This window comes from Actinoplanes sp. SE50/110 (assembly GCF_900119315.1).
Classification (GTDB): domain Bacteria; phylum Actinomycetota; class Actinomycetes; order Mycobacteriales; family Micromonosporaceae; genus Actinoplanes.
Genome location: NZ_LT827010.1, coordinates 4,407,038 through 4,461,184, shown reverse-complemented (window position 1 = coordinate 4,461,184; position 54,147 = coordinate 4,407,038). Strand labels below are relative to the sequence as shown.

At 72.2% G+C, this 54,147-nt stretch carries 61 protein-coding genes (2 of these 61 only partly in view); 29 read left to right on the top strand and 32 right to left on the bottom strand.

Translation table 11 applies throughout. The features are described 5' to 3' along the window. A protein-coding gene (locus tag ACSP50_RS19700; protein ID WP_014691016.1) for an ATP-binding protein crosses the window boundary here: on the top strand, positions 1–332 show its end. It extends 1,264 nt beyond the left edge of the window; only the last 332 of its 1,596 coding nucleotides appear in the window; the start codon falls outside the window, past its left edge; the stop codon is at positions 330–332. Here ACSP50_RS19700 and ACSP50_RS19695 read toward each other — a convergent pair. The 3 genes from ACSP50_RS19695 to ACSP50_RS19685 all read right to left on the bottom strand — a co-directional run bounded on the left by ACSP50_RS19695 (position 329) and on the right by ACSP50_RS19685 (position 1,708). Next, the gene (locus ACSP50_RS19695; protein ID WP_014691015.1) at positions 329–724 is read right to left on the bottom strand and encodes a response regulator; all 396 of its coding nucleotides are present in this window, start codon (positions 722–724) and stop codon (positions 329–331) included. The two genes, ACSP50_RS19700 and ACSP50_RS19695, sit on opposite strands and share 4 nt — an antisense overlap. Positions 725–893: 169 nt before the next feature. Beyond that, positions 894–1,385, bottom strand: a complete 492-nt coding sequence (locus ACSP50_RS19690) for an SRPBCC family protein (protein WP_014691014.1) — start codon at positions 1,383–1,385, stop codon at positions 894–896. Beyond that, complete coding sequence (locus ACSP50_RS19685) at positions 1,382–1,708, bottom strand: helix-turn-helix transcriptional regulator (RefSeq protein WP_014691013.1); 327 nt, start codon at positions 1,706–1,708, stop codon at positions 1,382–1,384. Before ACSP50_RS19685 ends, ACSP50_RS19690 begins: the two co-directional genes overlap by 4 nt. Positions 1,709–1,863: 155 nt before the next feature. Here ACSP50_RS19685 and ACSP50_RS19680 point away from each other — a divergent pair, with 155 nt between their 5' ends. Continuing rightward, a complete protein-coding gene (locus ACSP50_RS19680) occupies positions 1,864–2,268 on the top strand; it encodes a nuclear transport factor 2 family protein (protein ID WP_014691012.1) in 405 nt (134 codons plus the stop codon). 37 nt (positions 2,269–2,305) lie between these two features. Here the strand turns inward: ACSP50_RS19680 and ACSP50_RS19675 are convergent, their stop codons facing one another. Both ACSP50_RS19675 and ACSP50_RS19670 read right to left on the bottom strand, forming a co-directional pair. Next, on the bottom strand, positions 2,306–3,193 hold the full coding sequence (locus ACSP50_RS19675) for an amidohydrolase family protein (protein ID WP_014691011.1): 888 nt from the start codon (positions 3,191–3,193) through the stop codon (positions 2,306–2,308). Between the two features lie 91 nt (positions 3,194–3,284). Then, entirely contained in the window at positions 3,285–4,187 is a 903-nt protein-coding gene (locus ACSP50_RS19670; RefSeq protein ID WP_052311646.1) for a LysR family transcriptional regulator, read from the bottom strand. A gap of 81 nt (positions 4,188–4,268) precedes the next feature. Between ACSP50_RS19670 and ACSP50_RS19665 the strand changes: the two genes are divergently transcribed. Next, positions 4,269–5,030: an NAD(P)-dependent oxidoreductase gene (locus ACSP50_RS19665; RefSeq protein ID WP_014691009.1), complete on the top strand. Its 762-nt coding sequence runs from the start codon at positions 4,269–4,271 to the stop codon at positions 5,028–5,030. Beyond that, positions 5,030–5,440: a RidA family protein gene (locus ACSP50_RS19660; protein ID WP_014691008.1), complete on the top strand. Its 411-nt coding sequence runs from the start codon at positions 5,030–5,032 to the stop codon at positions 5,438–5,440. Before ACSP50_RS19665 ends, ACSP50_RS19660 begins: the two co-directional genes overlap by 1 nt. Here ACSP50_RS19660 and ACSP50_RS19655 read toward each other — a convergent pair. Beyond that, positions 5,437–6,753 (bottom strand): AI-2E family transporter, encoded by a 1,317-nt coding sequence (locus ACSP50_RS19655; protein WP_014691007.1) that lies wholly within the window; start codon positions 6,751–6,753, stop codon positions 5,437–5,439. The genes ACSP50_RS19660 and ACSP50_RS19655 overlap by 4 nt on opposite strands. 82 nt (positions 6,754–6,835) lie before the next feature. On the opposite strand from ACSP50_RS19655, the gene ACSP50_RS19650 reads away from it, so the two are divergent. Beyond that, a complete protein-coding gene (locus ACSP50_RS19650) occupies positions 6,836–7,471 on the top strand; it encodes a hypothetical protein (RefSeq protein ID WP_014691006.1) in 636 nt (211 codons plus the stop codon). Between the two features lie 160 nt (positions 7,472–7,631). On the opposite strand, the gene ACSP50_RS19645 is transcribed toward ACSP50_RS19650, so the two are convergent. Then, the gene (locus ACSP50_RS19645; protein ID WP_014691005.1) at positions 7,632–8,465 is read right to left on the bottom strand and encodes a PIG-L family deacetylase; all 834 of its coding nucleotides are present in this window, start codon (positions 8,463–8,465) and stop codon (positions 7,632–7,634) included. A gap of 97 nt (positions 8,466–8,562) precedes the next feature. Next, positions 8,563–8,910, bottom strand: a complete 348-nt coding sequence (locus ACSP50_RS19640; protein WP_231956981.1) for a hypothetical protein — start codon at positions 8,908–8,910, stop codon at positions 8,563–8,565. A 186-nt stretch (positions 8,911–9,096) separates the two neighbouring features. Here ACSP50_RS19640 and ACSP50_RS42055 point away from each other — a divergent pair, with 186 nt between their 5' ends. The 4 genes from ACSP50_RS42055 (at position 9,097) to ACSP50_RS19625 (ending at position 10,881) form a co-directional block, all read left to right on the top strand. Then, positions 9,097–9,369, top strand: coding sequence for a hypothetical protein (locus ACSP50_RS42055; RefSeq protein WP_014691003.1), 273 nt, complete (start codon positions 9,097–9,099; stop codon positions 9,367–9,369). Positions 9,370–9,456: 87 nt separating this feature from the next. After that, positions 9,457–9,921, top strand: a complete 465-nt coding sequence (locus tag ACSP50_RS19635) for a MerR family transcriptional regulator (RefSeq protein ID WP_014691002.1) — start codon at positions 9,457–9,459, stop codon at positions 9,919–9,921. After that, positions 9,918–10,343 (top strand): carboxymuconolactone decarboxylase family protein, encoded by a 426-nt coding sequence (locus ACSP50_RS19630; protein ID WP_014691001.1) that lies wholly within the window; start codon positions 9,918–9,920, stop codon positions 10,341–10,343. Before ACSP50_RS19635 ends, ACSP50_RS19630 begins: the two co-directional genes overlap by 4 nt. Before the next feature lie 79 nt (positions 10,344–10,422). After that, positions 10,423–10,881: a nuclear transport factor 2 family protein gene (locus tag ACSP50_RS19625; protein ID WP_052311645.1), complete on the top strand. Its 459-nt coding sequence runs from the start codon at positions 10,423–10,425 to the stop codon at positions 10,879–10,881. 3 nt (positions 10,882–10,884) lie between these two features. Here the strand turns inward: ACSP50_RS19625 and ACSP50_RS19620 are convergent, their stop codons facing one another. The 3 genes from ACSP50_RS19620 to ACSP50_RS19610 form a co-directional block, all read right to left on the bottom strand. After that, positions 10,885–11,463 (bottom strand): DedA family protein, encoded by a 579-nt coding sequence (locus ACSP50_RS19620; RefSeq protein WP_014690999.1) that lies wholly within the window; start codon positions 11,461–11,463, stop codon positions 10,885–10,887. 154 nt (positions 11,464–11,617) lie between these two features. Next, positions 11,618–12,817: an RNA polymerase sigma factor gene (locus ACSP50_RS19615; RefSeq protein WP_014690998.1), complete on the bottom strand. Its 1,200-nt coding sequence runs from the start codon at positions 12,815–12,817 to the stop codon at positions 11,618–11,620. Positions 12,818–12,857: 40 nt separating this feature from the next. Further along, entirely contained in the window at positions 12,858–13,175 is a 318-nt protein-coding gene (locus tag ACSP50_RS19610; RefSeq protein WP_014690997.1) for a YciI family protein, read from the bottom strand. A gap of 92 nt (positions 13,176–13,267) precedes the next feature. Here ACSP50_RS19610 and ACSP50_RS19605 point away from each other — a divergent pair, with 92 nt between their 5' ends. From ACSP50_RS19605 to ACSP50_RS19595, 3 genes are all read left to right on the top strand, one after another. Continuing rightward, complete coding sequence (locus ACSP50_RS19605) at positions 13,268–13,972, top strand: histidine phosphatase family protein (protein ID WP_014690996.1); 705 nt, start codon at positions 13,268–13,270, stop codon at positions 13,970–13,972. After that, a complete protein-coding gene (locus ACSP50_RS19600) occupies positions 13,956–14,783 on the top strand; it encodes an NAD(P)H-hydrate dehydratase (RefSeq protein WP_014690995.1) in 828 nt (275 codons plus the stop codon). The genes ACSP50_RS19605 and ACSP50_RS19600 overlap by 17 nt, the downstream gene beginning before the upstream one ends. Before the next feature lie 78 nt (positions 14,784–14,861). Continuing rightward, positions 14,862–17,042 (top strand): bifunctional diguanylate cyclase/phosphodiesterase, encoded by a 2,181-nt coding sequence (locus ACSP50_RS19595; protein ID WP_231956980.1) that lies wholly within the window; start codon positions 14,862–14,864, stop codon positions 17,040–17,042. On the opposite strand, the gene ACSP50_RS19590 is transcribed toward ACSP50_RS19595, so the two are convergent. The 4 genes from ACSP50_RS19590 to ACSP50_RS19575 all read right to left on the bottom strand — a co-directional run bounded on the left by ACSP50_RS19590 (position 16,987) and on the right by ACSP50_RS19575 (position 22,929). Next, positions 16,987–19,173 (bottom strand): ATP-binding protein, encoded by a 2,187-nt coding sequence (locus tag ACSP50_RS19590; protein ID WP_014690993.1) that lies wholly within the window; start codon positions 19,171–19,173, stop codon positions 16,987–16,989. The genes ACSP50_RS19595 and ACSP50_RS19590 overlap by 56 nt on opposite strands. A gap of 79 nt (positions 19,174–19,252) precedes the next feature. Further along, on the bottom strand, positions 19,253–20,206 hold the full coding sequence (locus tag ACSP50_RS19585) for a hypothetical protein (protein ID WP_014690992.1): 954 nt from the start codon (positions 20,204–20,206) through the stop codon (positions 19,253–19,255). A gap of 144 nt (positions 20,207–20,350) precedes the next feature. Beyond that, positions 20,351–21,451, bottom strand: coding sequence for an aminopeptidase P family protein (locus tag ACSP50_RS19580; protein WP_014690991.1), 1,101 nt, complete (start codon positions 21,449–21,451; stop codon positions 20,351–20,353). Beyond that, entirely contained in the window at positions 21,448–22,929 is a 1,482-nt protein-coding gene (locus ACSP50_RS19575) for an MFS transporter (protein ID WP_231956979.1), read from the bottom strand. The genes ACSP50_RS19580 and ACSP50_RS19575 overlap by 4 nt, the downstream gene beginning before the upstream one ends. Positions 22,930–23,059: 130 nt before the next feature. On the opposite strand from ACSP50_RS19575, the gene ACSP50_RS19570 reads away from it, so the two are divergent. The 6 genes from ACSP50_RS19570 to ACSP50_RS19545 all read left to right on the top strand — a co-directional run bounded on the left by ACSP50_RS19570 (position 23,060) and on the right by ACSP50_RS19545 (position 28,616). Next, complete coding sequence (locus ACSP50_RS19570; RefSeq protein WP_043514764.1) at positions 23,060–24,271, top strand: threonine/serine exporter ThrE family protein; 1,212 nt, start codon at positions 23,060–23,062, stop codon at positions 24,269–24,271. A gap of 91 nt (positions 24,272–24,362) precedes the next feature. Beyond that, positions 24,363–24,818 carry a hypothetical protein gene (locus ACSP50_RS19565; RefSeq protein ID WP_014690988.1) on the top strand — a complete coding sequence of 152 codons (456 nt, stop codon included), beginning with the start codon at positions 24,363–24,365 and terminating at the stop codon, positions 24,816–24,818. After that, complete coding sequence (locus tag ACSP50_RS19560) at positions 24,815–26,245, top strand: APC family permease (RefSeq protein ID WP_014690987.1); 1,431 nt, start codon at positions 24,815–24,817, stop codon at positions 26,243–26,245. The genes ACSP50_RS19565 and ACSP50_RS19560 overlap by 4 nt, the downstream gene beginning before the upstream one ends. After that, entirely contained in the window at positions 26,242–26,646 is a 405-nt protein-coding gene (locus ACSP50_RS19555; protein ID WP_014690986.1) for a hypothetical protein, read from the top strand. The genes ACSP50_RS19560 and ACSP50_RS19555 overlap by 4 nt, the downstream gene beginning before the upstream one ends. Positions 26,647–26,649: 3 nt before the next feature. After that, entirely contained in the window at positions 26,650–27,987 is a 1,338-nt protein-coding gene (locus ACSP50_RS19550) for a dipeptidase (RefSeq protein ID WP_014690985.1), read from the top strand. A 56-nt stretch (positions 27,988–28,043) separates the two neighbouring features. Then, positions 28,044–28,616, top strand: coding sequence for a YcxB family protein (locus ACSP50_RS19545; RefSeq protein WP_014690984.1), 573 nt, complete (start codon positions 28,044–28,046; stop codon positions 28,614–28,616). Here the strand turns inward: ACSP50_RS19545 and ACSP50_RS19540 are convergent. Next, positions 28,613–28,879: a hypothetical protein gene (locus ACSP50_RS19540; protein WP_014690983.1), complete on the bottom strand. Its 267-nt coding sequence runs from the start codon at positions 28,877–28,879 to the stop codon at positions 28,613–28,615. The two genes, ACSP50_RS19545 and ACSP50_RS19540, sit on opposite strands and share 4 nt — an antisense overlap. Positions 28,880–28,988: 109 nt before the next feature. Here ACSP50_RS19540 and ACSP50_RS19535 point away from each other — a divergent pair, with 109 nt between their 5' ends. Beyond that, complete coding sequence (locus ACSP50_RS19535) at positions 28,989–32,513, top strand: NACHT domain-containing NTPase (RefSeq protein WP_014690982.1); 3,525 nt, start codon at positions 28,989–28,991, stop codon at positions 32,511–32,513. Positions 32,514–32,526: 13 nt separating this feature from the next. Here ACSP50_RS19535 and ACSP50_RS19530 read toward each other — a convergent pair whose 3' ends face one another. The 5 genes from ACSP50_RS19530 to ACSP50_RS19510 all read right to left on the bottom strand — a co-directional run bounded on the left by ACSP50_RS19530 (position 32,527) and on the right by ACSP50_RS19510 (position 35,086). Then, positions 32,527–33,048 (bottom strand): HdeD family acid-resistance protein, encoded by a 522-nt coding sequence (locus tag ACSP50_RS19530; RefSeq protein ID WP_014690981.1) that lies wholly within the window; start codon positions 33,046–33,048, stop codon positions 32,527–32,529. Between the two features lie 9 nt (positions 33,049–33,057). After that, positions 33,058–33,513 (bottom strand): hypothetical protein, encoded by a 456-nt coding sequence (locus ACSP50_RS19525; protein ID WP_014690980.1) that lies wholly within the window; start codon positions 33,511–33,513, stop codon positions 33,058–33,060. A gap of 16 nt (positions 33,514–33,529) precedes the next feature. Next, entirely contained in the window at positions 33,530–33,955 is a 426-nt protein-coding gene (locus tag ACSP50_RS19520) for a hypothetical protein (RefSeq protein ID WP_014690979.1), read from the bottom strand. Between the two features lie 72 nt (positions 33,956–34,027). Then, positions 34,028–34,252: a hypothetical protein gene (locus ACSP50_RS19515; protein ID WP_014690978.1), complete on the bottom strand. Its 225-nt coding sequence runs from the start codon at positions 34,250–34,252 to the stop codon at positions 34,028–34,030. A 12-nt stretch (positions 34,253–34,264) separates the two neighbouring features. Then, positions 34,265–35,086, bottom strand: a complete 822-nt coding sequence (locus ACSP50_RS19510; RefSeq protein ID WP_014690977.1) for a M48 family metallopeptidase — start codon at positions 35,084–35,086, stop codon at positions 34,265–34,267. Positions 35,087–35,234: 148 nt separating this feature from the next. Between ACSP50_RS19510 and ACSP50_RS19505 the strand changes: the two genes are divergently transcribed. Beyond that, positions 35,235–36,485, top strand: a complete 1,251-nt coding sequence (locus ACSP50_RS19505) for a diacylglycerol kinase family protein (protein WP_014690976.1) — start codon at positions 35,235–35,237, stop codon at positions 36,483–36,485. Between the two features lie 69 nt (positions 36,486–36,554). Here ACSP50_RS19505 and ACSP50_RS19500 read toward each other — a convergent pair whose 3' ends face one another. Beyond that, positions 36,555–37,097, bottom strand: coding sequence for a hypothetical protein (locus tag ACSP50_RS19500; RefSeq protein ID WP_014690975.1), 543 nt, complete (start codon positions 37,095–37,097; stop codon positions 36,555–36,557). 119 nt (positions 37,098–37,216) lie between these two features. Here ACSP50_RS19500 and ACSP50_RS19495 point away from each other — a divergent pair, with 119 nt between their 5' ends. The 3 genes from ACSP50_RS19495 to ACSP50_RS19485 are packed head-to-tail and all read left to right on the top strand — an operon-like array spanning position 37,217 to position 38,920. Further along, positions 37,217–37,615 (top strand): hypothetical protein, encoded by a 399-nt coding sequence (locus ACSP50_RS19495; RefSeq protein ID WP_014690974.1) that lies wholly within the window; start codon positions 37,217–37,219, stop codon positions 37,613–37,615. 13 nt (positions 37,616–37,628) lie between these two features. Next, entirely contained in the window at positions 37,629–38,042 is a 414-nt protein-coding gene (locus tag ACSP50_RS19490; RefSeq protein WP_014690973.1) for a hypothetical protein, read from the top strand. 35 nt (positions 38,043–38,077) lie between these two features. Next, positions 38,078–38,920 (top strand): YihY/virulence factor BrkB family protein, encoded by an 843-nt coding sequence (locus ACSP50_RS19485; RefSeq protein ID WP_014690972.1) that lies wholly within the window; start codon positions 38,078–38,080, stop codon positions 38,918–38,920. Here the strand turns inward: ACSP50_RS19485 and ACSP50_RS19480 are convergent. Together ACSP50_RS19480 and ACSP50_RS19475 are read right to left on the bottom strand one after the other, a co-directional pair. Then, a complete protein-coding gene (locus ACSP50_RS19480) occupies positions 38,862–40,250 on the bottom strand; it encodes an MFS transporter (RefSeq protein WP_014690971.1) in 1,389 nt (462 codons plus the stop codon). The genes ACSP50_RS19485 and ACSP50_RS19480 overlap by 59 nt on opposite strands. A gap of 11 nt (positions 40,251–40,261) precedes the next feature. Further along, positions 40,262–40,819 carry a hypothetical protein gene (locus tag ACSP50_RS19475; RefSeq protein WP_014690970.1) on the bottom strand — a complete coding sequence of 186 codons (558 nt, stop codon included), beginning with the start codon at positions 40,817–40,819 and terminating at the stop codon, positions 40,262–40,264. 115 nt (positions 40,820–40,934) lie between these two features. On the opposite strand from ACSP50_RS19475, the gene ACSP50_RS19470 reads away from it, so the two are divergent. The 4 genes from ACSP50_RS19470 (at position 40,935) to ACSP50_RS19455 (ending at position 43,037) form a co-directional block, all read left to right on the top strand. Then, complete coding sequence (locus tag ACSP50_RS19470; RefSeq protein ID WP_014690969.1) at positions 40,935–41,426, top strand: hypothetical protein; 492 nt, start codon at positions 40,935–40,937, stop codon at positions 41,424–41,426. 285 nt (positions 41,427–41,711) lie between these two features. Continuing rightward, the gene (locus tag ACSP50_RS19465) at positions 41,712–42,236 is read left to right on the top strand and encodes a hypothetical protein (RefSeq protein WP_155123561.1); all 525 of its coding nucleotides are present in this window, start codon (positions 41,712–41,714) and stop codon (positions 42,234–42,236) included. Between the two features lie 188 nt (positions 42,237–42,424). After that, positions 42,425–42,895 carry a hypothetical protein gene (locus ACSP50_RS19460; protein ID WP_043511733.1) on the top strand — a complete coding sequence of 157 codons (471 nt, stop codon included), beginning with the start codon at positions 42,425–42,427 and terminating at the stop codon, positions 42,893–42,895. After that, positions 42,849–43,037, top strand: coding sequence for a hypothetical protein (locus ACSP50_RS19455; RefSeq protein ID WP_014690966.1), 189 nt, complete (start codon positions 42,849–42,851; stop codon positions 43,035–43,037). The genes ACSP50_RS19460 and ACSP50_RS19455 overlap by 47 nt, the downstream gene beginning before the upstream one ends. Here the strand turns inward: ACSP50_RS19455 and ACSP50_RS19450 are convergent. The 6 genes from ACSP50_RS19450 to ACSP50_RS19425 form a co-directional block, all read right to left on the bottom strand. Next, positions 43,014–43,751 carry a metallophosphoesterase gene (locus tag ACSP50_RS19450; protein WP_231956978.1) on the bottom strand — a complete coding sequence of 246 codons (738 nt, stop codon included), beginning with the start codon at positions 43,749–43,751 and terminating at the stop codon, positions 43,014–43,016. The two genes, ACSP50_RS19455 and ACSP50_RS19450, sit on opposite strands and share 24 nt — an antisense overlap. Positions 43,752–43,872: 121 nt before the next feature. Next, positions 43,873–44,841 (bottom strand): carbamate kinase, encoded by a 969-nt coding sequence (locus ACSP50_RS19445; RefSeq protein WP_014690964.1) that lies wholly within the window; start codon positions 44,839–44,841, stop codon positions 43,873–43,875. Positions 44,842–44,846: 5 nt separating this feature from the next. Beyond that, positions 44,847–45,848 (bottom strand): ornithine carbamoyltransferase, encoded by a 1,002-nt coding sequence (gene argF, locus ACSP50_RS19440; protein WP_014690963.1) that lies wholly within the window; start codon positions 45,846–45,848, stop codon positions 44,847–44,849. 20 nt (positions 45,849–45,868) lie between these two features. Then, positions 45,869–47,089 (bottom strand): arginine deiminase, encoded by a 1,221-nt coding sequence (locus tag ACSP50_RS19435; protein ID WP_014690962.1) that lies wholly within the window; start codon positions 47,087–47,089, stop codon positions 45,869–45,871. A gap of 13 nt (positions 47,090–47,102) precedes the next feature. After that, on the bottom strand, positions 47,103–48,440 hold the full coding sequence (locus ACSP50_RS19430) for an amino acid permease (protein WP_014690961.1): 1,338 nt from the start codon (positions 48,438–48,440) through the stop codon (positions 47,103–47,105). Beyond that, positions 48,437–49,273, bottom strand: coding sequence for a class II glutamine amidotransferase (locus tag ACSP50_RS19425; protein ID WP_014690960.1), 837 nt, complete (start codon positions 49,271–49,273; stop codon positions 48,437–48,439). The genes ACSP50_RS19430 and ACSP50_RS19425 overlap by 4 nt, the downstream gene beginning before the upstream one ends. 204 nt (positions 49,274–49,477) lie before the next feature. Here ACSP50_RS19425 and ACSP50_RS19420 point away from each other — a divergent pair, with 204 nt between their 5' ends. Further along, positions 49,478–50,308, top strand: coding sequence for a YhjD/YihY/BrkB family envelope integrity protein (locus ACSP50_RS19420; RefSeq protein ID WP_014690959.1), 831 nt, complete (start codon positions 49,478–49,480; stop codon positions 50,306–50,308). Here the strand turns inward: ACSP50_RS19420 and ACSP50_RS19415 are convergent. Continuing rightward, positions 50,280–52,889 (bottom strand): LuxR C-terminal-related transcriptional regulator, encoded by a 2,610-nt coding sequence (locus ACSP50_RS19415; protein ID WP_231956977.1) that lies wholly within the window; start codon positions 52,887–52,889, stop codon positions 50,280–50,282. The genes ACSP50_RS19420 and ACSP50_RS19415 overlap by 29 nt on opposite strands. Positions 52,890–53,205: 316 nt before the next feature. On the opposite strand from ACSP50_RS19415, the gene ACSP50_RS19410 reads away from it, so the two are divergent. Then, the gene (locus tag ACSP50_RS19410; protein WP_014690957.1) at positions 53,206–53,652 is read left to right on the top strand and encodes a hypothetical protein; all 447 of its coding nucleotides are present in this window, start codon (positions 53,206–53,208) and stop codon (positions 53,650–53,652) included. Here the strand turns inward: ACSP50_RS19410 and ACSP50_RS19405 are convergent. Further along, positions 53,649–54,147 carry the end of a LuxR C-terminal-related transcriptional regulator gene (locus ACSP50_RS19405; protein ID WP_014690956.1) on the bottom strand. 2,111 nt of this gene lie beyond the right edge of the window, so 499 of the gene's 2,610 nt are visible here — the last part of the coding sequence; its start codon lies off the right edge, out of view; its stop codon occupies positions 53,649–53,651. The two genes, ACSP50_RS19410 and ACSP50_RS19405, sit on opposite strands and share 4 nt — an antisense overlap.

Here is a 54,147-nt window from a genome sequence, read left to right as displayed (position 1 = left end):
GGCTGACCCAGCTGGTCATGGCGCTGCTGGAGAACGCGGTCACCTACACCCCGGAGGGCGGCACGATCAGGGTCACGGTGAGCGGGACGGACAGCACCGCGGTCCTCGAGGTGACCGACAGCGGGCTGGGGATCCCGGAACACGAGCGGCCGCGGGTCTTCGACCGGTTCTTCCGCGGCGCGGTCACCACCGAGTTGGCCATTCCGGGTGCCGGGCTGGGACTGGCCATCGCGAAGCTGATCGCCGAACGCCACCACGGCACGATCGCCATCCACCCGAACGACCATCGGCCGGGCACCACGGTCCGGGTCGAGCTCCCCCGGCCCCTCTAGAAGGCGGTCGGGACCTGGCCGTCGATGTGGCCGGCGTCGAGCACCTTGTCGACGCAGTCGATCAGCTCACGGGCCAGGAACGGCTTGTTCAGCACCGCGGTGGCGCGCACCTCGCCCGGGCCCGGGTCGCCGGGGACCAGCGCCCCGCTGTAGAGGATGACCGGCAGCAGCCGGGTGTCCGGGTTGTCCCGGATCCGCCGGCACAGTTCGAGGCCGGACAGCTGCGGCATGTTGATGTCGCTGACCACGATGTCGGGCCGGTCCCGCTGGACCGCCTCCCAGGCCGCGGCGCCGTCGGTGACGGCGGTGACGGTGTGCCCGGCCCGCCGGAGCAGCCGCTCGGTGACGGTGAGCAGGTCGGGCTCGTCTTCCGCGACAACGATGACTGCCAACGCTCAGGAGCCTTCCCCCGTAATGCACATATCTGGACGATTATGTCCTACCCACCGGGAATCGTCTCACACCTCTGACCTTTCCCGGCCACCATCGGGATCCGTCGGGGGCACCGGCGCCACCAGGAGCGACGAATGACCGAAAAAATCCGATTGACCGTACGTTCGGTCAGCCGCCGTTGATCGCCGATTCCTGATAGGCGGGCAACAGTTCGGCCCACCGCGCGGGGCCGTCGGAGCGTTCCCCGCCGGACAGGTGCGCGGCCAGATCCTCCACGTGCACCTGGATGCCGGCGCCATACGCGGGGAGGTGCTCGATCGGCATGCCGCGCTCCTCCCACACCAGCACGGTCTGCTCCCCGTCCGGGATCAGCGTCACCTCGATGACGTGCTCCCCCACCTGGTCCGGCTGGGTGGTGCGGAGCAGCAGCCGCCGCGGCGGCTCGCACGCCTCGACGCGCCCGGTGCCCGCCCAGCCGCTGGCGAAGAAGTGCGCCCGGAACTCGCCGCCGAGCCGCAGGTCGCCCTCGACCTCGGCCATCCAGCGACTCAACCGGACCGGGTCGGTGACCGCCTCCCACAGGTCGGCGGCGCCCGTGTTAAACCGGTCCTCGATCCGGACCAGGCCGACGCCGTCGACGGACCGCAACTCGCTGATCATTGGTAGCTCCTCCGCTCCCGTTTACCCCGGGCGATCTCGGTGTGCAGGGCATCCATCCGGTGCTGCCACAGCGCGCGGTAGCGCCCCAGCCACTCGTCCAACTCGGCCAGCGGCTCCACCCGGATGCTGTAGATCCGACGCTGCGCCTCCTGCCGGACATCGACCAAACCGGCCTCCCGCAGGACCCGCAGATGCCGCGACACCCCCGGCCGCGCGATCGGCAGCGCCGCCGCCAGCTGGCCGACGGTGGCCGGGCCGCGGGCCAGGGTGTCGAGAACCGTCCGCCGGCTCTCATCGGCGAGCGCCCGCACCACCGCTTCCATGCCGTGGAAGGTACCCAGTCGGTTACGTAACCGTCAAGCTACATAGATGAGCGGAGACCGCGTCGCCATCGAGTTTTTCCGGTTCTTCCGCGGTTCAGGTGGGAGAACCGACGCCGGTACGTTCTACGGTCGGTGCGTCAACCGAGGAGGCCGGCATGGTGCGTGAGGTCGTCGAGGAGATCCTGCGGGTGGGACGCGAGCACGATGTGGACGCGTTCGTGGCGCTGATGGCGCCCGACGGATACATCGAGTGGCCGTATCGTCCGGACGGGGTGCCTGAGCGGCTCACCGGTCGCGACGAGATCCGGTCGCACCTCCGCGCGGCCGCCGGGTTCATCCGCTTCGACGAGTACCGGGACGTGGTGTTCCACGAGACCACCGATCCGGAGGTGATCATCGTGGAATATCAGGCGTTCGGGACCGTGCTGCCGACCGGGGCGCCGTTCCATCAGGTGATCATCGCGGTGTTCCGGGTCCGCGACGGCCTGGTCGTGTCGTACCGAGACTATCTCAACCCGCTGCCGCTGATCGCGGCGCGAGAGGAGATCGCCCGCCGGTGAGCCGCCCGGCCACCGCCCACAGCCGGGTGCCGGCCCGTCACCGCGCCGGCCCCGCGACCCCGAGCAGCCGCGCGCCGTTGTCGTGCAGGACGGCCCGCAACCAGTCATCCCCCAGGCCCAGTCGGTCCAGAACCTCGATCTGATGGGCGTACGCGTACGGAATGTTCGGGAAGTCGCTGCCCAGCACGATCCGGTCGCCGAGGTCGGCCAGCCGCGGCACCAAAGCCGCCGGGAACGGGGCGTAGCGGGACGTGAACTCGGTGAACACCATCGTGGTGTCCAGGTGGACGTTGCGGTGGGTGGCCGCCAGCTCCAGGAACCCGGCGTACTCCGGGCTGCCGCAGTGCGCCACCACCAGGGTCAGGCCGGGGTGGCGAGCGAGCACCTCGCCGATCGGGCCGGGGCCGGTGAACGCACCCGGCATCGGGCCGCTGCCGCAGTGGCAGACGACCGGCGTGCCGGCCTCGGCGAGCATCCCCCACACCGGGTCGAGCAGCGGATCCCGCGGGTCGTAGCCGCCCACCTGAAGATGCGACTTGACCACCCGGGCGCCGGCGTCCAGGCCGGCCCGGACGTACCTCTCGACGCCCGGCTCGGGGAAGAAGGTCGCGGACGGCACACAGCCGGGGACGCCGGCGGTGAACTCCCGGCACCAGTCGTTGAGCCAGGCGGCCATGCCGGGCTTGTGCGGGTAGACCAGCGCGGGGAAGGCGATCACCCCGAGGCCGCGCAGGATCTCCAGCCGGGTGGGCTCGTCCTGCCGATAGCGGATCGGCCAGTCCATGCCGAGGGTGGGCGGCACGGCGTCGAAGTAGTGCCAGACCTTGCGCAGCACCCGCTCGGGCATGAAGTGCACGTGGATGTCGGCGAAGCCGGGCAGCCCGAGCCGCCGCAGCAAGCCCGGCAGCGCATCGTCGGTCAGCACCCGGCCAGTCTGCCCGATCAGGGCCCCCGGTGGCGCCGGACGATGGGCCACCAGGACGGTCGGGCGTCGACCGCCGGACGTGGCCCGCCGGTCACCATCGCGCTCGTGTCGTCCCGGCAGGAGAGCACAGACCGGTCAGGTGGGTCAGGAAGGCCTCCACCGCGGGTGGGCGGGTCCGGCCGGCGAGGGTCGCGGCGTACACCCGGCGCACCGACTCGTCGTCGGGATGAACCGGGAGCAGCGTGATGTCGGCCGGGATGGCGCGCGCCGCCAGGGACGGCACCAGGGTGACCCCCAGGCCGGCCGCGACGCAGCCCAGTTTCGCGGTCCACTCGCTGACCGCGACGTCGATCCGCGGCCGGAAGCCCGCGGCGGCGCTGTCGCCGAGCAGGGTCTGCTCGGGCCGGGCCGAGCTCGCGATGAACGGCTCGTCGGCCAGCTCGGCCAGCCGGACCCGGCGGCGGCGGGCCAGCCGGTGACCGCTGGGCACGGCGATGAGCATCCGCTCGTCGAGCAGGTGGTGCAGGTCGAAGCGGGCCGGGTCGGGTGGGCCGCCGGGGGCGGTGCTGACCACGGCCAGATCGGCGTCACCGGCGGCGAGGCGGTCGAGCAGGGCCGGGCTGAGCCCCTCGACCAGGGATACCGCGAAGCCGGGCCGGGCGGCCCGGAACGCGGCGACGGCGCGCGGGACCAGGGCGGCCAGCGCGGTGGAGAAGGCGCCGACCCGGAGCCGGCCGGTGGTGAGCTCGACCGACTGGCGAGCCGCGTGCAGCCGGTCCAGCAGCGCCTCGGCGTGCGGGAGCAGGGCGCGGCCCTGCTCGGTGAGGGCGACGCCGCGCGGCAGCCGGTCCAGCAGGCGGGCGCCGACCTCGGCTTCCAGGGTGGCGATCTGCCGGGAGACCGCGGACTGGGTGAACCGTAGCCGGCGGGCGGCCGCGGTGATCGAGCCGAGGTCCGCGACGGTCCGGAACACTTCGAGCAGCTGGGTCTCCACGGCCAGCCATGCTAGCCGGGCATGGCAGCCATGCGAGACAGTCGCTGGTGGCATGGCCCGGCGGGGCCTAGCGTCGCGGACATGACAGAGATCGCGGTGCTGGGCACCGGACGGATGGGTGGTGCGATCGCCCGGCGGCTGCTGGCCACCGGGCATCGGGTGACGGCGTGGAACCGGACCGGGGACCGTGCGGCGGCCACGGGGGCCGCCGTGGCGGACAGCCCGGCCGCGGCGGCCGCCCGGGCCGACGTGGTGATCACGATGCTGACCGACGGGCCGGCGGTCGCCGAGGTCCTCACGGCGGCCGCGGTGCCGCCGGAGACGGTGGTGGTGCAGATGTCGACGATCGCCCCGCGCGAGACCCGGGCGATCGCGGCCGGGATCCCGCTGTTCGTGGACGCGCCGGTGGCCGGGAGCGTGGACGCGGTCGCCGCCGGAACGCTGACGATCTTCGCGGCGGGTGCGGTCGAGCGGGCCGGCGGCGTACTCCAGAATCTGGGTGAGGTCCGGAACGTCGGCGAAGCCGGCGCCGGGTCGGCGGTGAAGCTGATGCAGAACACCGCGATGCTGACCGCCCTGGCCGGGCTGCGGGAGAGCCTGGCGCTGGCCGGCGCGCTGGGCATCGACCGCGATCTCGCGGCCGGGTTGCTCGCCGCCGGGCCGCTCGCGACGGCGTACCGGCGGGCCGCCAGCACCACGGCGGACTTCCCGGTCGCGCTCGCGGTGAAGGACCTGCGGCTCACCGGCTTCGACGGGCCGGTCGTCAGCGCGACCCTCGCGGCGCTCGAAGCGGTGCCGGATCAGCACGCGGACCTGGCCGCGCTGGTCGGGCCGGTGCGCTGATGCGGGTCAGCCTGGACAGTCCGCTGCCCACACCGTTCGCCGACCGCTTCGCCGACGTGGCCCGCGTCGACCTGCCCGGCGGAGCACTGCTGACCCTCGCCGGGCAGGTCGCGGTCGACGACACCGGCACGGTGATCGCACCGGGCGACGCCGGCGCGCAGGCCGTCCGGATCTTCGAGATCATCGGTGGCCTGCTGGCCGCCCACGGCGCCGGCCTCGCCGACATCCTGCACATCCGGACGTACCTGACGGATTTCCAAGATCTTCCGGCGTACGCCGTGGTCCGCCGCCGCCTGTTCCCGCAGAACCCGCCGGCCAGCACGACCGTGCAGGTCAGCGCCCTGTTCCTGGCCGAAGCCCGGCTGGAGGTGGAGGTGACCGCCGCGATCGCCCGGCCGGCGGCCGGCTAACCGCGGTCGGGGACGACGGAGGTGTCGTCGGCCGGCGGGTCGGCCGGGTCGAGGCGGCGCTCGGCCGCCTCCTCCCGCTCCTCCGCCTTGGCCTCACCCTCGTCGGTGGACTCGGTGCCGGGCGGCTCCCGGTCCGCGGTCGGTTCGCCGTCCGGGTGGTTCGCCAGGTAGCGGATCGCCGTGTTCAGCACCGCGAGCAGCGGCACCGCGATCAGGCCGCCGACGATTCCGGCGACCACGACGCCGGCGGCGATCGCCAGGATCACCGCGAGCGGGTGCAGGGCCACCGCCCGGCCCATGATCAACGGCTGCAGGACGTGGCCCTCCAACTGCTGCACCGCGATCACCACGGCGAGCACGCTGATCGCGGTGACCGGCCCGTTGGCGACCAGCGCGATCAGCACCGGCACCGCGCCGCTGATCGTCGCGCCGACCACCGGGATGAACGCGCCGAGAAAGACCAGTGCGGCCAGCGGAATGGCCAGCGGCACCCGCAACACCACCAGGCCGATCCCGATGCCCACGGCGTCGACGAAGGCGACCAGCACCGTGGCCCGCACGTAGGAGACCAGCGTGTGCCACGAGTAGTGCCCGGCCCGGGCGGTGGGGACACGCGCGTCCCGGGGCAGCAGCCGGCACAGGAACGACCAGATCTGCCCCCCGTCGCGCAGGAAGAAGAACAGGGTGAACAGCACCAGGAAGAACCCGGTGACCACCTCACCGACCGTGGCCGCGGTGTTCAGCGCCCCCGTCGTGATCGACCCCTGGCTGTGCGTGATCGACTGGCGGGCCTTGTCGATGTAGTCACTGAACTGCGCGTCGGTCACGTGCAGCGGGCCGTTCGCCAGCCACCGCTGGATCTCGTCGATGCCCCCGCCCACCTGTGTCGACAGGTTGTCGAACTGGGTGATGAAGGTCCGCACGATCAACCCGAGTCCGCCGAAGACCAGCAGCAGTGCGGCCACCTCGACCAGGCCGGCGGCCAGCGAGCGTTTCATGCCGTTGCGCACCAGGCGGGCGCAGACCGGCTGGAACAGCGCGGCCAGCAGGATCGCCACCGCCACCGGGATCAGCACGATGTGCAGCAGCGCGATGATCCGCAGGAACAGGTACGCCGCGACGACGAACAGGATGAAGCGCCACGCCCACGCCCCGGCCGTGCGGATGCTGCTGGGCAGCACGTCGGCACTGGACGGCCGCGGCTCCACGACGACCACGTCGGGCCCGGTGAACGGCGGTGGTGCGTTACGGCTCTCCGCCTCGGCCAATCTCGTCCGGGCACGCTCCCGGAACGTCTGCGTCCAGCTGGTCATCGGCTTTCCCCTTCGGTTGTCCGCATCGATGCCCGGTGGCGCGCTGTTTCATGCTTGATCAGCCGGTCTAGGGTGGCGTTTCATGTGGCGTGTTCTGCGATGGGTGATGGTGGCGCTGTGGGTGGTCGCGGCCGGCGCGGCCTGGTGGGCGGCGCCCCGCGAGTCGACCGCCGAGCAGGCGTCCGCCGACATCGCGGACCACCGGGTGGTCGCCTACCAGTTCGGCAGCGGGTGGCACGACACCGCGCCGGACCGCTGGTTCAGCGTTCCGTCCGTGGACGTCAAGACCTCCGACCCCCAGGCGATCTTCGCGTGGCGCACGCCGGACCACCGCACCCACTGGGTCCGCGACTTGCACCCCGGCCTGGACCCGGCCGGTTCCGGCACGCTGATCTCGCTGAGCACCCTGGTCAACGGCATCGGCCTGCTGTTCACCGTGGTCTTCCTCGGCGTGCTGTGGGCCGGCCCGCCCCCGCTGACCGGCACCCGGTGGTACTGGTGGTGGCTGTTCGCCCTGGTCCCGTTCGGGCTGGGACTGATCTGGTGGACCTTCCGCGAATACCCGTGGAACCGCGAGCCGGAACTCCCGGAGCGGCGCCGCACCGGCTTCCGCGGCTTCGGCACCGCCTTCGTCGTCTCCCTGGGGGTCTCGGTGGCGCTGCTCCTGCTCCGCCGGGTCTTCGGCGACATCCTGTTCCCGGACCTGCTCACCCCGTAGTCGTAGGGAAAGGCCGTGACCCGCGATTGCCGGGTCACGGCCGTTTTCGGGCGATCACCGCTGAGCCGGTATCCGAACCGCAGCTCCCATCGACCTTGAATCGCCGGGACCGCGCCGATCCGACCGTCGGCGGCGGCCACGCGCTCGGGGTGCTGGACGCTCAGCGCAGTCCAGCGAACAGATCGTCCTCGGGCAGCGGCGCGCCGGTGGTGTCCCGGACCCGGACGAATGTCTCGACCCCCATCAGGTCGGTGAAACGCTCCTTGCCCATGCGCAGGAACTCGATGTTCTCGCTCTGGCTGGCGTGCGCCGACAGAGCGTCGTACTTCTGGGCGCCGAACGCCCGGGTGTCCACCCACGTGCTGATCTCCGCATCCGGCAGGCCGATCGCCGGGGGCGGGGCGTCCTCGGTCACCTCGGCCTCCGCCCAGTCGACCCCCAGCTCGCGCAGCGCCTCGCCGAGCGCGGCCATCCCCGAGTGCGGCGCGGTCGTCCAATACACCTTGGCCGGCACGCCGGTCAGCGCGACCGCGGCCATGGTGACGCGGTGCGCCTGAATGTGGTCGGGATGACCGTAGAAGCCGTTCTCGTCGTAGGTGACGACGACGTCAGGCTGATACCGCCGGATGAGGTCGGCGAGCCGGTCTGCCGCCTCGGCGACCGGCACGCCCCAGAACGAGCCGGGCGCGTCGTTGCTCGGCCACCCCATCATCCCGGAGTCGGCGTAGCCGAGCAGTTCAAGGTGCGTCACCTTCAGCGCGGCGCAGCTCGCCTCGAGCTCCTCCCGACGCATCGCGGCCACCGCCCCTGGATCATGCCCCGGCGCGCCCGGCTTGACCCCGCCCGGCCCGTCCCCGCACCGCCCGTCGGTGCACGTCACGAGCACTGTCGTGATCCCTTCCGCGGCACAGCGGGCGAGGACGCCGCCGGTGCTCGAAGCTTCGTCGTCGGGATGGGCGTGCACCGCCATCAGGGTCAGGGATCGATCAACCATGCCGACACCCTACGGCTTCCGGCCCGGGGCCCGGATTCGCCCGGCGCGGGGATGCGGTGACGGTGCGATCGGATCGCGGCACGAGCGAGGCCGATGGTCAGACCTCAAGGAACGCTTGGTCCTGCCACACATCCTCATACCCAGGCGCCAGGATCACGCCGAACCCGGGCGGAAGCGCCAGGTATGGCAGTAACTCAGGGAAACGATCCTTGGCGTGCTCGACGTGCACGGGGCTGAAGAAGTCGTCATCGTCCTGCGGTATCTGCCCGCCCCGCCACACGTACCAGCCGTTGGACTGCCCGACGGGCGGATGGCGAATGGCGTTCAACGGCTCCAGCTCGGCAGCGCGCCCCAGGCCGACACCGATCATCGTTCCCGGTCGAGGTCGAAGCGGCGTCACGCCGAACCGACGGCATGTCCGACGCTGCGCCAGCAAGATCCGCACGCCGGATCCTCGCATACCCGCCACACGCATCACCGATGCGCCGGGTCGATCGCAGCCAGCACGGCCCGCGGCGATCGACCATGAACACGGACGCAGTGGCACGTGGGCGAATTCCGCCGGTCATATGGCCGGTGAGCGCAGCTTATGACCGGGACCGAGCCACCCTTACAAAGGAGGCGCTGCTCCGTGAAACGGCTCGACCGTCCCTGGCGCATCGACGACTGGCCGGCACAGCCGAGTCTCACGGTCGACATCCGGCAGGAGAGTGAATTCGCAGGGCGGCGGCTTATCCGAATCGATCGGCGGATGACGATGGCGCTGACGGTTGCGTTGCCCCAGACCGTCGTGATGAGCGTCATTTTCTGGTCGAGTGACAGCATGGTGGACTCGGGAACGAAACGTTCCGTCGTAACCCCGGCAAGGTGGCTTCGGCGACGTGGGGCGCGGGACCCGACGTAGCGACGCGGGGCCGTTCGAGCGCGGATCGTGGCGGGTCCAGGTACCGAGGTTGCGTTGTAGCGCGCTCGAAGCTCTAGCGTCGTGCCCATGAAAGCGAACGATCGGTTACAGGAGGCGCTACGCCTGGCCGTCGACCCGCCCGGCGGCGTGTCGGTCGAGGCCTTGCAGGACCTGGTCCGGGAGGACCTGTCCCCGCAATGGGACATCGCGACGACGGCCGACCACATCGGGGTCAGCCCGCACACCCTGCGCTACTACGAGCGAGCCGGCCTGATCACGGTGCCGCGCAACGGTGCCGGGCATCGCGTCTACGACGCGGCGTGCGTGCGGCGCCTGGTTTTTCTGACCCGGATGCGCACCTCGGGGATGCCGATCAGCGACCTGCGCCACTATGTCACCCTCGTCGATCGCGGCGAGGACACCGTTCCGGACCGCCTCGACCTGCTCCTTGAGCACCGCGACACGTTGCGGGCCCAGCTCACGCAGATCCAGCTGGCCCTGGCGGCCACCGAATACAAGATTGCGACGTACGGAGGAGCAACACAGCCGTGAACGACCCGCAGCACGACATCGACAGTGTGGACAACCGGGAACGGCGGGAGCACGGCCTCGAGGTTCTGGCCCGGATCGACGGGGCCGCCGGGGCCGCGGTGATCGACTCGCTGGCCGACGTGTCACCGGCTCTGGCCCACCACATCGCGGCGTTCGCCTTCGGCGACATCTACGACCGCCCCCGCCTGGACGCGCGATCCCGGCAGCTGGTCACGATCGGTGTGCTGACCGCCCTCGGGGGATGCGAACCCCAACTCAAGGTGCACGTCGGAGCGTCACTCAACGTCGGTCTGACCCCGGACGAGATCGTCGAGGCGATCCTGCACGCCGCCGTTTACGCCGGCTTCCCGCGGGCGCTGAACGCCACCTTCGCCGCGAAGGAGGTCTTCGACAGCCGTGGGGTGCAGACCACTGCCTCATGACAGCGGCCTCGGCGTGTGCCGGGAGCGCGCGGCGGAGATCGGGGCGGACGCGGGCTCACTGCCCGCGTTAGGCTGGAGAGTGGGCCTTACGCATCAGGAATTCTTCGAACGGTACATCCATGCCGGTGCGATCAGCCGGGACCCGGACGCGGTCGCCGCCCTGTTCACGGAGGACGGTGTGGCGGAAGCGCCGCTGGCGCCCGACGACCATCCGCTCCGGCGGCTGGTGGGCCGCGACGCCATCCGGGCCGGAGTCGGCCGTTACCACCGGCAACTGCGCCTGCCGGGAACGATGAATCCGCAACGGTCGGCCTACGTGCTGCATGACACCGCAGATCCCGACGTCTTCATCGCCGAGATCGACGTCGCCCTCGATCGGGCCGACGGGCGGCAGACCACCATGTCGTTCGTGCAGATATTTCGTCTTCGCGGCGGGCGGATCGCCGTGCTCCGCGACTACTTCACCGAGCCGTCACCCGTCGCCGCCGACGTGGCGGTGGCGGTGGAACCTGGAGAAGGGTCCGCAGCACCCGCCTGATCCTCAGTGGGCGCGGCGGTGCCAGAGGAGGGCACCGGCCACCGCCGCGACCACGGCGGCGATCACGTACGGCTGGTAGCGGTGCAGCGCCCCGAGGATGCCGGTCCAGTGGTCGCCGGCCACGAAGCCGACCGTCGACCAGACACCCACCCACAGCGCCGCGCCGATCGCGTTGCAGACCAGGAAGCGGGGCCAGGGCATGCCGGTGGCGCCGGCCACCACGCCGTTGAGCTGGCGCAAACCCTCCACGAAGCGGGCGCCGGCCACCACCTTGGCACCGTGCCGGGCCATGAACTTCTCGAACCGGGCGAAGCGGGCCGGGGTCAGCCGGACGAACCGCCCGTACCGCAGCACCAGCCGCCGGCCGCCGAGCCGCCCGATCAGGTAGCCGACGCTGTCCCCGCAGACCGCCGCGACGAAGGCGGTCACCGCCACCGCGACGATGTTCAGGTGGCCGTGCCCGGCCGCCCCGGAAGCGGCGATGATCGCCGTCTCCCCCGGCGCCGGCACCCCGAAGCCCTCGACGAACACGGTCACCGCGACACCGAGATAGCCGTACGCGGCGAGCCCCGAGCCGACCATCAGCAGAGCCGCGCGCGACGGCTGTCGGATCCCACCGACCCACCATAGAAGCCGCTCGCTGAGAGCCGCCTGAAGCGCTGGTGGCCCCGGAACGGCTACCGCAGCGCCGGATGCGGGTCACCGAGCGCGGCACGCCGCCCTCCGGCGACCGTCGTCAGCCCAGACCGGCGCGTCGGTGATGCAGGTGGCGGCGTTCGGCCGGATCGTGGGTCAGGGCGATGGCCTGGTCGTACGCGACGGCCGCCGCCGCGGTCCGCCCCAGGCGCCGCAGCAGCTCGGCGCGCGCCACCCGGGCCGGCTGGAAGCGGGGCGCGTCCAGCGTGTCCAGGTGGGCGAGTCCGGCGGCCGGGCCGTCGGCCTCGGCGATGACGACGGCGAGCGCGACACTGCCGCCGAGCGACGGCGCCACCTCGTCGAGGGCGCGGTGCAGGGTCAGCAGCGTCGGCCAGTCGGTCTGTCCGCCGGCGGGACGGGCGCAGTGCACCGCCTGGATCGCCGCCTCCAGTTGGAAGCGGCCGAGGCGGCCGCGGGCGTGCGCGGCCCGCAGATGCCGGTGCGCCCGGGCGATCAGCCGCCGGTCCCAGAGCGCCGGGTCCTGCTCGGTGAGCGGCACGAACGAGCCGTCCGGACCGGTGCGGGCGGCCGCCCGGGCCGCCGAGAGCTGCACCAGGGCGGCCAGGCCGTGCGCTTCCGGGTCGCCGGGGGCCAGGCCCGCCAGGACCTCGGCCAGGTGCAGGGCCTCGGACGGGACCGGGCGGGGCTCCGGGCCGGTGGTCGACCAGTCCAGCACGTACACCGCATAAACCGCCTCGAGGACAGCGGTCATCCGCCGCGGCAGGTCGTCGCGGGCCGGCAACCGGAACGGGATGCCGGTGGTTGTGATCTTCTTCTTGGCCCGTACGAGGCGGGTGGCCATCGTGGCGGCCGGGACCGAGAAGGCCCGGCCGATCTGCGCCGCGGTGAAGCCCAGCACGGTGTTGAGCATCAGCGGGGTGTGCACCGTGCGGTCGATCGCCGGGTGGGCGCAGACCAGCATCAGCTCCAGGCGCCGGTCGGGGATCGCCTCCACGTCGATGTCGTCGACGTGGACCGGACCCGACCAGTCCGGTTCGAGAGCGACGGTGCGCCGGTGCTCGGCGGACTTCCAGCGGTCGCGCAGCCGGTTGCGGGCGACGGTGAGCAGCCAGGCGTCCGGGTTGGCCGGGGTGCCCTGCTCGGGCCAGGTGCGCACGGCCCGTTCGAGGGCGTCGGCCAGCGCATCCTCCGCGGCGGCGAGATCACTCGAGGCCGCGGAGAGAAGCGCCAGCAACCGCCCGTAGCGGTCCCGGAAGGCGAGGCCGGTCAGTGCGTCCATCGACCGTCGAGGAAAGCGGTGGCCACCGGGCGGATCTCGATCAGCCCCACTGCGCGCCGGGGCACTTCTCCGCCCAACCGATCGCCGCGTCCAGGTCCTCGACGTCGACCAGGAAGACGCCGGCCAGGACCTCCCTGGTCTCGGCGAAGGGCCCGTCCTGCACCCGCAGTTCCCCGTCGCGGCGGGTGACCGTGGTGGTGGCGAACGACGGCTGCAGCACGTCGGCGGAGACCAGCACCCCGGCCTCGTGCAGCGCCGCGCCGTAGACGCCGAACAGCCGCCGGCCCTCGGCCAGCATCTCCTCGCCGATCTCCCCGTCGGCCGGCTCCGGGTAGTGCATGAGCAACGCGTACCTCATGGTCCGCTCCTTTCTGTCACCAGCATGACGAACGAACGGCCGCCTGATCGTCACCCGGTTTCCCCGCCGAGTGTGGGGTATTACGTGGCGCCATGAGGGAGTTGGCGTGGCTGGGGATCGTCCGGCACGGGCAGAGTATCGGGAACATCGCGGCCGAGCGGGCCGAGCGTGGCAACGCCGAGGTCATCGACCTCGCCGAGCGGGACGCCGACGTGCCGCTCTCCCCCACCGGCGAACATCAGGCGCAGGCGGTCGGCAGACTGCTGGCCGCGCAGCCACCGGACCTGGTGATCGCCTCACCGTATCTGCGCACCCGGCAGACCGCCGGCATCGCGCTGACCGGCCTGGACGTGCCGCTGCTGGTCGACGAGCGGCTGCGCGACCGGGAGCTGGGCGTGCTGGACCTGCTGACCAACGCGGGGGTGCGGGCCCGGTTCCCGGAGGAGGAGCGGCGGCGGGCCCGGCTGGGCAAGTTCTACTACCGGCCGCCGGGCGGGGAGAGCTGGGCCGACGTGCTGCTGCGGCTGCGGTCGGTGCTGCGCGAGCTGCGCGAGGACCACGCCGGCGCCCGGGTGCTGCTCGTCGCGCACGAGGCGACCGTGTGGCTGGTCCGGTACCTGGTCGAGGGGCTGGCCGAGCCGGAACTGATGAGCCTGGCCCGCGGGCAGGCGATCGCGAACTGCTCGATCAGCGCCTGGCGCGACGGGACAGCCGAGCGGTTCAACGACGTCGGGCACCTGGCGGAACACGGGGCGCCCGCGACCGAGCAGGAGGAAGTCCGTGCCGAGCCGGCCTGAGATCATCACCCCGCGGCTGCTGCGCGACTGGCCGCTGCCCGACCCGCAGGCGTCCGCCTCGAAGCAGGACCGCGGCACCGTGCTGGTGGTCGGCGGGGCCAAGTTCACCCCCGGGGCGGTGCTGCTCGCCGGGGTGGCGGCGCTGCGGGCCGGCGCCGGGCGGCTGCAGCTGGCGGTCGCCGACGAGGCGGCCATCCCGCTGAGCATCGCGGTGCCCGAGGCCAAGGTGGTGGGGCTGCCCGAGCAGGTGGACGAACTGGCCGCCGACGCCGACGTGATCCTGCTCGGGCCGGGGCTCGACGACATCGGGGAGACCGAGGCGCTGATGCGGCGGGTGCTCGGGGCGGCCGGCAAGGACACCGCGGTGGTGCTCGACGCGTACGCCCTCGGTGCGTTGAGCAGGGAGCCGGACCTGCTGCCGCAACCGGCGGCGGTCCTCACCCCGAACCTGACCGAGGCCGCCCACCTGCTGGGCCGCGAACCCGGTGACGACCTGGTCGCGGCGAGCCGGGAGCTGGCCCAGCGGTACCGGGCGGTGGTGTCGCTGTACGGCCACATCGCCGACCCGGCCGGGAACGTGTGGCGGGAGGAGAGCGGCGACGCCGGCCTGGGCACCTCCGGAAGCGGCGACGTGCGCGCCGGGATCGTCGCCGGGCTGCTCGGGCGCGGTGCGGAGCCGGCGCAGGCGGCGTGCTGGGCGGCGTTCGCGCACGCGGTCAGCGGGCAGCGGCTGTCCCCCCGGCACGGGCGCACCGGATTCCTGGCCCGCGAGCTGGTCGATGAGGTGGCCATCACACTCGCCACGGTCTGACCCACCTCAAGTCGCCGCCGCCCGGGCCGATTCCGGTGACAGGCGGACAGTGGGTGGGAAGGCGGCACGGTGGCAGGTGTGGCTCTGCTCGCGGCCCTGGCCGAGGTGCTGCTGATCATGGTGGGCACCCACCTCGGCTTCCCCCACCTGCTCGTCTGGGTGCCGGCGGTGGCCGGCCCGGCGCTGGCGACCGTCGCGTTCCACCGCGCCTCGCGGCGCACCGACGGGGTGCTGCGCGCCTTCTGGCGGCGGGTGGCGGTGGCGATGGGCGTGGTGGCGCTCGCCGGACTGAGCCAGACGGTCGACATCAGCACGATGCCGTACTCCGACCTGCCGCCGATCGGCGCCCGCACGCTGCTGCTCTACCTGGCCGGCGCGACCCTGGCGAGCACCGCGCTGCTGCGCCTGCCCGGCGGCGGCAGCTCGTGGCGGCGGCTGACCACCGCGGTGCTGGACGTGGCGGTGCTCGCGGTCACCGGCGGGATCGCCGTGTCGCAGTACCTGGGCTGGTTCATGAACCGCTTCGGTGTCTCCGCGGCCGCCTGGTCGCTGAACATCGCCATGCTGGCCATCGCGGTCGCCGGCGCCGTGGTGGTCATCAAGATCATGGCGGCGCGGAGCAGCCCGGTCCCGCGCGCGGCGCTGTGGTGGCTGGCCCCGATCGGCCTGGCCGGCCCGCTGTCCACCGTGACGATGGCGCTGCTCAAGCCGTGGCCGCACCTCAACGGCAGCGCCGCGGTCCTGCCGTTCGTCGGGCTGTGCGGCGTGCTCGCCGTCCGCGCGCGGCCGCAGGCCGTGCGGCTGGACCGCCCGGCCGGGCCCGGTCGCGGGACCGCGATCCCGCTGGTCGCGACCGGTCTGACCAGCGTCCTGGTGGCCACCGTCTTCCTGCGCACCGGGCACCTGAGCACGGTCCAGGTGGCCGGCACCACGCTGCTGTTGCTGCTGGTCGTGGCCCGGCAGGCGGCCGCCCTGGCGGAGAACGGCGCGTTGCTGTCCACGGTCCACCACCAGGCCATGCACGACGAGCTGACCGGCCTGCACAGCCGGCGCTCGTTCACCGCGGCGGCGGCCGGCGCGCACACCGCGGTCCTGCTCGACCTGCGCGAGTTCCGGGCGATCAACGACGGGCTGGGCCCGGCCGCCGGGGACGCGCTGCTGATCGCGTACGCCCGGCGGCTGACCGCGCTCGCCGGCCCGGACGCGGTGGTGGCCCGGCTCGGCGGCGACGAGTTCGGTCTGCTGCTGCCCGGGCCGACGGACATCGTGGCCCGGCTGCTCGCGGCCGGCGCCGAACCGCTCGACGCGGCCGGCCACGACGTGCTGGTCGAGGTGTCGATCGGGGTCGCCGAGGGCGGCACCGACCTGTACCGGCAGGCCGGGATCGCACTGCGCGAGGCGGCCGCCGGCGCCGGCGACCGGGTGGTCCGCTACGACGCCTCGCTCGAACAGCGCCTCACCCGCCGCGCCACCATCGCCGCCGACCTGCGCCGAGCCCTGGCGGCCGGCGAGTTCCACCTGCTCTACCAGCCGATCGTCGACCTTCCGGACGGCCGGCTCAGCGGCGTCGAATCGCTGGTGCGCTGGCAGCGCGACGGGCACACGGTGTCCCCGGCCGACTTCATCCCGGTCGCCGAAGACACCGGGCTGATCGTCGAACTCGGCGCCTGGATCATCGACACCGCGATCGCCCAGACCGCCTCCTGGCTGCGCGAGCACGGCGCGGACACGCTGCGCTCGGTCGCCGTCAACGTCTCGGCCCGCCAGCTGCTCGACCCGAACCTGCCCGAGGTGGTGGCGCTCGCCCTGGCCCGGCACGGCGTACCGCCGCACCGTCTCACCGTCGAGATCACCGAGACCGCGGTCTTCGCCGGCGGCCGCGCGCTGGCCACCGTCAGCGCGCTGTCCGCGCTCGGCGTCAGCATCGCCCTCGACGACTTCGGCACCGGCCACTCGTCGCTCGGCCTGCTGCGCACCTGTCCGGTCGACGCGATCAAGGTGGACAAGTCGTTCGTCGACGGCCTCGGCGGGGCACCGCAGCAGGAGGCGATCGCGGTCGCGCTGCACGCCCTGGCCGACACGATGGGGCTGCGCACGGTCGCCGAGGGCGTGGAGACGGCCGCGCAGGCGCGGCGGCTGTTCGAGCTGGGCTACCGCCAGGTGCAGGGCTTCCACTTCGCGAGGCCGATGCCGGCCGAGGAGATCACGCGCCGGCTGACCGCTGTGGCTCCGACCACGATTGCCGGGGTACGGGGGTAGCCCCGTCCCGCCGCGCCAGGCCCCACTCCGCCCGAGCCTGCGCCAGCAGTCCGGCCGCGATCTCGTCGTCCACCCCGAGGTAACGGCGCACCCGGGCGAGCGCCTCGAAGGCCACCGACCGTTTCGCCCGCCCGGCATCCAGCGAGCCGTCGAACACCGCCACCACCGTGGCCAGGAACTCGACGTGCGTGGTCAGCGGCTCGCCGATAGGTCCCAGCCGAGCGTAGGTGAGCAGCGCCGTCTCGGTCATCTCGGCCGGTGGGTTGTCCGCCCAGGCGAACATCGGGCCGCGGGCCGCGCCGCCCGCCTGCAGGATCCGTTCCAGGTGCCGGCTGACCAGAGCCCGCGCCACATCGGTCAGGTGCCCGCGGTGCCGGGCCATCTCCCGGGCCACCCGGATCAGCTGGCGCGGCAGGCCGCCGGACAGGCAGTAGGCCAGCGCCACGAACGGATCGGGCAGTCCGACCACCCGCCGACCGAGCAGTTCGACGGCCCGCACGAAATCGAGGTGTTCCACACGGACCATCTCGTCGAACGTGCTGTCGAAGACGTCGCGCAGCCCGTGCCCGGCCAGGTCGAAGGCGCGCAGCGCGTCCTCCGACACCGACACCAGAAAGTAGCAGCCCGGCGTGTCGAATACGCCTTTGATGTCGTTGAGGAACCGCTCGGCGCCCTCCCCCGAGCCGATCCGGTCCAATTCGTCGATCCCGATCACGAGCTTCGGCGGTCCCGGCAGTCCCCGCAGTGCCGTCACCACCTCGTCGAGCAGCTCATGCAGGGCGGCGACCAGTTCCGGATACGTGAACGGCTGCGCCTGGCTGCTGCTGCCGACTTTGCCGGTCAGCTCGGCGCCCCATCGCCCGACCCGACCGGAAAGCTCCCGGGAGTCGGATCGCAGGTGGCGCAGTTGGGCACGCCGGCGCCGGGCGGTACGCAGGATCGGGCCTGGTCCGTGTACGGCGAAGTAGTCGCCTACCACGTCGCAGATCGACAGACAGAGATGAAGGACGAAGTCCCGAGGCGCGTACTCGACCGGAGCCGAGACGACCACGACCAGATCCCGGGGGTCGTCACCATGGTGATGACGGCCGTCGCGCAGGGCGTGCAGCAGCATGGTCTTCCCTGTCCCGCGCGGACCGGCGAGCGCGATGCTCGCACCGTCGAGCTGCTCCAGATGATCGAACAGTTGCTCGACGGCCGGGGTGACGATGTGGTGTTCGGTGGCTCTGCGGCTGCGCAGCCCCGGTGCTTCCCCCTGGATGTCGAGGGTCAGCGAATACCGTGCGGCGACCGCCTCGTTGATCCGGCTCCGCAGAAAGGGCAGCAGCGCCCGTTCCCGCAACTCGCGGCGCCAGTTCTGGAAAGCCTGCTCGGCGTCACCGCCGGGCCCGCGGATCGGCAGGTCCAGATCCGCATCGCTCGGCTGGCTGACCCCCACGGTCAGCATGAGACCGAGAAGGCCCACGCCGATGCTGAGCACCAGGCAGAACACCGGCAAGCCCACGGGACCGAATCCGAGGAACCCCCACCCACCACGGGTGTGCGCCCCGATGAACCCGGCACCGCCGAAGAAGACCGCGAGCATGATCAGCATCAAACTCTGGAGGCTGACCATGGGCAGGATGTGGCCTCTGCCGGACTCTCCGTCGTGCCGGGCGGCGGCCGCGTCCGTCAGTCCGAAGAACATGCCGAACACGGCGCCCGTCCCGCCACTGATCAGGACGATGAGGCCGACGACGCGCAGTACGTCCCGCGGATCGTCCAGGAGGAAAGCCCAGATCACCGCGATGATCGGCACCCCGGCCCAGACCGCGGCCAACAGCCCGATCAGCGCCTTGCCGATCCCGTTGATCCACCTCGGACCGGTCAACTGCCGCTCGGACACCGCGGAGGGAAGGCGGTGGATGGTGGCCTGCTCCCACGCCTGCTGTTCCGCGGCCACGATCGGGAAGACATCCGTACCCGCGCGGGCGCACACCTCGGCACGCAGTCGATCCGCCGGGACCCTGGCATCGAGCCATCCGGCGAACTCCGGCTCGGCCAGCGCCTGATCGAGGAGGTCGGCGAGGGTCCGGTCCCGTCGGCGGGCGAACCACTCGTCGGTGCGCGGCGGGTGGCGCAGGAACAGCATCGGACCAGGTTCGCTCGCCGTGCGCCCGCAGCGGAACGGCGCGTGCCCGGTTTCACCCGGAGGTGGCCGGTGGACCGGATCAGTCGGTGGAGGCCGGCGGGCGGTATCCGGGCCGGGGCGCGCGGGGCGGGGGCGGCGGGTAGTCGCCCGGGTCCTCGTCCAGCGGTTCGCCGTAGATCGACGTCTCCCGGGTCGCCGGTTCCGGCGCCGGTGACGGGGCCGCCGGTGCGGCGGCCGCGGCCGCCGGTGCGGCCGGGCCGGGGTCGAGGGCCGCGCTCAGCGCCGCTATGACGGCGTCGACCCGCGGGCGCAGCATCCGCCAGTCGCGTCCGGTGGCCAGGGCCGCGTTCTCCGCGTCGACCGCGTTCACCAGGTCGCGCAGCATGCCGGCGACCTGGCCGGCATAGGCCTGGCGTTCGCCGTCCGGCACCCGTTCGAGCAGCGCCGTCCAGCGGGCCTCCAGGGCGGTCAGGTCGTCGCGGACCGGCGGCCAGGCCGACCCGCGCCGGGCCGGGTCGAGGTCGGTCAGCAGTTGCGGCAGGCGCACGCCCAGCACGGCGCGGGTCTCCCCGGCCAGGCCGCGGGCTTCGGCGTCCCAGGTGGCGACCCGCCGGTCCCGGTTCACCAGCAGCAGGCCGACCAGCCCGGTGAGCAGGCCGATCAGCAGCAGCCAGGCCCACGGCCCGAGCCCGCCGTCGTCCTGGTCGGCGACCGGGGCGACCGCGGCCGAGGTGGACGTCGCCGCCGGGGTGGGCTCCTTGGTGGCTTCCTGGGTCGTCGGTGCCCTGGTCGGCTCCGCCGTCGGCTCCCTGGTCGGCTGGTCAGCGGTCGGCCGGGTGCGCGTCGGGGTCGGGTCGGTGGCCTCGGTGGTCTTCTCCTCGGTCGGCGTCGACCGGGTGGTCCGCTCCGCCGAGAACTCGACGGTCGGGCGGGTGGACGGCAGGCTCTCCGGCCTGTTCTCGCCGCCGCACGCCGCCAGGCCGCCCAGGATCAGGGGCACCAGCGCGAACGCCGCGGCCGGTCGGTGCTTCATCTTCATGCTCCTCGATGAGGAAAGCGGAACGTGCGGGCGCGTGGGGACGGGGCGCCGGCCGCGGCACCGATGGCGACAGCGGCCGGCGCCCCGCACGCCGCGGGCGACCCCCATCGGCCGCGGCGTATCAAGGAGTGACGGTCTTCAGGCCACGATCTGCAGGTCGTGGCTGGTGGTGTTGAGGCGCCGCCCGCCGGTCTCGGTGACCGTGACGATGTCCTCGATCCGGACGCCGAAGCGGCCGGGCAGATAGACGCCGGGTTCGATGGAGAAGCACATTCCCGGCACCAGCGTCTGCTCCTCCCCCTCCACCAGGTAGGGCGGTTCGTGCGTGGTCAGCCCGATCCCGTGGCCGGTGCGGTGGATGAAATGCTCGCCGTAGCCCGCCTCGTCGATCACCCGCCGGGCCATCCGGTCGATCTCCTGGCACGGCACGCCGGGCCGGACCGCCTCGAACGCCGTCTGCTGCGCGAGCCGGACCAGGTCGTGGACCTCGCGTTCCTCGGCGGTGGGCGGGCCGACGTGGACGGTCCGGGTGGTGTCCGAGCCGTACTCGTCCTTGAGGCCGCCGAAGTCGAGGACCACCATGTCGCCGCGCCAGATGACCCGGTCGCCCATCTCGTGGTGCGGGTCGGCACCGTTCGGGCCCGAGCCGACCACGGTGAAGTCGACCTGCGAGTGACCGTGCTCCCGCAGCAGCCACGCCAGGTCCCGGCCGACCTCGCGTTCGGTGCGCCCCTCGAACCGGACGCCGAGGATCTCCCGGTACGCGGCGTCGGCGGCCGCCGCGGCCCCGGCCAGCCGGTCGACCTCGTCGGCGTCCTTGACGGCGCGCAGCATCGGCAGCGCCCCGGTCATCGACACGTACGCCGTGCCGGGCAACGCCTGCTGCAGGCCGAGCAGGTGCAGCGCCCACGCCGAGTCGGAGACGGCGTACCGGCCGGCCGGGTCGAGCAGCCGGCCGGCCACCGCGTACGGGTCGGCGCCGTCCGCCCAGTCGGTGACCGCGACCGGCGCCCCGGCGGTGTCCGGACGTTCCAGGACCGGCACGATCAGGTGCGGGTCGTGGTCGGCGTCCAGCACCAGCAGGGTCATCCGTTCGGTGATCGCGGTCGGCCGGTATCCGGTGAAGTAGGTGAGGTCCGGGCCGGGCGTGACCAGCAGCCCGGTGAGTCCGGCGCCGGTGGCCTGCGCCACCGCGCGTTCCATCCGCTGGATGTGGTCCTTGCTGGTGAACGGGGTCATCGGGCGCCTCCGGCGGGTCGGGTCGGGATGGTGTGGCTGGTCGCCGCGGCGGCCGCGGCCAGGTGCACGGCGGCGACCGGTGCGGCCCGGTGCCGGCGCAGCAGGAGCGCCAGCGCGACGCCGGCGGCCGACATCAGGGCCAGCAGCAGCGCGCCCCCGGCGAGGCCGGCGGTCAGCGCCTCGGCGGGCGGTGCGCCGGTGGCGGTGCGGCCGTCGCCGACCCCGTTGGACACGGTCGCCGCGGCGGCGACGGCCAGCGACCCGCCGACGTACCGGGCCATGTTGGAGATCCCGGACGCCTGGCCGACCTGGTCGGGGCTGACCGCGCTGGTCGACGCCGAGGACGCCGGGCCGTTCGCCAGGCCCAGGCCGGCGGCGAGCACGATCAGCGGGACGACGAACGCGCCGTACGCCCAGGACGACCTGGTGAACACCAGGATCCCGCAGCCGATCGCGGCCAGTCCGAAGCCGATCGCGACGGCGTACCGCGGGCCGATCCGCACCGCCAGCGGGGTGATCACCGGCGTGATCGCGATCATCGCGGCCGCCGCGGGCAGCGTGGCCAGCCCCGCTTGCAGGGCGCTCATCCCGAATCCGTCCGGGTTCTGGAAATAGAGACTGAGCAGGTACATCAGCGCGTTGATCACGCCGGCCACCAGCAGGATCGCCAGGGTGGCGCCGACCAGTACCGGGTTGCGCAGCAGCGACAGGTCGACCAGCGGCGCGGTGGCATGCCGTTCGGCGAGCACGAAGCCGGCGGCACCGGCCACGGCCAGCAGCAGGCAGGCGATCGTGGAGAAGGAGAACCAGCCCCAGCTACCGCCCTCGCTGAGCGCCAGCACCAGCGGGACCAGGGCGACCGCGACCAGGACCGTGCCGAGCAGGTCGATCTCCCGGGGCCGGTCCGGGTCGCGGGATTCGCGGACGGTGAGCCAGGTGACCGGCACGCAGACCGCGGCGATCACCGCGTCGATCCAGAACAGGCCCGGCCAGCCGGTCGAACCGACCAGCACGCCGCCGATCAGCGGCCCGATGGCCGCGCCGATCGCCGACGCGGCGCCCCACCGGGTGATCGCCCGCATCTGCCCGGCGCCCGCCGAGTCCACCGAGAGCAGGCTCATCCCGCAGGCCAGGATGGTCGAGCCGGCCGCACCCTGGATCATCCGGCCGGCGATCACCCCGGCCGCCGACGACGACAGCGCGATCATCGCGCAGGAGAGCACGAACAGCACCAGGCCGCCCAGGAAGATCCGACGGCGGCCGAAGACGTCGCCGAGCGCGCCGGAGGTGACGATCACCGCGGCGCCGACCAGCATGTAGCCGGTGACCGCCCACTGCAGGGTGGTGACCGGGGCGCCGACGTCCTGGCTGATCGCCGGGAGCAGGATCGTCACCGCCGACGTGTTGGCGTTCACCACCAGGGCGGACACGCACGCCGCGAGCAGGACGCCGAGTCCCGCGGCGCGGTCGGTGCGCATCGGTGAATCCGTCGCCGCCATCGGCTGCTCCCCACTGTCGTGATGGGGTCAGCCTCCCGGCGGCGGGGTGCCGGAGCATCGCTCGCGCCGGATGAATCGCCGGGCCGACCGGTCCACCTACCGTCGCGGCATGGACGAGCTCGAGCTGCGGCAGTTCCTGCTCTACCTGGGCAGCGCCCTGACCGCCGCCGGGGAGGCGGTCAACCGGATCGAGGAGCACCTGCTGACCGTCGCGGCGGCCTACGGCTCGCCGCAGGCGCGGGTCAGTGTCCTGCCGACGTACCTGGTGGTGTCGCTGGAACCCGGGCAACCGGCCACGCTGGAGCCGACCCGCGCGCTGCGCGGCGGGCTGCGGCTGGACCAGACAGCCATGGTGTACGACGTTCTCCGCGCCGCCGGTCGCGCCGAGCTGACCCCGGCCGAGGGCATCGGGCAGGTGCTCGCCGCGGTCCGGATGCCACCCCGGTTCGGCGTGGTGACCCGCACCGCCGGACATGCGGTGCTGATCTGCGGCATCTGCCTGATCGTGGCGCCGACCTGGGCTGACATCCTGCTGGCCGCGCTCTTCGGGCTGGTTGTCGGCCTGATGCGGCTGGCCGGCGCGCGGTGGGCCAGCGCTCAGATGATCATGCCGGTGGTCGCCGCATTCACCGTCTCCGCGGTGACCTTCGTGCTGGCCGGGACCGGCTGGGCGGCCGCCGACCTGCGCGCCATGGTCGCCCCGCTGGTGACCTTCCTGCCCGGCGCGATGCTGACCATGGGGGTGGTGGAGCTGTCCGCGTACGAGATGGTCACCGGGTCGAGCCGGCTGGTCGCCGGCAGCCTGCAACTGCTGCTGCTCGCCTTCGGGATCATCGGCGCCGCGCACGTGGTCGGGGTGCCGGCGCCGGCCGCGCCCAGCGACGTGGTGGCGAACACGGTCGGCTGGTGGGCGCCCTGGCTGGGCCCGCTGGTCGTGGGGGTCGGCAACTATCTGCTGCTGGCCGGGCCGCGGCGGTCGCTGGGCTGGCTGCTGCTGGTGCTCTACTGCGGATGGATCAGCCAGTATCTGGGCAACGTGCTGCTCGGCGGCTACCTGAGCGGCTTCGTCGGCGCGCTGGTGCTGACCGTGGTCGCGTATTCGGTCGAGCGCCTGCCCACCGGACCGCCGGCGCTGGTCTCCTTCCTGCCCGGGTTCTGGCTGCTGGTGCCCGGGGTGCTCACCCTGATCGGGGTGACCGAGTATCTGGGGCAGGACACCGTGCGCGGCGCGCAGGACCTGGTCGGCGCGGCCGCCTCGATGGTGGCGATCGCGCTCGGCGTGCTGTGCGGGCACCCGCTGTTCCGGGCGGTGGCGCGATGACCGGCGAGGGCGAGCTGAACCAGGTCGGCGGCCGGCCGGTTCATCCGTACGGGATGACGATCTTGATCTTGAGGGTTCGCACCGTGGAGGGATGCAGAGCCGCAATCCGGTCCAACCGCTGTTGCTGATGTTCCCGCTGGGGCTGCTCGCCGTGGCACTCATCCTGGATCTGGCCACCCTGCTCGGCGCGCCGGCCATCATCGGCACGCTGGCCTACTGGAACATCCTGGCCGCGCTGGTCGGCGGCGTCTTCGGGGCCGCGCTCGACCGCCCCCGGGTGCTGATCCTGCTGGCCGACATGGGCGTGCTGTTCTTCTTCGCGGTGCTCGCCCTGATCCGGGTGCGCTCCGGAGACCGCGCGACCGCCCCGGGCGTGTTCCTGCTGGAGCTGTTGGGCTTCACGGCCGCGCTGGCCGCGTCCTGGTTCGGCGGGCGGCTGGGCGCCAACCATTCCGCAGGGATGAGACGAGCGACATCCAGGCCTGCCGATGATTCCGCCCAACGGCATCTCGCCGGTACCAGCTCTCCTCGAAGGGAGGCGACGTGAGCGCTGAGGCGGACAACCAGGCGGCAGCGCCGCCCAGGTCCACACGCGCGGTTTCCTACCTCTCCTGGGTCGCGCTGGCCCTGATGACCACCAGTTCGGTGGCGAGCCTGCGCCCGTCGCCGACCATGGCGGTGTACGGCCTCGCCAGCATCTTCCTCTACCTCGTGCCGGCCATCGTCTTCCTGCTGCCGACCGCGCTGGTCTCCGCCGAGCTCGCGTCCGGCTGGGAGGGCGGCGTCTACAACTGGGTCAGTCAGGGCCTGTCCAAGCCGATGGGCTTCCTCGCGGTCTGGTGCCAGTTCGCGATGACCATCTTCTACTACCCCAGCCTGCTCGGGTTCGTGGCCAGCACGCTGGCCTACGTGATCAATCCGGAGCTGGCCGGCAGCGGCCTGTGGACCGCCATCGTGATCATGGTCTGTTACTGGGCCGGCGTCTGGGTCTCCTCGCGCGGCACCAAGGGCGTCGCCGGGCTGGCCAGCGGCGGCCTGATCATCGGCACGCTGGTGCCGGGCGCACTGCTGGTCATCCTCGGCATCGCGTTCCTGGGCCAGGGCAACGAGTCGGCCGCACCGATGACCGCCGATCACCTGCTGCCGACCTGGGCCGGCCTGTCCAGCCTGGTACTGATCGTCAACAACTTCCTGTCGTACTCCGGCATGGAGATGAACGCGGTGCACGTCTCCTCGCTGCGCAAGCCCGGTAGGGAGTTCCCCCGGGCGATGTTCCTGGCGATGGCTCTGGTGCTGCTCATCTTCATCCTGCCGGCGCTGGCCATCAGCTGGATCGTGCCGGCCGACGAGCTGTCGCTGACCGCGGGCGTGGTGCAGGCCTTCGACGCGGTGTTCGCCGCGTTCGACTCGCAGTGGCTCACCCCGATCCTGGGCGTCATGCTGGTGGCCGCGTCGCTGGGCGGCATGCTCACCTGGCTGGCCGGGCCGTCCCGCGGCCTGCTGCTGATCTCCCGCAAGGAGGGTTACCTGCCGCCGTTCCTGCAGAAGCTCAACAAGCAGGGCGTGCAGCAGAACATCCTGGTCACCCAGGGCCTGGTCACCACGGTGATCGCACTGGCCTACGCGTTCATCCCGGACGTCTCCAGCGTGTACTGGATCTTCTCGGTGATCACCACGCAGGTCTACCTGATCATGTACCTGCTGATGTTCGTGGCCGCGGTACGCCTGCGCCGCAACCAGCCGGACCACCCGCGCGGGTACCGGGCGCCGATGCTCACCGGGCTGTGCGGCGTCGGTTTCGCCGCCTCACTGGCCGCGCTGCTGATCGGCTTCGTCCCGTCGTCGCAGTTCGGCGGCGGCAGTGTCGGGGTGTACCTGGCCATCGTGGCCGGCGGCGCGCTCGGCCTCGGCCTGCTGGTGCCCTACCTGTTCTACCGCTTCCGCAAGCCGTCCTGGAAGGAGGCCACCCCGTGAGCCGCTGGGTCTACTACCTGATCGGTGCGCTCCTGCTGCTGCTCGCCGGCTTCGGCGTCGTCAACTACCAAGGGAAGAAGGTGACCGAGGAGGCCACCGCCAAGGCCCAGCAGCTGCAGACCGAGCTGGCCGCCGCCGGGATGCGGGTGCCGGCCACCGACCAGATCGTCCGGGTGCTCAGCACCGACGGCGGATCGATCTGCTACGAGCCGGGCGCCGCCCTGCGCCGCGGCGTCCTCTACGGAATGATCACCAACGGCGCGGCCGGGCCCGGACAGCGGCCGGTGATCGTGGACAGCAGGCTGCTGCAGGGCCAGATGACCATCATCAAGGTCTACTGCCCGGAGTACATCGAGACGTTCCAGCAGATCGTCGACGACTTCACCGCCGCGGAGGGGTGAGCCGTGGACCTGCGAGCACACATCAACGAGCTGATGCCCCGGGCCCGGGCCGACCTGGCCGACCTGGTCGCGATCCGGTCGGTCGCCGACCCGCGGCAGTTCCCGCCGGCCGAATGCGAACGGGCCGCGGACTGGGTGGCGCGCCACTTCGCCCAGGTCGGTTTCACCGACCTGACCCTGCACCGGACCAGCGACGGCAGCAAGGCGGTGTACGGGCAGCGCCGCGGCACCGAGCCGGACGCGCCGACCGTACTGCTCTACGCCCACTACGACGTGCAGCCGCCGCTCGACGAGAAGGCCTGGTGGACCCCGCCGTTCCAGCTCACGCCGGTCGGCGGCCGCTGGTACGGCCGCGGCGCCGCGGACTGCAAGGGCAACATCGTCATGCACCTGACCGCACTGCGGGCCCTGGGCGACGACGTACCGGTCAATCTGAAGTTGATCGTCGAAGGATCCGAGGAGCAGGGCACCGGTGGCCTCGAGGATTTCGTCGAACGGCACCCGGACCTGCTGCGCGCCGACGCCATCCTGGTCTGCGACACCGGCAACGCGGCGGTCGGCGTGCCGGCCGCCACGATCACCCTGCGCGGCCTGGTCAACGTCGTGGTCACGGTCACCGCGCTGGGCGGCGAGCTGCACTCCGGAATGTTCGGCGGCGCCGCGCCGGACGCGCTCGCCGCGCTCATCCGGATGCTGGCCACCCTGCGCGACCCGGCCGGCAACACCACGATCACCGGCCTGGAGAACGAGCAGACCTGGCTCGGCGCGCCGTACCCGGCCGCCCGGTTCCGCGCCGACGCCGGCCTGATCGACGAGGCACGGCTGCTCGGCGACGGATCAGTCTCGGACATGCTGTGGGCCCGCCCGGCCGTCACCGTGCTCGGCGTCGACTGCCCGCCGGTGGTCGGCTCGGCGGCCGCCATCCAGCCCCGCGCCCGGGCCCGGCTCAACCTGCGGGTGCCACCCGGCACCGACCCGGTCAAGGCGCAGGACGCGCTCATCGCCCACCTGCATGCGGCGGCACCGTGGGGGGTCCGGGTCGAGGTCGCCAAGGAGGCACTCGGCCAGCCGTTCGAGGCCCGCACCGGCGGCCCGGCCTACCGTGCGCTGAGTACGGCGATGCGCGAGGCGTACGGCCGCGAGATGACCACTCTCGGCCAGGGCGGCTCGATCCCGCTGTGCAACGTCTTCGCCGGGGCGTACCCGGACGCGGAGATCATGCTGATCGGGGTGGAGGAACCCCTCGCCCGCATCCACGCACCGAACGAGAGTGTGGCACCCGGCGAGATCGGCGACCTCGCCCTCGCCGAGGCGCTCTTCCTGCAGCGCTACCGCAAGTAGCGAAAACCGTGACCGAGCGGGCCGGGTCTCCACCCGGCCCGCTATCGTGCTGCCCGATGCCATCGACATTCACCTTCACCCCGACCCGCGCCGACCTGCGCTGGGTGATCGCCCAACGGCTGCGCCCCACGGTCCGCGCCCTCGCCGCGTTCGGCTTCGCCGTCGGCGGCGCCGGCGTGTTCGCGCTCGCCTCGCACGCGGTCCTCGCCGGGCTGGCGCTGCTCTACTTCGGCCTGCTCTTCGTGGTCACCGCCGCCCGGATGGTCAGCGCGACACTGAACCGGATGCCCGCGTTCACCATGCTGCCGCAGACGTACCGGCTCGACGACGAGGGGATCACGGTCAGTTCCCGGGCATCGGTCGTCTGGTACGCCTGGGACGCCTTCGACCGGGTGGTCACCGCCCCGGGCGGCTGGCTGCTGTTCGCCGGCCGGCTGAACACGGTGACGATCGTCCGCCGGATGGTGCCCGACGGGCAGGTCGCCGAGCTGGAGCGGGAACTGTCCCGGGTGGGCCGCCTCCCGGAGGAGACGCCTGCCGCCGACGACGCACCGGTGGCACCGGCCGCCCCGGCCCGGCCCGGCGGGGTGCGCCCCGCGGTCCCCGACGAGGCCGGTCCCACCGGTTAGCCGGCCCTTCCCGGACGGCCGCGCCGCACCCGGCCCGGGCCGGCACCACCACCGACCGGACCACACGCCCGGACGATCGCCGGGCGGTCGCGGCGCGACGAGTCGCGCAGGGCCACGAACAACCGACGGGTCACCTGCTCCTCCCGGTGACACGCGGTCAAGTGGTCGATCCATCGACGCAGGACGGCGGACAGGCCGACCGACAACATCATCATCGCCGCCGGCCACGGGTGACCGGCCGCGATGCTCAGGATCTCCGTCATGGTCCGCTCCACTCGTCCGCGTATCGACTGCATCGACTCTCGAGGACGCGGCATCTTTCCCTCTACAGTGAGGAAACTCCGGGAAACTCGGACCGATCGGAGCGGGTTCATGGCGGGCGGTCGGCCTTCGCAGGGCAAGCAGCAGCGCTACGACGAGCTCGAAGAGCTGGCCGCATGGTTTCGGCAGGCTCTCGGCGACGCGGGCTTCGGCAGCGTGCACGAGTTCGTCGCCACCGGAATGTTCGAGAAGAACGCGGTGTACGGGGTCTTCAACGCCACTCGTCTGCTGACCCTGGAGAACACCCAGTCGCTGGCGGTCGCCCTGCGCCGCGATGCCGGCGATGTGCGCGCCGTCTGGCTGCGCGCCAAGGAAGCTCGCGACCGGGAGCTGCTGGCCGCCGAGCGCGCCGAGGAGCGACGCCTCTGTTCGTGGGCGGACCTGCCACTCCCGTCGCTGGCACTGCGCAATCTGCTGGAGTCGCAGAGCATGTCGGTCGACCGCCTGCCGTACTCGATGCTCGGCGTGATCGAGCCGCCGCTCTCGACCGTCTATGTCCGCCAGCACATCCGTTCACAGGACAAACGGGACCGGCAGCCGGCGGTCAGCCGGGAGGGGACGCCCGCCGAACGCTCGCCGGTGTCGCAGGCCCAGACAACCCTGTCCGTGCTGGAGGCGATCGAGCGACACGACCATCTCCTGGTCACCGGTGAGGCCGGTGCGGGCAAGTCGACCATGACGAGTTACCTGGCCCGGACCCTGTCCCGGGTGTGGCTGCGGGAGACGAGCGCCGCGGGGCTGCCGCTCGGCGAGCCGGTCGTCCCGCTGCGCATCGCGGCCCGGACTCTGGACGTCGGGGGCTCCTGGAGCGTGGTGCTCGCCCAGGCGGTCAGCCGGAGTCTCGGACGCAGCCTCCTGCAGGATCCCGACCCGGCCATCTTCACCCGACGGGCTCAGGGTGCCCGCTGGCTGATCCTGGTGGACGGGCTGGACGAGATTCCGGACGCCCGCCAGCGCCGCGAGATCATCACCTCGATCGCGCAGCACGCCCGGGCCGGACGTGACTACCGGTTCGTAGTGACGACCCGGCCCCTGCCCGATGACGACCTGTCGCCGCTGATCTCGGCCGACGTGGCCCGATTCGCCATCCAGCCGTTCGGGCATGCGGAGCTCGACCAGTTCGCCCGGCGCTGGTTCGGCTCCCAGCGGCTCGACGATCCCGAGGACCGTGCCGATCGATTCCTTCGGGAGACCTCCGACGGCCGGCTCAAGGAGCTCGTCCGCAATCCGCTGCTGGCGACCATCGCCGGGGTCAGCGCGGTGAGAGATCCGGATCGTCCCCTGCCGACCAGCCGGATCAGCCTCTACGAACGGTTCTGCGGTTACCTGCTGGACGACCACGGTGGGCGCCGGGAGACCATGGCGCAGCTGCACCGGCACTATGCCAACGATCCGGATCGACTGACGTGTGTCCTGTGGATCCACAAGCACCGTACCGCGATCATCGGTGCCCTCGCCCTCAGCCGCACCGGCGACCAGACTTCCCTGTGGTCGACGGCCAAGGAGTGGGTTCGCCGCCATGCTCCGCACAGCGTCACCGAAGTGGAACAGTGGAAATCCCATCTGTGGGAGGAGCTGCTCGCGACCGGGCTGCTCGTGGCCACCGACGGCGAACTCGCGTTCCTGCACCAGTCGTTCGCCGAGTATCTGTCCGCCAAGAGTCATGCGAGCACGCTGGACGCCGACTTCGCGGCCCTCGACGGATGGATCCGCCGAGGCATCGGCGAAGCCGAACGCACCTTCGCACTCTTCGTCTTCGGGCTCTGGGCGGCCCGGGCCGACCATCAGGCCCACCGCATCGTCGACGTCCTGCTGTCCCGCTACGACCCGCGACGAACGTTGCTGGCCGGGCGCATCCTGGCGGAGGGCGTGCGAGTCGACGACCCGGCCGCCGAGCGCGTGGTGACCCGGTTGGACGCGCTGATCCGCAACGAGAACGACACCGACCGGGCGCTGGAGGCGGTGCAGGTGCTCGGCGGTCTTTTCGACTATCGGTGGGTGTCGAGCAGACTGGCGGGCCTCGCCTCGCTCGACTCGTTGCCGGTCAGGCGCCGGGTCGAGGCGATCGTCGCACTGGAGCAGTTGGCCGGCCCCTCGGCGATCACCGAGGCGTTGAACGACGTTCTCCCATCATGCTACGGGCGCCCGTTACGCCGGATGGCGCCGATGGCGGTACGCCTGGGAGCGCCCATCGTCGAGCAGATACGCGAGCGGGTCCAGCAGATGGTCGCCGAAGCGGACGCCGACGCCGAGGAATGGGCGAACGCGGTGGAGGTTCTCAAGAAGCTGGGGCTCCAGGACGACACGGAGCGGTTCGCCTGCTCGGTGTTGTCCAATCCGTTCGCCAGGCAAGACGACCTCAAGAAGGCCGCAGAAGCGCTGTTCGACGCGAAAGGCATGGCAGCGCTGCCGCAGGTCATCGAGTTCGCGCAAACGCGGCCCGCCGCCGACTACACGGGCCGTGCAGCGTTGGCCGATCTACTTCGCCGTGAGGGCGCAAGGGAGGCGTCCGCGACGATCGTGGAGCAGATACTCGCCGACGATTCCGGCACGTCATCGTCAGGAATCGCTGCGGTCACCACTGACTTGCACCTACGGGGGTCTGAAGCGGTTCCCGCCGTGCTTCGGCTTGAGGAACGCTGGTCCAGGGACGGATCTTGGCTGGCTTCCGGCGACCTGCTGGAGGCTGCGGCAAAGGTAGTCCCCGATGACCGAATCGCTGGTCGTGCACGTCAACGCGCCGTCTCCGGCATTCCCCTCGGCGCCGACCTCTACGTCAGGGCCTGGCTGGCCGTAGAAGGAATCGCAGCCGTTCCTGAGATCATGAAGGTGACTGATGGTGGCCGCCGCTTGATTTTTCTCGACCGTGTCTGGGTCGCCAAGGCGTTGCATGACGTCGGCGCGCTCCCGGAGGCGTGGGAACTCGCGGAGAACGCGTTGCGGTGCAAGGATCGAGGGCTTCGCACCAGGTATCGGGACGCGGGAAGCCTGCTGCTGAAGGTCGACCACGATCGCGGAATCCCGGCTCTCATGGAGATCGTTGAAGGCGACGCCAACAACTTTCCGCTGCTCGGCGGACTGCTGGACGCGCTGCAGGAACACGACTCGCCAACGGCCGAGCGGGCATTGCGCGACCTGGCCGACAAGCTCACCCACAACCCTTATGTGTCCAGCGTCGAGCTCCGGGACGCACTGATCACCCTGGTCCGATGCGGGGAGAAGCCGGCAGCCGTGGTCGCCGCCCAAGCGGCGATCCACCGGCAGAACCTGACCATCGACGATCGCAAGGAGATCGCCGCCGCGCTGGCCTCCTACGCCGAGTTGGAGCTGGCCCAGGAGGTGTGGTCACACCTCATGCGCTGGCAGGAGTACAGCCTGTCGAGCGACGTGACCCTGGTGGACGACATGATCGCCGCGGGCGCGGCCGACTGGGCGGCGCAGGAGCTCCGGGCTCAGCTGGACGACCCTCTGATGGCGGCGCGCCGGCGCACGCGGCTTCGGCAGATGCTGGCGCTTCTGACGGCCGCGGCGGACGTGCCGGGCCCGGCGCATCCGGATGATGCGCCGGGCCGGTGACGGGTCGCAGGGGTCAGGCGGAGCGGGACCGCAGGCCCGCGATGCCGATCAGGATGCCGGCGATGCCGACGAAGCAGAGCGTGGTCGCCCCGAAGAAGACGAACGTGGCCAGCCCCAGGCCGGGCCAGACCAGCAGCGCGACCGCGGCCAGCACGACACACAGGCCGACGGCGATCCGGGCACCGCCGCCGCCCGAGCCGACCGAGGTGAAGATCTCGGCCAGGCCGTCCAGCATCCAGCCGAGGGCGACGATGACCAGCAGCAGCTTCAGCGAGCCGGCCAGGTCGCGCAGGCAGAGGATGCCGAGCAGGCCGACCAGGACGCCGAAGATGACGCCGAGGACCCGGCCGGCGACCGGCGCGTCCGGGATGAGGACGAACTGCACGACCCGGACCACGCCGAGGATCAGCAGGTTGAGGCCGAACAGGAAGCCGACCACGTGGAGGGTGGCCGACGGCCAGGCGAACGCGACGATGCCCAGCACCAGGGCGAACACCCCGGCCAGCAGACTGAGCCAGCCCGAACGACGGAACACCTGCGCCCCCTAGCGGTATCGGACCTCACGGCCGTGCGCGGCCAAGGCGTAGATCACCAGCACGTCGGTGGCGATCATGATGGTGCACCAGACCGGGTAGGCGGGCAGGAACATCATGTTCGCGAACGCGCTGAGCACCGCGACGATGATGCCGATCACCCGGGCCCACATCTGGCCCAGGAAGATGCCGATGCCGGTGAGCACCGCGAGCACCCCGAGCAGCAGGTGGGTCCAGCCCCAGGCGGTGTAGTCGAAGGTGAGCACCAGCCCGGACCGGGTGGTCAGGTAGTACTGGTCGCGGACCAGGGCGACGATCCCCTCGATCGCCTGGAATCCACCGAGGAGCATCAGCATCACCCCGGCGAAGACGACCGCGCCGATCCACGCGGTGGGCTCCCGGGTCGCTCCGGGTGGGGTGTACGGCTGCTCGTCGGCGTACGCCGTCTCCTGCTGTGTCTCGGACATGTCGTTTCCCTCCAGATCAGATCTCGCGGCGCCGGACCGGCGCCCGCGGCAGATCACTGAACGCCGCCGCCAGGTACGGGCCGACCAGTTCGACGCGGTCCGCGCCGGCCGCGACCACGGCGAACACCGTGCCGTCGGCGGCGACCAGCCGCACCACGATCGGGTCGGGCCCGCACCGCCGGCCCGTCCCGGCCGGCAGCCGGTGCACGCCCGGCGGCAGCACCCGCACCGGCAGCCGCAGCGTCCGGTCGAACACCGGCCCACGCCGGATCAGCAGCAACTCCCCGGCCCAGCACGCCCACATCCGCCGCGACCAGCGCCGCCGGAACCGGACCCGGCACCGGAATGCCGGGCCGTCCTCGGCGAACGCCCGCCGGGTCCGCCGCTCCCGGCGGACCGCGGCCAGCAGCACGAGGAACACCAGCAGGACCAGCAGGGTCATGTCACCGGACCTCCCGCCCTGTCGCGTCATCCCCGATGGATGAGCCCCGGCTCCGGGTCCGGGGCCGCCCGTTCATCCGGCCGGGCCGTCGTCCACCGGCAGGCGGCGGACCTCGATGAGCCGCAGCCCGAGCCCGTGAATCCGGGAGATCAACCCGACCACCGCGGACTGGTCCGGGAGGTTGCCGTGCAGCACCGTCTCCGGCGGCTCCACACTGACCGTGAGGTCGCGCAGTTCGGCCAGCAGCTCGTCCGGGATCACCCCGGAGACCCGCACCTGATAGGTCACGTCCGGCATCGCCGTCTCCTCCTAGTCGGTGCCGTGCAGCAGGCCGAGCCGGAACAGTCGTTCGATCCGGCGCACGGTGTACGGGTGTGACTGCGGCAGCTGGGCCAGCTCCACCCAGAAGCCGCGCAGCGCCCGCCCCTGCCGCAGCAACTGCTGCACGTCGGTGGTGTGTTCGGTGTGCCGCCCGGAGGCGAGCAGCACCAGCCCGGACGCGCCGGCCGGGCACAGGTGCGCGCCGTGCCGGTCGCAGGAGTACTCGCGCAGCCGGGACAGGGTCGGGCCGAGCACCGGGATCCTCTCCGAATAGGCGACCGACAGCTGGTACCAGAGCGAGACGTGGTGCAGCCGGATGTGGCCGAGCTCGTGGCCGAGGATGAACCGCAGTCCCTCCCGGTTGTTCTGCTGCAGGTTGGCGAACAGCTCGTTGGAGAGCACCACGTAGTCGTGCCCGGTGGCCTGGGCCGCGAAGGCGTTCAGCGTCCCGTTGCCGTTGGCCAGGTAGATCGTCGGGCGGCGGGGCAGCCCGAGCCGGTGCGCGAAGTCGTCGGCGGTCTTGTACAGCTCGCCGTACTGGTGCGGGCTGAGCTCGACGGCGGTGCCGCGGACCGAGGCGCGCTGCGTCTCCCGGATGATCACCAACACCGGCACCAGCAGGAGCAGGCCGATGAAGGCGCTGCGCACCGTGGTGGCCCAGCCGGTCCCGGCCAGCCGGTCCGGCAGGTAGGGCAGGGTGACCGCGGCCTGCACGATCAGCCAGATGATGATCAGGTTGAGCACCACCATGAACACGTAGAACGGCATCTCGGCCGGATGCCGCAGTGGTCTACCGCCCGATGTCGGCACGGTCCCTCCTCTCGCTGCCCGCGGTCGCCGGACGGGCCGCGGCTCGGTGCCGACTCTGTCCGCACGCCGGTGGTGGCACCTCATCCCGCGGGAGTGAGGCCGCCGGACCGGAGCGCCCGGCAGGCTGGGGCCGACCTAAGGAGGCCTCATGGCCCTGCTCGCGTTCGTCGCGGCGGCCGCCGCCGTCGTGCTGGTGCTCGCGGTCGCCGGGATCGGCGGCAGTCTCGCCCTGCTGCTGACCGGCGTGGCCGGCGGCGCGGTCATGCTGCTGGCCGCGTGGTGGTTTCTCAGCCATCGCGGCGTGGCGCGCTGGGCCGCCGGGTGCCTGGCGGTGCTCGCCCCGGTGGTGGTCGCCGTGCTGTTCGCCCGGGCCCGGCTGGTCGGGGTGGTGGTCGTGTTCGGCCTGCTCTGGTGGGCCGCGATCGCCGCCGCCCGGCGGGCCCTGGCGGTGCCCGTGCCGGAGCCGGTGACCGAGCGCACGGCGGCGCCCCGCCACCCGTACCTGATCATGAATCCACGCTCGGGCGGCGGCAAGGTGGGCCGGTTCCGGCTCGCCGAGCGGGCCCGGGCGCTCGGCGCCGAGGTGTTCCTGCTGGACGGTTCCACGGTGGACGTGGCCGAGGTGGCGCGCCGGGCCGTGCGCGACGGCGCCGACCTGCTCGGGGTGGCCGGTGGGGACGGCACCCAGGCGCTGGTCGCCGGGGTGGCCGCCGAGCACGGCGTTCCGTTCCTGGTGATCTCCGCGGGCACCCGCAACCATTTCGCCCTCGACCTCGGCCTGGACCTGACGGATCCGGCGGCCGGCCTGGACGCGCTCACCGACGGCGAGGAGGTCCGGGTGGACCTGGGGCGCATCGGTGACCGGACGTTCGTCAACAACGCCTCGTTCGGGGCGTACGCCACGGTGGTGCACAGTCCGCGCTACCGCGATGCGAAGGTGGGCACCGCGCTCGACCTGCTGCCGGACGCGCTGACCGGACGCTCGCCCCTGCGGCTGACCGTGGACGGCGCCACCCTGGACGGTCCGCACGCCGTGCTGATCAGCAACAACGCCTACCGGCTGGACAGTGGTCAGCGTCCCCGGCTGGACCGGGCGGAGCTGGGTGTGCTGGCCGCCGGCCGACGGCGGGTGGTGGTCCGCACCACGCGGGACGCGGTCGTCGACGCGGATCTGCCGGAGATTCCGGTCGGGGTGGACGGTGAGGCGCTGACCTTCGCGCCGCCGGTGCGCTGTGTGACCGTGCCGGGCGCGCTGCGGGTCCGGGTGCCACGGCAGCGCCCCGGGGTGCCGGTTCCGCCCCCGCAGCTGGACTGGCGGCGCCTGCGCCACCTGGCGTTCGGCCGGGTGACGCAGGCGCTGGACGGGGCCGCGGTCAGCGGCGAACCACTCGCCGCGTGACGCGGCGGGCGGTGCGGCGGCCGGTACGGCGGGCTACTCGGCGTGATCCGAACATGGTCGATCCCCCTTTCAGGCTCCGGCGGTCTCCAGGTCGTGCAACTCCTTGGCCTCCTCGGCGTTGAGCAGGCCGATCCCGATCAGGTCGAACGGGCTGATGAACCCGTCGGCGATCCGGAAGCCGCCGGCCCGCGCGATCGCGTCCCGCAGCGGCACCGCCCAGTGGTGCTCGATCAGGATCAGCGCGGCCGCGCTGTCGTCCGGGATCTCGGCGAGCACGTCCCAGGCCCGGCCGTCGTCGAAGACCGCGACCCGGCCCTCGGCGTCGGCCGCCGCGGCACCCAGCGCGGCACCGGCCTCCATCCCGGCCTCGCCCTCGATGCCCAGCCCGATCAGCGCGCCGATCTTGCTGCCCAGCTCGATCGCCTCCTCCCGGGTCAGGTTGCTCAGGTGCTCGACCTCCACCTCACCCCCGGCGTCCTTGTAGACGGCGAGCGCGTCGATCACCCGGACGGTGTCGCTCTGCCGCAGCCGTTCCAGCTCGGCGATCACCTCGCCGTGGAAGTCCGGATGCCGGAAGCCCAGCACGATCAGCTGCACGGGTCCGATGGCCATCTGTCACTCCTTCGTTGTCGCCTGGTTCTGAAGTCCGATCCTCGAATCGGCGGCCCGGCTCGCGCCTCATCCGGCGCGGGTGAGGACCGGCCCGGGCCCGCCGCGGGACGCTGACGGCCATGAAGCGCATCCTGGTCGTCATCCCGCTCCTGGCCGGCCTGACCGGCTGCGTCTCCCCCGCGGAGGCCGCGAAGCCGCCGGTCTGCAACAGCTGGGCGGCGGTGCAGCAGACCGTCGGCCACATCCGTGAGGTGAACGTCTCGGCGAACGGGTTGTCCGCCCTGCGGCCGTACCTGATCCAGTTGAAAACCGAGCTCACCCAGTTCTTCGCGGACGCCAAGGCGCAGTTCGGTGCGGACGGCGAGGCGTTGAAGGCATCGGTGGAGCAGCTCGGGGCCGATCTGCGGACGGCCAGGGCCGATCCGACGGTGGCCAACCTCTCCGTGGTGCGCACCTCGGTCAGCGGCGTGCGTGACGACGCGAACCGGCTGCACGACACCATGCTCTCGACCTGCTGAGGGGACGGCCGTCATGGAGGTCGAACAGAGCCGGGCGACCGGCTGGGTGGTCTGGGTGCTGGTGGGCGGCGTCCTGCTGGTCATGCTGGGCACCCTGCACCTGACCGTCGGGCTGGTCGCCCTGCTGCGCCCGGAGGTCCTGGCCGGGGAGCGCGCCGACCAGCTGCTCGGCGTGCCGCTGACCGCGCTGGCCGGGATCCACCTGGTGCTCGGCGGGCTGGCCGTCCCCACCGGGGTCGGCCTGATCCGCGGCCGGACCTGGGCCCGGGTGGTCGCGGTCGTGCTGGCCACCCTGGCCGCGCTGGTCAACTTCGCGTTCGTGGCGGTCCACCCGGCGTGGTCGGTGATCGGGATCGGGCTGGCCGCGCTGATCACCTGGGCGGTCGCGGCGCACGGCGGCGAGATGGCCGGCGCGTACGGGTCGTGATCGGCCGTCTCGACGCATGGCAGCGCAGGCACCGCGTGGCCGGGTTCGGCCACGCGGTGCTGCGCAAGTATCTGGACGACGGCGGCCCCCGGGAGGCCGCGCTGATCACCTACTACGGGTTCCTCAGCCTGTTCCCGGTGCTGCTGCTCGCCGTCGACCTGATCTCCCGGGTCCTGGTGAACCGGCCGGGGCTGCGGAGCCGCACGATCGGGGCCTTCGTGCCCGAGCCGCTGCGCGCCGACGTCGAGCAGGCGGTGGCGCACCTGCCCACCTCGGCCGTGGCGTTGGTGGCCGGCCTGTGCGGGCTGGCCTACACGGCCGCCGGGGTGCTGCTGTCGGTGTATCAGACGCTCAACCATCTGGCCGCCGTGCCGTACCGCGAGCGGTCCGGCGTGCTCTCCCGCTGTCTGCGGGTGCTGGCCGGCCTGGTGGTCCTGCTGAGCGCGGTGGTGGCCACCGCGTCGCTGCCGCCGGCCGGCGCGTTCGTCGTCGCCTTCGGCGCGCTGTGGCTGATCGCCCGGCTGCTGCTGGACCGGCCGGCGCCGCTGCGCGCGCTGTGGCCGGGCGCGCTGATCGGCGCCGCCGCGGTGACCCTGACCCTGCAGCTGGGTGCGGCGGTGCTACCCCGGCTGATCCGCGGCGCCGGGCCGGTCTACGGCGGCTTCGCCACCGTCGCCGGCATCTTCACCCTGTTGTACGTGGTGAGCAACGCGCTGGTCGGCGCGGCGGAGGTGGCCGCGGTCCGGTGGGGGCGGCTGTGGCCGCGAGCCATGGACCGCGGCCACCCGTCGCCGGCCGACCTGCGGGCGGTCGCGCTGCTCAAGCGGGAGCAGGAGCGGCTGTCCGCGGAAGGAACCAGGCGGCGGCCAGACCGATGAGGCCGGCCACCGCGACCGCGATCATCGCGGCCGCGTACCCGGTGCCCGGCCGGGAGCCGAGCTCGGCCACCAGGATCGTCCCGGCGACCGCGCCGCCCAGTGCCGAGCCCAGGTTGGACACGCTGCGCGACAGGCCGGAGATCTCGCCCTGCAGGTCCTCGCCGAAGCTGGACTGGACCACGTTGACCGACGGGGTGAGCATGCCGCCCAGCCCGAAACCGATCACGAACAGGCCGGGTACGAACATCGCGACCGACTTCGACGCGTACACCAGGGTGAGCAGCAGGACCACGCCGGCCATGGTGATCAGGAAGCCGGCGACGATCAGCGTGCGCTGCGCCCGCCGCTTCGCGAACCGTTCCGCGGCCAGCGAGGACAGCAGCAGCCCGGCCGTGGTCGCGGTGAACACCACCCCGGTCTCGATCGCGTTGTAGCCGCGGACCACCTGCAGGTACGCCGAGACCACGAACGAGGTCCCCATCAACATCAGCCACTGGGCCGACTGGGTGACCATGCCGAGGTTCGAGGTGCGGTTGCGGAACAGCGTCATCGACAACAGCGCCGGCCGCCCGGTGCGTTCCTTGGCCCGCATCGAGGCGAAGAACCAGAGGAGCACGCCCGCCCCGGCGACCAGCAGGGCGATCATCACCGCGACGTTGTCGTCCGCGGCCAGGATCCCGGACACGACCAGGACCAGGCCGAGCGCGGAGAGCACCGCGCCGCCCAGGTCGGTCGGGCGCGTCGGGTCGGCCGGCAGCGGGTCGTGCACCCAGCGACGGCTGAGCACCGCGATCAGCAGCACCACCGCGGTCTGAAACAGGAACGCCACCCGCCAGCTGAATGCGGTGGTGAGGAAGCCGCCGATCAGCGGACCGGTCGCGGCGCCGATCCCGCCCATGGCGCTGATCGCGCCGAACGCCTTGGCCCGCGAGGTGACGTCGGTGAACAGCAGGGTGGTCAGGATGTAGACCGGCGGGATCAGCATCGCCGTGCCGACGCCCTCCAGCAGGGAGTTGCCGAGGATCAGCACGCCCAGGCCGGGGGCCGCGGCGCTGAGCAGTGCACCGACCGCGTACACCAGCAGGCCGACGGTCAGGCAGCGTTTGCGGCCGATCCGGTCGGTGAGCTTGCCGCCGGGGATCATCAGCGCGGCCATCACCAGCAGGAAGATGGTGATCGCCAGCTGCACCCCGGCGACCGTGGTGCCGAGGTCCGCGCTGATGTCGTTGATCATCACGTTCATGTTCGAGCCGGCGAAACTGCAGATGAACTGGGCCAGCGCGAACGGGATCAACGCCCGTCTCAGCGCTCGCGCGGTGGTATCCACCATGGGACTGCCTCTCAGTATCGGCCGCTGTCGCGGCTCCACACCGGGCCGACCCGGAGCCAGTCCCGGGTCCAGGCCCGATCCCTGCGCCGATCGAGGACGCCGCGGGCGATCCGGTGGATCCCGGTCAGGCCGGCGGCCAGGCACAGCGTCGTCGCGATGCCGACCAGCACGGCCTGACCGACCGGGTCCCGGTCGGCCGGCGGCAGATGCTGCGCGCCGGTGTCGTCGATCCAGATCCTGATCCGGTCCCCGGCACGCAACCCGGAGTCGGGCTGCACCAGGCCGGTGTGCGCGGTGCCGTCCGGCGCCTTCCACCGGGCGTTGGCGGCGGCCGCCGTGGCGCTGTCCCCGCCGGGGCTCGGGTTCTCGGTCAGCACCGCGTCCACCTGGGACAGGTGGGTCCGCTCCCATTCCGCGGCCTGCTGGACGGAGCGGTAGCTGGCCCCGCCGGCCCACCGGGCCAGCAGCGGTGCCCCGCCGAGGAACGTGAGCACCAGCAGGAACACCAACAGGCTCTCCAGCCGGTCCGAGATGCGGCGCAGATCGCTGCGCCTCCGCCTGCCGATCATGGTTAGGTCTGCCCTCCTGCCGCAGCGGACCCTCAGCATCCGATCGCGGCGGACGGGACCGAATCACCCCGGCAGGGTGAGGGCCGGCGGTGCCGGGGTCGGCGAGGCTGCCCCCATGACGCGCCCGCGGATCCGCCTGACCCACAAGACCGAGGAGGCCACCGCCGCCGGCATCTACGGCATCATCGTGGGCGCCGCGGTGCTGGTCACCGCCCACGGCGTCGCCGCCTGGCGGGAGGTCCTGGCCGTCCTGGCGACGCTCACCGTGTACTGGGTCGCGGAACGCTACGCCCGGATCGTCGCCGAACGCATCCACGAGGGACACCGGCCCACCTGGCACGTCGTCCGCGAGCACCTGACCAGCGGCTGGGAGCTGGTCACCGCCTCGCTGCTCCCCCTGCTGGTCCTGATCACCATCCGCGCCTCCGGCGCCGCCCTGCTGAACGCCGAGATCATCTCGCTGTCCTGCAGCACGCTGCTGCTCTGCCTGGCCGGCTGGAGCATCGGTTCCGGCGGCCGCCTCACCTACCTCGAACGGATCGTCTCCACCATGGTCGCCGGCGCCTTCGGTGTCTCCATGGTGGTGCTCAAGGCCCTGCTGCACTGACCGGCGCGCCCGGTCCACGCCGGCACGGAGTCGCCACCGCGCGCACCACCGTCCGCAGCCGGACACCGCGACCGGCGCGGCCACGGCGGTGCGGCCAGTGTGACCGCGAACGTTCACCGCGTTATGAACGCCGGGCGCCTGTGTAGATTTCGTAGCGGGTCGGTCGGCGGTCTGGTTCGTGTACGCGGGGCTTGGCAGCCTGTTGTCATGATCATGATTCGTAGTGCGCCTCGGCCACGGCGGCACGGTCGACTGCTCTCCGCCGTTGCGGTGGGATGGTTGGTGGTGGCGAGCACCTATTACCTGGCGATGCCGCTGTTCGGTGTGTTGTCGCTGTTCGGCTGGCTGGTCATCGGCGGATGCTGGGTCGGGGTGGTTGCGACCTCTGCCCTGGCGATGCTGGCCTCGTGTCGGGACAGGGCGTATGGCTGGGCGGTGGCGTGTCTGGTGGTCGCGGTTCTCTCCGGGGTCGGGGTGGTCAGCACGGATTGGCGGCCGGTCTACACCGACAGCCAGTTCCGGTTGCACCGTGGGGAGCTGGGTGAGTTGGCCGCCGAATATCAGGCCGGCCGGTTGGTGTCGGACAGCGAATTGCCATGGCGGCTGCGGTACCTGTCCATCGATGGGCAGGCACATGTTCGTGATGGGGCTCTCTACCTTCCGGTCTGGGCAGACTGGAGAGCCGAGAGCGGCGGAGGTTTCGCCTACTTCCCGTCATCGCCCGGGCCGGACACCATGGTCGGCACCGCTGCCGGGGATACCGGCCGGCCGGTGCGGGCGCTCGGTGACGGCTGGTGGTGGGTGGACTAGACCGAGTCTCCATGAACGAGTCCTGGTGGACATCGTGGGCGTGGGTCCAGTGGTATCGGAAGATCAGCATCGACCAGCTCAAGGGGTTCCCTGCCTCCTGTGGTCACGGCGTGAACGGTGCCCGGCAGCGATCGTGGCCAGGCCGGCGGAGCGGGGTCGCCTGGATTTCGGGTCCTACGATGTGCCGCATGCAGCAGAGCCGACACGACCTCGAACGGCAGGCCAACGACCTGGCCGGGATGGCGGCCCGAGCGCACGCCGCCGGCCGGCCGGATGAGGCGTTGGCTCATGCCGGCCGGGCCGTCGCGGTCGTGGAAGCGATCGTCGCGGCACACCCCGCCGATGCCCAGGCGCACTGGGTGTTGGCCGGTCAGCTCTACAACCGCGCCGGCATCCACGAGTCGCTCGGCGACTTCGCGGCGGCCGCCGTCGACGCCGCCCGGTCCTTCGAGATCTACCAGCGCCTGGCCGCGGTGGCGCCGCTGTGCCTGCCGCAGCGCGCCGACGCCGAGGCGAGGCTGGCGCGGACGTCGGCCTTCGCCGGCGCGCAGCAGGGGGTCGATGCCGGACCCACCCGCGAACACGCCGCGGCCGCCGGTGACCGGGAACTACGTGCGGGCCCTGTTCGTGCTGGGCGTTCTGCAGCAGGAGCTCGGTGACCCCGGGGCAGAGCAGTCCCTGGTCGATGCGCGATACCTGATCACCCTGCTGAACGAGCCGTTGCCCGCCGACATCGCCGAGATGCGCGATCAGCTCGACCACGGCGGCGAACCGGGTTCACCCGCCGGAGGCGACCGGTGAACCCGGGACGGTGGTCAGGCGGCCGGTGTGCCAGCCGGCGCCGGACGGGTAGCGTTCGACCACCGTGACCGTGCCGCCGGCGACGGTGATCCGGCTCCAGGAGCGCGGTGTCCCCCGCGTCCGCCGGCTGGTCGAGGTGCCCGCGGTGATCAGCACCGGCCCGCCGGCCAGCCGGCGCACCTCCGGGATGTGGGTGTGCCCGGCCAGGACGAGGTGCACGCCGGCCTCCCGCGCCGCGGTCAGCAGCCGGGACCGGCCGACCAGTCTCCGGCCGGTCGGCGGGTGGTGCAGGGCGATCAGCCGCAGCCCGTCCGGTGGCGCGGCGGCGAAGGCCGCCGTCAGCGACGTGGTCTGCTGCCGGGTGACCCGGCCGTCCTTCCACCGCCACCGCGGCATCGAGGCGACCCCGGCGGCGGTCAGGCCGGCCAGGTGGATGACCGGGTCCAGGTCGTCGCAGATCCAGGTTCGATAGCGGTCGTACGGGCGCAGCAGCCGCTGCGGGCCGGCCAGCGGCAGGTCATGGTTGCCGAGCACGCTGAGCACCGGTTCCGGCAGCCGTTTCAGCAGCTCCTTGGCCAGGTCGAACTCCACCGGCCGGGCTCGCATGGTCCAGTCGCCGGTCACCACCGTGAGGTCCGGCCGGACCGCGGCGACGTCCGCGATCAGGCTCTGCACCGCCGCGTCGTGGTGCGCCCCGAGGTGCAGGTCGGACACGTGTGCGATGGTCAGCACGACGCGAAGCGGGACGGCGGTGCGGACCAGACCACGGGACGGGGCGCCGGCCCGGCCGGAGGAGGTCCGAGCCGGGCCGGCGGGGTGAGCGCGGCGACAGCGCTCACCGGGAGGGCAGGCCCGGACGCCGGGGTGGGCGCAGGTCGTGCGGGCCGCCGTAGTCTCCGGCCGGGGTGACGACGGTGCCGGCCTTGCCGGCCAGGATCGCCGCCGCGTCGTCGAGGGCGCCGATCGCGGCCAGGTCGCCGGTCAGTTCGACGAACCGGCACACCGCCTCCACCTTGGGTCCCATCGACCCGGCCGGGAAGTCCTCCCGGCGCAGGTCGCCCGGGGTGGCCCGGCCGATCGGTTCGGGTGCCGGGCCGCCGAATCCGCGCTGCACCGCCGGCACGTCGGTGAGCAGCAGCAGCGCGTCCGCGTCGAGGGACTCGGCGAGCACCGAGGTGGCCAGGTCCTTGTCGACGACGGCTTCGACGCCGCGCAGCCGGCCGTCGTCGTCCCGGATCACCGGGATGCCGCCGCCTCCGGCGCAGACCACGACGGTCCCGTCGAACAGCAGCTGCCGGATGATCCGGGTCTCGACGATCCGCTGCGGTTGGGGCGACGGGACCACCCGCCGCCACTTCGGGCCGTCGGCGGCGACCGTCCAGCCGCGTTCGGCGGCCAGGCGGTGGGCGGTGTCCTCGTCGTACACCGGTCCGACGAATTTGGTCGGTGCGGCGAAGGCCGGGTCGGCAGCCGAGACCAGGGTCTGGTCGAGGATCGCGGCGACCTGCCGGCCGGGCAGCGCGTTCTGCAGCGCCTGCAGCAGCCAGTAGCCGATCATGCCCTGGGTCTGGGCGCCGAGCACGTCGAACGGGTACGGCGCGCGCAGGCCGGGGTCCGCCGCGGATTGCAGGGCGAGCATGCCGACCTGCGGCCCGTTGCCGTGGGTGATCACGATCTCGTGCTCGGCGGCCAGTGGCGCCAGCGCCTCGACCGCCCGGACCGCGTTGGCCCGCTGGACCCCGGCGTCCGGCCGGTCCCCGCGGTGCAGCAGCGCGTTGCCGCCGATCGCGATGACGATCCGCATCGCGATCAGGCTCCCAGCGTGGCGACCATGATCGCCTTGATCGTGTGCATCCGGTTCTCGGCCTGGTCGAAGACGATGGAGGCGGGCGATTCGAACACCTCGTCGGTGATCTCCAGCGCTTCCAGTCCGGTGTGCTCGAAGATCTCCTCGCCGACCCTGGTCCGCCGGTCGTGGAAGGCGGGCAGGCAGTGCATCACCTTGACGGCCGGGTTCCGGGCGGCCCGCAGCAGTTCGCTGTTCACCTGGTACGGCCGCAGCAGGCGGATCCGCTCGTCCCAGGCGTCCTTCGGTTCGCCCATCGACAGCCACACGTCGGTGTAGAGGAAGTCGGCGCCGTGCACGCCTTCGGCGGCGTCCGCGGTGTGCGTGATCCGGGCGCCGGTGGTCTCGGCGATCGCCCGGGCCGCCTTGATCACCTCCTCCGGGTTCCACCGGGACTCGGGGGCGACCATGCGCACGTCCATGCCCATCATGGCGCCGGCGATCAGCAGCGAGTTGCCCATGTTGTTGTGCGCGTCGCCGAGGAACGCGAACGCCACCTCGTTGTCGTGCTTGACCGTGTGCTCGCGCATGGTGAGCAGGTCGCACAGCGTCTGGGTGGGGTGCCACTCGTCGGTCAGGCCGTTCCACACCGGCACGCCGGCGTGCCGGGCCAGGGTCTCCACGCTGTCCTGGCCGAACCCGCGGTACTCCAGGGCGTCGTAGAAACGGCCGAGCACCCGGGCCGTGTCCTTGACCGACTCCTTGTGGCCGAGCTGGGTGCTGACCGGGTCCAGGAAGGTGACGTGCGCGCCCTGGTCGTGGGCCGCCACCTCGAAGGCGCAGCGGGTCCGGGTGGAGGTCTTCTCGAAGATCACCGCGATGTTCCTCCCGGTCAGCCGGGGCACCTCGGTGCCGCTGTACTTGGCGGCCTTGAGCTGGGCGGCGAGCCGCAGCAGGAAGCGCCATTCGTCCGGGGTGAAGTCGAGTTCCTTGAGGAAGCTGCGGTTGCGAAGGTTCACGGACATGATCGGTATCCCCCTGAGGGCTAGACGGCGTCGCGTTCGATCGGGCAGGTCATGCAGCGGGGCCCGCCGCGGCCCCGGCCGAGCTCCCCGCCGGCGATGGTGATCACCTCGACGCCGTGCCGGCGCAGGAAGGTGTTGGTGGTGACGTTGCGCTCGTAACCGACGATCACCCCGGGCTCGACGGCCAGGAAGTTGTTCCCGTCGTCCCACTGCTCGCGCTGGGCGGCCCGGATGTCCTCGGTGGTCTCCAGCACCTGGATCTTGTCGATGCCCAGGGTCTCGGCGATGGTGGCGAACAGGTCGTCGTTGCGGGTGACGTCGAGGCCGTCCTCGTCGTCGCCGGGCCGCACGGTCCAGGACCGCAGCGCCTCCTGCAGGTACGGGTACATCACGAAGGTGTCCCGGTCGATCATGGTCATCACCGTGTCGAGGTGCATCATGGCGTGCGAGTGCGGCAGTTCGATGGCGATCACCCTGGTCGCGGCGCCGGCCGTGAACAGCGCATGGGCCAGGTTCTCCACGCCCATCGCGGTGGACCGCTCGCCCAGGCCGATCATGACGGCGCCGTTGCCGAGCACGTGGATGTCGCCGCCCTCCAGGGTGGCCGGCTGGTGCACCCGATCGTCACCGCCGTACCAGAAATCGAAGTCGGCGAGGGTGAACATCGGGTGGAAACGGTAGATGGCCGAGCTGTGCACCGATTCGCGGTGCCGGGCCGCCATCGCCATCGGGTTGACGCTGACCCCGCCGTAGATCCAGGCCGAGTTGTCCCGCTGGAACAGGTGGTTGGGCAGCGGGGTGAGCACGAAGTCGTCGGCGCTCATCAGTTCCCAGCGCAGACTGTTCACGGTGAAGCCGGCGAGTTCCTGTTTGAGCACCCCGCCGATCAGGTAGTCGGCGAGCCGACCGCTCTCGGCCTGGTCGGCGAGCCGGCGCAGCGGCCCGGTCAGGGTCGGCCCGACGGTGTTCTCGGTGATGATCCGGTCCAGGATCCAGGAGCGGGCGTGCGGGATGTCCAGCACGTCGGCGAGCAACTCGGCGAAGTAGTGCACCTTGATCCCGCGCTCGCGCAGCACCTCGGCGAACGCGTCGTGCTCCTCGCGGGCCCGGCGCGCCCACAGGATGTCGTCGAAGAGCAGGTCCTTGACGTTGTCCGGGGTGAGCCGGCTGAGTTCGACGCCGGGGCGGTGCAGGATCACCTGCCGCAGCCGGCCGGTCTCGGAGTCGACGTGGAATGGCATGGGGTCTCCCGGGTCACTCGTGGGCGGGGACGGGCGGTGGCGCGGTCATGTGTCGGCGGACGGCGAGATAGACCGGCACGCCGAGCAGGAACGCGGCGCCGGCCATCAGGAACGGGCCCCAGACCACGTACCAGTGGTCCTGGCCGGTGTTGCGGGAATACCAGACGAACAGGATGGCGAAGATCAGGGCCAGTACGGCGATCACCGCGTCCCGGGTGAGCCGGCCCCTGACCCGCCATCTGAGCTGGGCGAGTGCGGAGAACGCGTACGGGATGGCGGCGGTGATGCCGGTCATCAGGACCAGGGTGTTGAAGACGGTCGCCCCGCTCGCCCCCATGTAGCTGACCGTCATGGCCAGACTGCCCAGGATCGTCGAGGACAGGATCCCGGCGGCCGGCACGCCGCGTTTCGACAGCCGGCCGAACAGTGCCGGGAAGACGCCGTCCCGGGCCGCGGCGAGCGGCATCTCGGCGCAGATCATGGTCCAGCCGTTGAGCGCCCCGAACCCGGAGACGATCACGGCGAGCGCGGTCAGGTCGCCGGCCCAGGTGCCGCCGCCGGCCATCAGGTTCGCGGCCGCCGAGTAGGACGCCTTGTCGTCGGCGAGCGTGCCGGCCGGCACGATCCCGAACACCGCGATCATCGACAGCAGGTAGACGACGGCGGCGCCGAGCGTGCCGAGCACGGTGGCCTTGGGCACGTTCTTCGCGGGGTCGCGCACCTTGGCGGCGGCCACCGCGGCGCACTCCACGCCGAGGTAGCTGAACAGGCAGATGGCCATGGCGCTGCCGATCGCCTTCCCGTCGCCGCCGCCGGTGAGGTTGGCCGGGTGGTAGTTGGCGGTGCTGATGAAGAACAGCCCCGCGGTCGACATGTTCACCAGCGGGATGAACTTGATGACCGTGGTCCACAGCTGGACCGCGCCCATGTTCTTCACGCCGGTGAGGTTGATCAGTGCCGGGATCCAGAGGCCGACCAGGGCGATCACGATCGACCAGAGGGTCTTGCCGTCCTTGTTGACGAAATGCTCGACGTAGAAGACCCAGCCGGTGACGATGGCCGCGTTCCCGGCCCAGGCGGTGATCCAGTACGACCAGGCGTTGACGAAGCCGACGGTGTTGCCGAACGCCGCGCGGGCGTACGCGTACGGTCCCCCGTCGGCCGGCAGCCGCCGGGACAGCGCCGCGAACATCACCGCGAGCGCCAGCGCCCCGACCGTGGTCAGCACCATCGCCAGGATGCTGATCGGGCCGATCCCGGCCAGCGAGTACGGCAGGTTGAAGATGCCGACCCCGATGATGGTGCCGAGGATCAGCGCGGTCGCCTGGGGCAGCCCGAGGGTCCGGTTCACGGCGCGGCCGGTTCGAAGCGGCCCAGTTCGTCGGCGCCCTTCTGGATCACGCCGTACGACGCCTCGGGCACCTCCTGCCACGCCCCGGTCAGCTCGCCGAGCGGCTCGGAGACCACCAGCCGGGTCTCCCCGGAAAGCCCGCGCAGCGCCTTCACCTCGGGATGCAGCTGTTGCAGCGCGGTCATCGCGGTGCTGTAGAACAGCGACCGGCTGTGCCCCTCGCTGGAGTAGCGGAAGCACCAGAACCGGTCACCGTCGGTGGTGGCCACGGTCATCTGCAGCGGGTCGTCCACCCCGTGCGCCCGCCCGACCGCCTCGACCAGCCCGGCCATCCGTTCCACCGCGGCGACCGGCCGGTCCCGCAACCCGAAGGTGAGCGCCAGGTGGAACATCACCTCGGAGTCGGTGGATCCGGCCAGCGCCGGGTACAACCGCGGGTCGACGGCGAGCACCAGATCCCGCTTGAGCCGGCCGAACTCGCGGATCGACCCGTTGTGCGCCCAGAGCCAGTTCTCGTGCCGGAACGGGTGGCAGTTGGTCTGCTGCACGGCGGTGCCGGTGCTGGCCCGGATGTGCGCCAGGAACAGCGGCGAGGTCGTCGACCCGGCCACCTCGCGCAGGTTGGCGTCGCTCCACGCCGGGCCCACGCCGCGCAGCAGGGCCGGCTCGGCCGGCCCGTCCACCGGATACCAGCCGACCCCGAAGCCGTCGCCGTTGGTGGTCTCCACCCCGAGGCGGGCGTGCCGGCTCTGGTCGATCAGGGAGAACCGTGGTTTGTAGAGCAGCTCTTCCAGGCGGATCGGCGTGCCCGAGTACGCAAGCCATCGGCACATCGCGGCTCCTTCATCCAGTCGATGCCGGTCATCGTCATCGCGCGCCGTCCCTGACGGGCTCACCCCGGCGGGATGAGCTTGCGATCCGGCCGGGGTGAGGCGCGGTGCGAGCGCGACGACGCGTACGCGGCAATCGGTTTCACCCGCCGCGAGTGGCGCGCGCGGTGACCGGGGAGCGGACCGTGAGCGGCGGAGGTGAGCGGGATGCCGGAGTTCAGCGGTCTGCCGGAGCGCCTGCCGCGCCGGTGGCGGGCGCGGGCCGCGCTGATCCTGGGCAGCCGGGTCGGCACGGTGGCGATGCGCGGGTTCGCCGAGTTGATCCGGGTGCAGATCTTCGATCGGGCGATGACCCTGGCCGCGCAGTCGTTCACCTCGATCTTCCCGTTACTGATCATGCTGCTGGCGCTGCTCGGGCCGGCCTACCGGGCCCGGCTGACCGATCTGCTGCACCTGCCGTCGGGCAGTGAGCGGCTGGTGCAGCAGGCGCTCAGCGGCAGCCGCAGCAACGCGTTCGGCGTGGTCGGCTGCCTGATCGTGATCCTGTCGGCGACCGGGCTGAGCCGGGCCCTGGTCCGCAGTTACCGGGCGGTGTGGCAGGTGGCCCAGACCCCGGCCGGGCCGGCCGCGACCGGGCGGCAGGTCGGGACGGTGCTGGCGCTGGTCGCCGTCCTGCTGGTCGCCCGGCTCCTCGGTCGGGTCGCCGCGCGGCTGCCCGCGCCGCACGTGTCCGGGGTGCTGTTCACCCTGGTCACCGACATCGGGCTGGCCGTACTGCTGCCCTGGTTGCTGCTGGGCGCCGCGGCCCCGCGCCGGCCGCTGCTGGCCGGCGCGGTCGTGTTCGGACTGCTGATGATCGTGGTGCGCGCCGCCGGGGTGGTGTATCTGCCGCGGGCGTTGCAGTCCAGCACCGACCGCTACGGCACGATCGGGCTGGCGTTCACCTACCTCGGCTGGTTGTACGTGCTCGCGTTCTGTCTGCTGCTGGCCGCGGTGGCCGGCGGGATGGTCAGAGCAGCCCCAGTTGACGGGCGATGACCACGGCCTCGCGGCGGCGACCGGCACCCAGCTTGCGGTAGATCGAGCGCATGTGCGCCTTGACCGTGTTCACCGAGATGCCGAGGTTCTCGGCGATCTCCCCGGCGGTCAGCACGGTCGGCAGGTACTGCAGCACGTCGATCTCGCGTTCGCTGAGCGGGCCGGCCGTCGGCGGCGTACCGATCGGGATCTCCCCGGTGATCTCGGCGAGCACCCCCTCGCCGACGCGGCCGCGCGGCTCGGTCAGCCACTGCTGCCGTTCGGCGAGGGCGAGCACCCGGGCGTTGTCGAAGCGGCGGAACGGGCGGCGGATGCCGATCGGTTCGGCCGCGGCCAGCGCCTGGCCGAGCGCCTCGCCGGCCCGCTGGCCGCGGCCCTGCGCGTCGGCGGCCAGCGCGGTGAGCAGCCACGCGGAGACCGCGGCGACCCGGTCCGGCCCGTCGCGCAGCAGGGCCAGCAGTTCCTCGGCCTCGGCGGTCCGCCCGGTCAGCTGACGGGCGTGCGCGAGCAGCAGCTGCTCCGGCGGGTAGAGGCCGTCCCGGTGGGCATAGCGGGTGAGCACCGGGCGTGGATCGCCGAGTGCCAGGTCGACCTCGCTGTGGGCCAGCTCGACGATCCGGTCGAGCATCGGGGCCCGCAGGGCCGGGCCGGCCTCCGCGGCCAGGGTCGCCAGCACGGTGCGGGCGGTCCGCGGCTCACCCCGGTCGATCAGCAGGTAGGCCCGGAACACCGCCATCAGCACGGTCATCGCCGTCTCCGGCTGCTCCCCGGAGGAGTGCAGGGCCCGGCGCAGCGCCTCCTCGGCTTCCGGTTCGGCACCCTGCCACAGGTCGAGGGAGGCCCGCACCACGTACGCCGGGGTGACCGAGAACCGGTCCTCCGCGTCGATCCGGCGGGCCACCCCGAGCGCGGCGTCGGCATGCTCGCCGGCCTCCCGCAGCGAGCCCTGGATCAGGGCGAGCAGGGCCAGATGTCCCAGGGCGTTGACCTCGACCAGCGGGATGCCGGCCGCGCGGGCCCCGGTCGCGGCGGCCCACAGATAGCGGTCCGCGTGGTCCAGCCGGTTCGTCCAGAGCAGGCCGATGCCCTTGTTGAGCAGGGCCATCGCCCGGTACCGCAGGACTGCCGGGGCCTCGTCGCGGTGCAGCCGGGCCAGATCGGTGAGCACCCCGGTGGTCGTGGTGACCAGCCGCGGCATGTCGCCGCGCCAGCGGATCACCAGGGCCGCCTCGAACAGGTCGAGCACCGTCGCGATCAGCTCGCGGCCGCCGTGGCCGCGCTCGCGCAGCAGTTCCCGGACCCGGTCGATCCCGCGCGCAAGGCCACTGAGGTCGCCCAGGCCGTACCGCAGCATGACCAGGCACAGGGTGGATTCGGCGGTCTCCGGGAGCCGGGCCAGCGGGATGCGCCGCATCAGGTCGATCAGCTCCACCCGGTCCGGCGAGACGAACAGCGCCAGCCCGTGGTCGACGAGCAGCCGGGTGACCAGTTGCCAGTCCCCGGCGGCCGCCGCGTGGTGCAGCGCGGCGAGCGGGTTGTCCCGCCCGGCGTGCCACTGGGCGGCCAGCAGGTGCACCCGGGCCGCCACGTCCTCGCACTCGCGGGCGAGCTGCCCGCGCAGCGCGGCCCGGAACTGCCGGTGGTAGCGGTACCAGCCGTGGCCGCCGACCCGCTCGATGAACAGGTTGGCCCGTTCCAGCCGGGCCAGCAACTGCTCACCGGGGCGCCCGGTGACCGCCTCGGCGAGGCTGCCGTTGATCCGGTCGGGCACGCTGGTGCCCAGCAGGAAGTCCCGGACCGGCGTCGGCTGCGCCGCCAGCACCTCGCGGACCAGGTAGTCGGCCGACGCCTCGTCCGGGCCGACCCCGGCCGGCGCGTCCATCGCCAGGCGCAGGCCGGCACCCCAGCCCTCGGTGGCGCGGACCAGGGCGGCGAGGTCCACCGCGGACAGCCGGCGGCCGCGCGCGGCCAGCAGCTCGGCCGCCTCCTCGACCCCGAAGGCGAGGTCGCGGGCCCGGATCTCGGTGAGCTCGCCGGCCGTGCGCAGCCGGTGCAGCGACAGGTCCGGGTCGGTGCGGCTGATCAGCACCAGGCGCAGCCGGTCGGGGGGATGACGCAGCAGGCCGCTGAGTCCCACCAGGATCCGCTGGTCGGTGATCTCCTGCAGGTCGTCGAGGACGACCACGACCGGGCCGGGCAGGGCGGCGAGACCGGAGCCGAGCCGGCGCAGGAAGTCGGGCCCCTCGGCGGGCACGACCGGGCCGCGCTGCGGGACGGACTGGCCCGGGCGGACCGCGCCCGACGTGCGCAGGGCCAGCAGCAGGTCGGACCAGAAGGTGTACGGGTCGTTGTGGTCGGCCGCGCAGGTGAGCCAGGCGATCGGTCCGCTGACCGCGCGGGCGCCGGCCCAGGCGGACGCCAGCGCGGTCTTGCCCCAGCCCGGTCCGGCGCAGATCAATGTCACCGCCTGTCGCGTTCCCCGGTCCAGCGTCTCGGCGAGCCGGGGACGCCAGATCAACCCCTGCGGCGGGCGGGGACGCGCCACCTGGGCCGGTGGCGCGGAGCCTGGGCCTGCCCGCATCTGGTCCCGCATCTGGCCCCCAGCTGTGAGATATTCTGGCAAAAGGTACACATCACGCTGCGTAGCTTGAAGAGTGAACCTTCGCGCAGATCACCCCCTATCACACGAGTTACTTGGTCACCTTCGGTAACTCATCGACCCTCGCCACCCGACCACGCAATCACGGCGGGTGCCGGAACAGCAACCCCCCGTATTTACATGTACCGAGCATTTAACCGTGCAAGTTGCAGGTTTGGCGTGGCGAGCGGCAGCCCGTCCGCCACTTCATCCGCAGCGCGGGAGGCGTCCAGCAGCCCCCGGCGGTCTGCTGAACGTCATGTCGAACAGTTACGCGAGTGAACGTCCCGCCGGCGCCGACTCCCCGGCCCCGCCCGCCACGGACTGGACCGGAGTGGTCGCGTTCGCCGGCATCATGCTGATCGCCCTCGGCGTCTTCCAGGTCACCGAGGGCGCGGTGGCCCTCCATCATCAGGAGTTCCATCTGGTCAGCCCGGACGGCCTGCTGATCGAGACGGACTACCGGGTGTGGGGCTGGGGGCACCTGCTGCTCGGCCTGATCGCCCTGGCCGGCGGGGCCGGGGTGCTCCTCGGCAGGCTCTGGGGCCGGATCATCGGGATCCTGATCGCCTTCCTCGGCGCCCTGGTGCACTTCATGTTCCTGGCCGCCGCCCCGCTGTGGTGCACCATCCTGATCTGCACCGAGGTGCTGGTCATCTTCGCCCTCGCCGTGCACGGCCGGGATGTCCGGCGTACCCAGGGCTAAAGCAGATTGAGGGCCCGCGCCCGGCGCACCGCCTCGTTGCGCCGGGACGCGGAGAGCTTGCGCAGGATGCTGCGGACGTGCGTCTTGACGGTGTTCACCGAGACGTACATCGAGGCGGCGATCTCCTCGGTCGGCAGCATCTCGGCCATCCCGCGCAGCACGTCCAGCTCCCGCTTGCTCAGCGCCTCCACCAGCACCGGCTCGGCGACCGCCGAGCCCGGCTGCGGCCCGCCGACCGCGGCGAGCTTCTCGTCGTCGCGCAGCACCCGGCGCAGCGTCCCCCAGACCTGGTGGATCGGCCGCCGGACGTTCTCCGGGCCGGCCACCCGCAACGCCCGGCGCAGCGCCTCCCGCGCGCCGGTCTCGTCGTCCGAACTGGCCGCCAGCATCGCCAGCAGCAGCCAGGCGTCCAGGGCCACCGGCGCCGTCACCCCTGCGGCGTCGGCGACCGTGCGGGCCACCTCGTGCGCCCGGTCGGATTCGCCGCGGGCCAGG

Coding starts and splice junctions, on each gene's coding strand:
- ACSP50_RS19690 (WP_014691014.1), bottom strand. CDS start 1,385: ATGATCAGCGAGTTGCGGTCCGTCGACGGCGTCGGCCTGGTCCGGATC.
- ACSP50_RS19685 (WP_014691013.1), bottom strand. CDS start 1,708: ATGGAAGCGGTGGTGCGGGCGCTCGCCGATGAGAGCCGGCGGACGGTT.
- ACSP50_RS19680 (WP_014691012.1), top strand. CDS start 1,864: ATGGTGCGTGAGGTCGTCGAGGAGATCCTGCGGGTGGGACGCGAGCAC.
- ACSP50_RS19665 (WP_014691009.1), top strand. CDS start 4,269: ATGACAGAGATCGCGGTGCTGGGCACCGGACGGATGGGTGGTGCGATC.
- ACSP50_RS19660 (WP_014691008.1), top strand. CDS start 5,030: ATGCGGGTCAGCCTGGACAGTCCGCTGCCCACACCGTTCGCCGACCGC.
- ACSP50_RS19655 (WP_014691007.1), bottom strand. CDS start 6,753: ATGACCAGCTGGACGCAGACGTTCCGGGAGCGTGCCCGGACGAGATTG.
- ACSP50_RS19650 (WP_014691006.1), top strand. CDS start 6,836: ATGTGGCGTGTTCTGCGATGGGTGATGGTGGCGCTGTGGGTGGTCGCG.
- ACSP50_RS19645 (WP_014691005.1), bottom strand. CDS start 8,465: ATGGTTGATCGATCCCTGACCCTGATGGCGGTGCACGCCCATCCCGAC.
- ACSP50_RS19635 (WP_014691002.1), top strand. CDS start 9,457: ATGAAAGCGAACGATCGGTTACAGGAGGCGCTACGCCTGGCCGTCGAC.
- ACSP50_RS19620 (WP_014690999.1), bottom strand. CDS start 11,463: ATGGTCGGCTCGGGGCTCGCCGCGTACGGCTATCTCGGTGTCGCGGTG.
- ACSP50_RS19615 (WP_014690998.1), bottom strand. CDS start 12,817: ATGGACGCACTGACCGGCCTCGCCTTCCGGGACCGCTACGGGCGGTTG.
- ACSP50_RS19610 (WP_014690997.1), bottom strand. CDS start 13,175: ATGAGGTACGCGTTGCTCATGCACTACCCGGAGCCGGCCGACGGGGAG.
- ACSP50_RS19605 (WP_014690996.1), top strand. CDS start 13,268: ATGAGGGAGTTGGCGTGGCTGGGGATCGTCCGGCACGGGCAGAGTATC.
- ACSP50_RS19590 (WP_014690993.1), bottom strand. CDS start 19,173: ATGCTGTTCCTGCGCCACCCGCCGCGCACCGACGAGTGGTTCGCCCGC.
- ACSP50_RS19585 (WP_014690992.1), bottom strand. CDS start 20,206: ATGAAGCACCGACCGGCCGCGGCGTTCGCGCTGGTGCCCCTGATCCTG.
- ACSP50_RS19580 (WP_014690991.1), bottom strand. CDS start 21,451: ATGACCCCGTTCACCAGCAAGGACCACATCCAGCGGATGGAACGCGCG.
- ACSP50_RS19575 (WP_231956979.1), bottom strand. CDS start 22,929: ATGCGCACCGACCGCGCCGCGGGACTCGGCGTCCTGCTCGCGGCGTGC.
- ACSP50_RS19570 (WP_043514764.1), top strand. CDS start 23,060: ATGGACGAGCTCGAGCTGCGGCAGTTCCTGCTCTACCTGGGCAGCGCC.
- ACSP50_RS19565 (WP_014690988.1), top strand. CDS start 24,363: ATGCAGAGCCGCAATCCGGTCCAACCGCTGTTGCTGATGTTCCCGCTG.
- ACSP50_RS19545 (WP_014690984.1), top strand. CDS start 28,044: ATGCCATCGACATTCACCTTCACCCCGACCCGCGCCGACCTGCGCTGG.
- ACSP50_RS19540 (WP_014690983.1), bottom strand. CDS start 28,879: ATGACGGAGATCCTGAGCATCGCGGCCGGTCACCCGTGGCCGGCGGCG.
- ACSP50_RS19535 (WP_014690982.1), top strand. CDS start 28,989: ATGGCGGGCGGTCGGCCTTCGCAGGGCAAGCAGCAGCGCTACGACGAG.
- ACSP50_RS19525 (WP_014690980.1), bottom strand. CDS start 33,513: ATGTCCGAGACACAGCAGGAGACGGCGTACGCCGACGAGCAGCCGTAC.
- ACSP50_RS19520 (WP_014690979.1), bottom strand. CDS start 33,955: ATGACCCTGCTGGTCCTGCTGGTGTTCCTCGTGCTGCTGGCCGCGGTC.
- ACSP50_RS19515 (WP_014690978.1), bottom strand. CDS start 34,252: ATGCCGGACGTGACCTATCAGGTGCGGGTCTCCGGGGTGATCCCGGAC.
- ACSP50_RS19505 (WP_014690976.1), top strand. CDS start 35,235: ATGGCCCTGCTCGCGTTCGTCGCGGCGGCCGCCGCCGTCGTGCTGGTG.
- ACSP50_RS19500 (WP_014690975.1), bottom strand. CDS start 37,097: ATGGCCATCGGACCCGTGCAGCTGATCGTGCTGGGCTTCCGGCATCCG.
- ACSP50_RS19495 (WP_014690974.1), top strand. CDS start 37,217: ATGAAGCGCATCCTGGTCGTCATCCCGCTCCTGGCCGGCCTGACCGGC.
- ACSP50_RS19490 (WP_014690973.1), top strand. CDS start 37,629: ATGGAGGTCGAACAGAGCCGGGCGACCGGCTGGGTGGTCTGGGTGCTG.
- ACSP50_RS19480 (WP_014690971.1), bottom strand. CDS start 40,250: ATGGTGGATACCACCGCGCGAGCGCTGAGACGGGCGTTGATCCCGTTC.
- ACSP50_RS19475 (WP_014690970.1), bottom strand. CDS start 40,819: ATGATCGGCAGGCGGAGGCGCAGCGATCTGCGCCGCATCTCGGACCGG.
- ACSP50_RS19470 (WP_014690969.1), top strand. CDS start 40,935: ATGACGCGCCCGCGGATCCGCCTGACCCACAAGACCGAGGAGGCCACC.
- ACSP50_RS19460 (WP_043511733.1), top strand. CDS start 42,425: ATGCAGCAGAGCCGACACGACCTCGAACGGCAGGCCAACGACCTGGCC.
- ACSP50_RS19445 (WP_014690964.1), bottom strand. CDS start 44,841: ATGCGGATCGTCATCGCGATCGGCGGCAACGCGCTGCTGCACCGCGGG.
- argF (WP_014690963.1), bottom strand. CDS start 45,848: ATGTCCGTGAACCTTCGCAACCGCAGCTTCCTCAAGGAACTCGACTTC.
- ACSP50_RS19435 (WP_014690962.1), bottom strand. CDS start 47,089: ATGCCATTCCACGTCGACTCCGAGACCGGCCGGCTGCGGCAGGTGATC.
- ACSP50_RS19425 (WP_014690960.1), bottom strand. CDS start 49,273: ATGTGCCGATGGCTTGCGTACTCGGGCACGCCGATCCGCCTGGAAGAG.
- ACSP50_RS19420 (WP_014690959.1), top strand. CDS start 49,478: ATGCCGGAGTTCAGCGGTCTGCCGGAGCGCCTGCCGCGCCGGTGGCGG.
- ACSP50_RS19415 (WP_231956977.1), bottom strand. CDS start 52,889: ATGCGGGCAGGCCCAGGCTCCGCGCCACCGGCCCAGGTGGCGCGTCCC.
- ACSP50_RS19410 (WP_014690957.1), top strand. CDS start 53,206: ATGTCGAACAGTTACGCGAGTGAACGTCCCGCCGGCGCCGACTCCCCG.